We start from the raw sequence: 56,617 nt of genomic DNA, 5'->3' as shown, positions 1-56,617 counted from the left end.
GTTCACCGGGTTCGCTGGCCGCTGCGACCGCTGGACTGGTTGGATTACGGCCGACAATGAGGTGTTCGGTCCGGGGCGTGCAAGGTTCCCCCGCGATCCTGCGTCGGGAGGGCACATGCAGCGCGGCGAGGTCTGGTTGGCGGACTTTGACGAGCGGCGGCCGGTAGTACTGCTGTCAGGAGACGAAGCGTCCGGGTTCCGAGCGATGCAGGTCGTCGCTCCTGCGGGGACCGATATCAGCGGTGTGGCCGTCGAGGTGGCAGTGGGGGCGCCCGAGGGGCTGCCTCTCGAGGGCGTCCTTCGAGTGGCGCTGCCACGTCCCGGTCTTGTCCCGTGCACTTGGCTGGTCACGCTGGCCCAGGAAGATCTGACCGAGCAGGTGGGAGTCTTGTCGTCAGCGAAGCTCGGCGAGATCGAGGATGCCCTCCGTGCCGGTGGACTCGAGTAGGCGGCGCACTAGGCTGCTTGATCAGGCAACGAGCGAGGGTCGGCCTCCCCAGCGAAGGTCCTTCTCGCTGCGGATGCGGGCGCGTTCCTTGCGCTGGGCGGCCAGGACGTCAGGGTGACGGGCATTCTTGTTCCGCCAGCGCAGGTAGGCGTGCAGGGCCCGGGTCTGGATCGTGTGGTTCGGATGATGCGTGTTGGCCAGGATGAACTGCCGCAGCGGCCCGAAGCGGGCCTCGACGCAAGCCCCAAGTGGTGTCAAGAATTGGCGATATCACTCTCCGCCAACACCGGGCTGTGTCGCCGCCGATCGACAACCGGTGTGAGGACTCACCGATAAAGCCATGAGGACGACGACCGTGTCGGCGACGTCGGCCAGGGCGAGGACGTCGCGGACGCGCTCGCCCACGGCGTCCGGCTCGGAGTTCGCCGCCTTCGGCGTAGGCCGCCCGGAGCAGGGCGAGGTCGTCGGCTTCGCTGTCGCCGCCGTCGAGGCCGAGCAGCTGGCGCAGGTAGCGGGTCCACTCGATGGCGCGGCGGCACTTGGTCCCCCGCTCGTACTCGTGCCAGCGGGCCAGGTTCCACTCCAGCGAGCCCTGCTCTGCGGCTTCGTCTTCCGGGGCTCCGCCGGCCAGGTGGCCGATGCGGCCGAGCAGCTCGAAGGGCGTGACGTTGATGGGGCTGGTTGAAAATCCCCACCTTGTGCTCAGGGGCGGAACAGACCTGCTCTGCCTGATTCCCCACCGCGTAGCGTGCTGCTCGCCGTCGGGCCGCAGGTCCCGCCCGTCGCAAGTGATCAGGTCCGGTTCCGCCGGTTCGGCTGACACCCCACCGGGGCTCGGCCAGGTCGCCCAGGACCCGAAGCCGTGGCTGGGCTCGGCAGTCTTGTCTGCGGTTTCAAGCCGCGGGCGGGGTGACCTGGTTCTGACGGCTTGCCGCCCGCTGGCTGTGGTGAAGCCGGGCGAGGTCTCAGCCGACGGTGACGGCCATTTTGCCCAGCGCGCTGCCCGATTCCATGACCCGGTGGGCTTCGACGATCTCGTCGAAACGGAAAACCCGTGCCGGCCTTGCCGGGAAGGTCCCTGACTCGACCTTGGCGTAGATCGCTTCCAGGGGAACGTCGGCGAGCGGGAACTCGGGGCTGCCCAGGACGAACGCGCTGCCGAAAAAGCTGAGCTGCACGCCGGTGGGCAGATCGGCGATCGGATCGAAGTCGCGCAACGGCTCGAAGCCCCCGAGGAAACCGAGTTGGCAGACTCGTCCACGGAGGCGGACCGTGGCCAGGGAATCGCGCAGGACGTTGTTGCCGACGAGGTCGAACACCGCGTCGATCGGGGTCATGCCCATGTCGACCTGCGCGGCCAGGTGGCCGTCGTCGATGAGGACGTCCTCGGCGCCGAGTTCCTTCAGGAGCGGCGCGTGCGCGGGGTTCCGGGTGGTCGCGAGCACCCTCGCACCACGGTCGACGGCGAGGTTGACAGCGGCCTGGCCGAGAGAGGAGGTCGCTCCGCGCACCAGGACCCGCTCGCCGGGCCGCAGGTCCAGATTGCCGAACAGCCCGTACCACGCCGTCGCATAGACCGCGGGAACGGCCGCCAGCTCGGCCCATCCCAGTGAGGAGTTCACCACGACCACGTTGGTGGCCGGTACCGTGACCAGCTCGGCGTAGCTGCCGTTGCGGGTGCGGCCCATGCCGCCGAGGATCGCCACGACCGGGGTTCCGGGGGCGAGTCGACCCGAAGGGTCAGCCTCGATCACGCCGGCGCACTCGATGCCGGGGACGGCCGCGACCTCGCCCCATGCACCCGCGCGCATGTATGCCTCCGCGTGGTTGAGGCCGAATGCCCTGACCCGGATCAGCACCTCCCCCTGCGCGGGCACGGGGTCGGGCAGGTCGGTGATGCACAGGACCTCGGGAGCGCCGTAGGTGGAGATGACGATGGCCTTCATGAGCGGGTCCATTCTTGAATAGTGGTTCAACTATTGGTCCGAAAAAAGAGCCACCGCATGCGGTGGCGCCAAAGATCGAGCGTCAGACGAGCACGGCGAAAGCGTTGTCGACGATGGCGCGCAGCACCGTCGCGTCGGGGTTCGCCTTCCCCACGACCATCAGCCCCTGGCATGTCGCGACCAGCACCTTGGCGCTACCGGCCGCGTCCACCGAGGCGCGCACCTCGCCCGCGTCGCGGGCGTTGCGCAGGGCTGTGGTCATGCACTGCTCGAGGCGGGCGAGATGGCCGCGGACGACGGCGGCGGCCTCGTCGTCCTCGGCGGCGTTCTCGATGGCCGTGTTCACCAGCAGACATCCCTGTCGGCCTTCCGGGCTGAGCAGGTCGTGCACCAGGCCGTCGAAGTACCCGCGGAGCGCGGCCAGTGAGGCGCCGGGCGCAGCCAGCTCGCCCAGCTTCTGGGGAACGATCAGCTTGGAATACCGCTCCAGCGACTTCAGGAACAGCGCGTGCTTGCCGCCGGGGAACGCGCTGTAGAGGCTGCCGGGTTTCACCCCTGTCGCCTTGACGAGATCCTCGACGGACGTGGCCCGATAACCCCGCCACCAGAAACGCAGCATGGCCTGGTCCACCACGGCGTCGGGCTCGAACTCTCGAGGTCTGGGCATGGCACGAAGATACATGAGCGACCATTCAAGAACAAGCGCGGGTCGCGCCACCTTCCACTGAGCGTTCTTCGGCCCACCGCTCGGCCCCTCGGTATCGCCTCGGACAGCTGGTCAGTTCGAGAACCGGCGCCACACACTCGCGCTTGAGCGGTCAACTGCATGGGGAACGAGGAGCAGCCCTGGCCGATTCCGCAGATCCTCATCAACGTTGTCCCCTCCGACCGTCTTGAGGTCGTGTGCGGGTCGACCGACCGGGGTCAGGCCGCCTTCAGTTCGAACTCCTCAGCCGCGTCCCCGTCCGGCGGTGGCGCCCAGGTACTCGGTTCGAGCTGCGGGGCGGTACCGGGGGCGGGTCGCGCCTGTCCATCCTGTGGAGTCCGAGGATGGTGATGGCCGCTGCGTTCGCCTTGAGCGGGTGGACGTCGGCGGCCGGGTAGGCCTCCCCGCTGCCGACATCTCGTCGCCTGTTCCGGTGGGTGGCTACTGCTTGGGAGGCAGGGTCTGGTCGGTGATCTCCCCGATCTGGGTGATCTGGTCGGATGAGAGGACGGGGTGTTGACGTCGCAGGTGTGCGGCCAGTCGGCGGGCTTCCAGGATGATCACTCCGTCGAAGGTGAGTACGCCGCGGCGGCCGACCCGGGCTCCGTGTACGGCGATGACGGGCTGGATGTGGACGGGGATGCCGTCGAGAGGGCGACGCAGGGCGGTGGTGGCTCGCTGCGCTTCCCACTTTGTTGTGGCAATTGTTCTGTTCTGGGGGTAGCGGCCGTACCAGAGGGTCGATCCGTCGCGGCTGATGCTGACGTGAGCGCCTTTGGCCTGCCAGTTCTTGGTGTCGATGTAGGCGATGCCCCAGTGGCCGACGGCGAGGTGGTCGAGGTTGGCTCTGCTGCCCGGGATGGCCCGGTCATGGAGGACTATCGCGCCTCGACGGGTCAGGGGGGCGAGGGCTCGTGCCGTCTTGCGCTCGCCCTCGGCTCCGGCTCGCCAGGCGGTGACGTGGCGCGGGGCTGCCAGAGAGGCGCACCAGGCCACGATCACGGCGAGAGCGGTGATGTGGCCGTACAGCGGCACGCCGGTGGTCTGCCAGCCGACCCACCACTCCAGGAGTGCCGCAGCGGCGATCACGAAAGGGAGCCCGCGCAGGAAGCGGCGGCGGGCGGTGATCCGCCATGAGCTTAAACGGCGTTCGTACTCGTTCTGCGCGGACTGTCCGGCGCCGCTGCGCATGGCCGTTCCTCCCCCTTCGGTATGGCGGTCGTCTCAGGAGGCAGCGGGCTGCAGGCGGGCGGCCCACTGCTCGGTGACGGTGATGATGACGGGTTCGGTGCCGACGAGCCGTAGCACGCGCAGCACTTCGCCGCTCCACTGAGCAGCTGTCATGGGCCCATGGGCGCGGGTGGGCCCGTTGGCCGGCCGGGCCAGTTGCTTCCAGCAGAAGTGTGCGTTCCGCGCGAGCTTGAGGGTCTCTGCTCGTGCGGCGTGCTGCTGGTGGCGCCTTTCAGCGGCCTGCAGGTGCAGGACCATGCTGTTGTGCCAGTCGCCCTGGCGCAGGGTGAGGTATGCCCGTACGGCCAAAGTGTTGACGGTGAACGGGTGGATGGGGCCGAAGCCGTCTTCCAGTACTTCCTCGAGGTCCTGGGCCAGTACGCCGGCCGCGGCCAGGTCTCCCGCGTCCTCTGCTGTTTTCACCTGGGCGAGCATCTGCTGGAAGTCGGAGGGAAGCGGTGCCAGCCAGTCGGCCGTCGGAGTGAGGGGCAGTGGGTCGCCGGTTGGTGGCGGGAGGTGGCTGCTCTCCGGTTCCGGAGAGGGTGTCTGCGGCACCGGCGGCGTCGGGTGGGGAGTGTCCAGGGGCGTGACGGCTCCGTCGTAGTCGACGATCAGCGGCCACGCACTGCCGTCGGGTTCCTTCGCCACGACGCGTACCGGGTGGCCCCTGCGGGCGGCTCGCTCCCGGATATCGGCCAGAGCGGCTTCCCGGGCGTCCTGGCCGGCAAGCTTCTGGATGCTCTGGCCGTCGACGGTGACCTCTTCGTCGGCGCTGACCACGATGGTGTAGACGGGTCCCAGGGGGACTTCTTCCGGATTCGTTATGAGTGGCATCAAGCTTTCCCAGGTCGTTCTCCGAGAAGCCGGTCGGGGTCGGTCCACGTGCCGGCGCACTGTCTTTGGATGGCGTCGATCGCTGCACCTGCGCCATAGAGCAGGACGGTCGCCGGCCGGTTGTGGTGGCGTGCCTCGGTGCTGGTGGCGTCGATCAGTCGTTGGGCGAAGGGGGCGAGATTGTCCAGCAGTGCGTTGGCGCAGTCAGCCGGCAGCGGGGCTATGGGCCAGCGGAAGGACCAGCAGGCAGCGACGAGCCAGGGCGGCTTGGCGGCGAACTCGTCGGTCGAACTGACGGCCAGTCTTCCGGTGGTCAGGTCAAGGGTGACGTAGCAGGGGCTGACCTCGCGCTCCTGGGTGTGATCGCGAGGCGTCCATGCCGGCGGGTCCCATTCGTTCAGGTACTGGCAGGCGACCTTTCTCTGCCTGCCTTCGGCACCTCCCATGCTGCTTCCCCCTTCGGTGTCGTTTTGCGCCATCGCGTCGGCCCCCTGTTCTGCGGCTCTGTCCCTGAGCCCGGCCGCTCCCGTCAAAGATCTCGAGGCGCGGCCGGGCCGTTGTTCAGCCCCCCTTCGGGAAGTAGGGCGGAGCCCAGCCGACGTACTTTGCGCCCCACTTCGTCTCGATGTCGCTCGCGGGCACGATCGAGATGTGGCCCGGAGTGACGATGTCGTTCGAGGCGATCTGGCCATTGCCGACGTAGAGCGCCACGTGGCCGGCCCGGCTGCTGGTCCGCCAGTACAGGAGGGCGCCGACGGGCGGGTTGCGGTCGCCGTCGTGCTGCATGCTCTTCGGCATCTCGTAGTAATGGTCGATGGCGTAGTAGGTGCCGCTGGAGCTGTATCCGTACGCCGTGGCCACGAAGGCCAGGCACTTGCGGTACCAGTCGCTGGACCCGCTTTCGGCCTCCCGGCGGGCGAAATCGATCGCGCCCTTGAGTCCTTGCGGGTTGTTCACCTCGGGCGGGAAGACCGAGGTGCCGTCGTGGAATGCCTTGCCGGGCGGGGCGTTGTTGTCTCCGCCGCTGCCGCTGCCGCTGCCGCCGTTGGTTCCGTCGTCGGGGCAGCCTCCGGGCGGCAGTTGGCCGGCGGGATCGCTTGTTGCCCCTGTGCTGGTTGAAGTGGGGGTGGAGGTGGGCGTGGGCTGATCGCGGCCGCGCCTGCCTGTGCGGTCCAGGTCGATGCCGGCTTCTTTGGCTATGCGACGAGCCTCGGCCTCCTGGCCCGCGTACAGGCTCGGGTATGCCGAGTTCTGAACGGCCTGGGCGGCCTCGCCCAGGCTCATGTGTTCCCAGTCCTTGTCGGCGAGCCCTTGGGGACTGCCGCTGCTGGCACCGAGGAAGAACATGCGGGCCGAATAGTGCGGGTCCATGATCTGGGCCTTGGTCCCCCAGCCTGACGACGGCCGTTGCTGGAACAGGCCTATCGAGTCCCGGTCACCGTGGTCGAGGTTGATCAGGGTCGATTCCTGGAGTGCGGTCATCAGGCCGATGAGCGTGGCTCTGCCCGAAAGCCCCGCTTTGGCTGCCTCCTGCTCGATTATCTTGGCGTTGGCCAGCTGCTGGGCGTGCAGCCCGTTGGTCTGGTCGGTACTCCCGGTGCCGCTGCCGTCGTCGTACTGGGTATCAGGCTGGCCGGCGATGCCGCAGGAGTCGGCCGCATTGGCGCGGACGCCTCCCCCGACAGCTCCGAGGACCCCCAGACACAACAGCAGGATGAAGAAGAGGACGGCCGCGGGGAGGGCGAGCTTCATCGCCGCCCCGCGCCGCGCCACCCCCGCGGCCATGAATGCGGCCTGGCGCGTGTCCACTGGTCAGACCCCCAGCACCCGTGATATGCGCCAGCTGTCCCCGCTGTGTGTGAGTTCGGCCTGCAGTACGACCGATTTGTTGTACTTCTTGTAGCCCTCGACCGCGGTTTGGACCGTGACCTTCCGCCAGACTCTCAGCGGGGTGTCGACGGGCAGTCCTTCAGCGGCCGGGCCGATCTTCACTGCGGTCACCGTGGACACGCCGCCGTTGGACACCAGGTCGTTCCAGAGCTTGTCGTCGTTGCCCATGAGGTTGGTCGTCAAGGCATCAGTCATCCAGGGCGCCGCGCGCTGGACGACCTTTTCGTGTCTCAGGTCGACGGGCGGGTTGCGGGTCAGGTAGGCACGCGCCCATCCCTGGGCTGTCTTCTCCGGGGTGCTCAGGTCCACCACGGCGGAGGACGACGGGGAGGGCGACGCCGACGCACTCGGTGAGGCGGTTGCGCCGTTCTCCCCGTCGTCGGTGACCGTCGGTGTGGGACTGGCAGCCGTCGTCGTGTGCCGGTCGTCCCCGGCGCCCCCGAACCAGTGGGCTCCGGCGAGGCCGATGCCGAAGATGGCGACGATGATGACGGCCGCCCCGGCAGCCGTCATCGGCTCCTTGCGGCGTTCCTCTTCCAGAACCCGCCGGGTGTTCGCCTTCTGTTGCTGCCGGTGCTCGCGTTTGGCCTGGCGACGTTCCCGGCGCTTGCCCTTGCTGGTCTCCTCCGGAACTGCGTAGTGCTCCTTCAGCAGTTCCCGGAACTCCGCAGGGGTGCGCGGCTTGTCCTTCTCGTGCGCCACCTAGTTCCCCCTGCGCCGGATGGCCGGGACCGCTAGGCGGTGTCCACGGTTGCGGGTGCCGCGGTTGTTCCCGGTCTGCGGGCGGCTCGGGTTCGGTCCGGTCGATGCGCGCGGCCGGTTCGGCGTACTGCGGATGACCTCGCCCTTGATCACCTTCGGGGCCGAAGCGCCTGTCCTGGGTCCGTGCCGGAAGGTGTAGTTGGGTGCGCCGCTGGTCTCGGGGCGCAGCACGGCCGACGGTCGGACGGCGGACGGCTGTGTGGGTTGGGAGGCCGTGCGTCCGCTGTTCGCGGAGCCGCTCGACGCTGTCGCCTGGCTGCCACCGGCGCCCGTTCCCGCGGGCAGGGCCGGACGGGAGGGCGCACCGGCGACCTCGGCCGGGCGTCGGCTGCTGGGGATCGCCTTGGCCGGCCCGTCGGCCACAGAGCGGCCGCGGGCCGGTGCCGTTGATGACGGCAGTTCAGGACGGCTGGTCAGCGGGCCGACTTCCTTCCGGCTGGAGTTGCCGGGCAGCGATGCCTTGGCTCCATGGCCGGAGGGCAGGGGTGGCATGGGGCGACGCGGGATGCCCGCGCTTGCGCCGGGACCTCCGCCTCCGGGAAGCTGCGGCACGGCGCCGCCTTCAGCGCCTCCTCCTCCGCCTCCGCCGCTGCGCCGGGGCCGACTGGGCAGGCGCACGCGGGACAGTGCACGGACGCCGCGGCCGGTGGCCTTGGTCAGGCCCCAACCGGCCTTGGCAGCGCCGCGGGCGGCCAGCAGTCCACCGATCGCCATGGACGGGCTTGTCATGCCGGTGACGCCGGTGATCGACTCCATGATGGACTTGAAGCGCCAGGCGACCACGGCCGTGGAGATGCTGATGCCCGCAGCCGGGAGGTAGCCGTAGGAGCCCATCGCGTTCGTCGCCGCAGTGGTGACGACGAGGACCGCGCCGAGCGTCATGGTCGCGACGGAGCTCTGCAAGCAGAATCCGAGCAGGTAGTCGAACCAGCGGATGCCCCAGGTCCTCGGCCGACCCGGGATGATCCACAGACAGGCGAAGATCACGCCGGACAGCAGGAGCATCAAAGCGCCCAGCAATGAGGCCAGTGATGCGAACGCCAGGCCGAGCACCAGGGCAGCGAACAGCGTCACACAGATCAGCGCCGGCACAGCCACCATGAGCCGGCCGACAGGATCGTGCCCGTCGACCCACTTGTTCGCGTCGCCGCCGGCCCTGTCACCGTACGACTTGAGCCAGTCGCTGCGTTTCGAGCTCTGGCTGATGCCCTGGTCGAGGAGCTCCTTCCCGTTGTCCTTGCATGCCTGGAGACTGCCGAACTCTTCCACGCACCAGGGGGTGACCACGTAAGCCCGCCACACAGCGTCGGACGACTTCCGGAGCATGTTGTCTCGCTCGTTACCGCTCCAGTCGGTGTCGTGGCCGAGGTCGATGGGTTCCTTGGTGCCGTCGCCGATACCTGCGCTGGTCGCGTTCATCGCAACGGAGGCGCCGACGTTGCGGACGGAGTCGATCCCGTTCACCCATGTTTGCGGGGCCATCAGCAACGAGACGGAGAAGAGCGCGGAGACGGCCACCCATCCCAGTTGGCTGAGGCTGGAGCCCGCCGCCTTGCGGTGGTTGGTCCATGCGACCAGGGCTCCGACGGCCATGGCCGAGGGCAGCAGGGTCTCGGTGAGGGTCGACGCCGCACCACCGATGGACTTGGTGAGGGCGTGTTCCAGCGGGGGAATGCTGGTGACGTTGAAGATCCACTGAACGATCAGGACCGCTGCGGATCCGATGGTGGCGGTCAGCCCCGCGCAGATGGCCGCGGGGACCTCCATCATCGGGTCGAACACGTCCCACATGCCGTAGTCGTCGTCGACCTGGTAGAGCAGCGGGTTCCCGTACTCCTCGTAGAGGGTGCCCTTCCCCTTGGTGTAGGGGATGCTGGGCGACGGCAGCAGGTCACCGATGCCGACCACGGGGTAGTTCTTGGCCGATGCCGTCTGGGCCGTGACCATGAGCGTGACGTAGATGCCGAGCAGGGGTATCAGGAGGTTGCGTTTGCGCGGCATCCGCAGGGTCTGCAGTCGGACCAGCAGTTTGAGGATGCTGAACCGGTAGGTCTTGCTGTCTTCCAAGAGCACGGTTCATCCCCTCATCAGCGCGTCATGGACCGGATTGCCGTGTGCGTCGTCCGCTTCGTCGATGTCCTCGGCCTGGTCGACCAGCCACTGGTTGCCCTCCCGTACGACCCGCAGTGCGCTGCGGACCGTCGTGGTGCTGTCGGACTGCATGTCCTTGAACTGGATCAGCACTCCGGTTCCTGCCGGGTGGTCGCCGATCGCCGGTACGGGCACTGGACTGCTCGCGGTGACGGTGCCCGTCTGATCGGATCCGCTGTCGCTGGGTGTCTGCTTCGGCGGGACGGTCGAACCGTCCGCCCGCTTCAACGGGGGGAAGGCATCACTGTCGGTCGGTGACGGTGAGGGGTCGGCGGGCGCCTTGTTGTCGGTGACGCACTCGTGGACGCTGCCATGGCGGTACTGCTCGGTGCGCATCTGGCAAGCCCGCTGCCAGTCGTCGTCGTTGACGGCCTCCTGGTACTTCTTGGCGACCTGCACCGCGGCAGCTTGGCCGCCGTTGTCGTCCTGGCTGCCCGAACTATCCGTTTTGCCGTGGTCCGACGAGCATCCGGCAATGGCAAGTGCCGCAGCCGCTACTGCGGCCGCTGTGACTGCGCGCCTCATACGCCCACCCCCTGGGGTTCCTTGCTCAAGTTGGTCTTGGTGCTGTCGTCGACCTTCGGTGTGGTGCTCAGCAGCGTCAGCAGTTCCTGTGACGGCACGTCGAACTGCACGGTCGCCTTCTGGAAGCGCCGGTCGCGCATGATCGCGTGGCCGTGGCGGACTTCCTGGGTGATGTCCACGCCGATGGCCTGGATCAGGGCGCGGGTGTGCGGGCCGGCAGGGAGGTCCAGCAGGGCGGCGAGGGCGTCCTGCTGCTCGGCCGATGTCAGCTGGAACCCGAACATCGTCGTGATCTGCTCGATCAGGCCGGTCAGTTTGGCGAACGACTCGGGGTCCTGCGTGTCGATGACGAGTGCGGTCTGCAGGGCCCGGCCGACGCGGGCGAGGTATTGCAGGAAGCTCGATCCTTCGCGCGTCGCCGTCAACACGTGCACCTCGGGAACGGCGATGCACTTACGCAGGCCGCGGAGGTCCTTGCGGCCGGCCATCGAAATGCCGAAGGCCAGCATGGAGTGCACGAGGGCGACCGAGAGCCGTTGGTGCACGGACCAGTCGTCGCGGTGGTCGTCGGGGCTCGGCAGGGTGATGCCGGGGATCTGAACCACCCAGATCCCGGGCTCGGTGCGCATCAGGGCGGCACCGGACGGCCTGCCCATGAAGGGGGCTCCGAGGCTGGTCTGCGCCAGTTCGTGCAGGGCCTGACCCGCTTCGCGGGCCAGGTCGTCCGTGGAGCGCCGCAGGTGCTCGATGACCTTCCACGTCTCCGGCTGGCCCTGGGCGATCACTTCGTTGACGGCGGACTGGATCGGTGTCTCCGCGCCACGTGCCCGCAGGTGCTGGGGCAGTGCGATGCCGAGCTGGGCCGGGACTTCGGTCTGTGCCCGCTCGGCGCTCTCTCCGGTGAGGAGGGTGAACAGGTCACAGACACCGGCGTACTGGCTGCCCGCCTCGACTAGGTGGGCGTTGAGTCCGTACCGCTGGCCGGCGGCGACCAGTCCTCCCATGTCGCCTTTGAAGTCCAGGGCCAGAACCCAGCTGCCCCGGAAAGCTGCGTCCAGCAGCATCATCATGAGCGCGGTCGTCTTGCCGCGGCCGCTTCGTCCGATGAGCGCGGTCGTGGTGGCGTCGCCCCGGGCCGAACCGCTGGTCAGGTCGTTGCGTACGACGCCGGGGGTGGAGCCGGTGAGGTATCCGATGATCGGTCCGTCGTCGTCGCCCACGGACGCGCCGCCCCAGAACCAGCTTCCGGCAAAGGCGCTCACCGTGCGGACGTGGGAGAGGTCGGGCACCCGGAGCCTGTCGCCCGGCAGGCTCTCCAGCCACAAGTCTCTTTGCTCTTCCTCGCCGACAGAGACGTCGATCCCCAGGCCACCGTAGAAGCCGATCACCGCGTCGATCTTGGACCTGAGGTCGTGAAGAGAGACATCGCTGCTGACGACCAGCCTTGGATGGTCCTCCATCAGCGTCACGTCCTCGCGCTTCATGTCGCGCGAGAGCGTCGCCATCGTTTCCTCGGTCTCCTCGATCTCCAGGGCGGTTTCGCCTGCGGAGTGCTTCGCCGCGGACTGGCGCTGCTCCTTGGCCAGGCGGCGGACCTCCTCGATCTGCTTGAGTGCGTCGCGGCGGTGCAGCACCTTGAAGCGGATCGACGCCTCGACGTTGACGGGAAGGATCTGGACGTCCGGGTCGACACCTTCCTCGTCGTACTCCGGGACGTACGTGATCTCGGAGAGGTACCGCAGCCACTCCCCCGGCCCCGGGCTCTCCATCTCCTCGGGGAAACCGTCCAGGGTCAACACGGCGGTCCACGCGGCGACATCGCCCTGGGCGTCGACGACGCGGACGTGGTCCGGGTACGGCAGCACGCGACCGCGCGTCAGATGGGCGAGCTTGGCGCCCGTGATCTGGCCGTTCGTGTTCGGCGTGGGCAGCTCGGTGACCCGGTGCTGCTCGCGTGCGATCATCCACGCCAACATCTCGACGGGAGCCGGCTGCGCCCTCCAGGGAGTCGCTTCCAGCTGGCGGCCGAGCCGGCGGGACAACGCGTCCAGACGGGCGAGTTCACGCTGTGGAATGGACGTCGAGCTGAGGCCGAAGGCATCCTGCATGCCGCTGCGGCCGCGGGCCTGCGCGTGATTGGCCCGGTCCTGGATGCGTACGCCGAGCAAGAGGTGACGACTGGGCAGCGCCAGGTCGTCCAGGCGGGCGACCCGCAGGTCCGCCCATTCCTCCAGGTTGCCCGCGGAAAAGAGGCTCGCGGCCTCGGCCCGGTAGTCCTCGGCATTCAGCGGGCTCCACAGAATCCGCAGATGGCAGTCGTACCCGGCGAGGATCCGGGCGAGCGCGCTGGATGCCTGATCGTGCTCGGTGTCCCGGGCCGACTCGCTCATCAAGTCGGTGTTGCTGGCGCCCAGCACGTACCACGCCTCGGCGTGGGTCTCGGTGACCAGGACGCCGTCCGACAGCGCGATGTAGCGCGGCGGCGGCGCCGCGCGGTCTCCCGCGACGCCCAGGAAGCGGCCGATGGCCCTAGCGATCTTCATCCCCGTCCCCTTTTATCTACTGCTTCTTGCTGGGCGTCCGCTTCCGGGCCCGGTACACCGCGTCGGGTCCGTACAGCCGTGGCCGCACGTCGAACCGGGTGACCCTTCCGGCTGTCGGGTTCGGTGTGTCCTCACCGAAGGCGCCTTCGAACAGCCCCATGCCGGGCAGGTCGAGGAACCGCTCGAGCCGGTCTCCGAGCCGGGCGCGCAACGAGAGCCATTCGACGCGTTCCGCGGCCCTGCGGCCGCCGTTGACGATGGGGCGGTGGCTCACCGTCAGGTAGCGGACGATCAGGGCCCATCGCGTGAGGTTCCAGCGTCGTTCGTTCTGCCGGCTTCGCTGCGCACCGTAGTAGGTGATGACGGCCGGCGGCGCGAAGTAGAGCGTGAACGTCAGCTGGCTGGGCAGCCCGAAAACCAGCAGCAGGCTGCCGGTCCACACCAGGTAGATGGCCAGGCCGGTGACCAGCAGACGGCGGGACGGGCCCTCTCCCAGGTCCATGCCCAGGATCTCGTGCTGCCGCGTTTCGAGTTGAAAGTGCCTCGTATAGGTGTGGCCGAGGCGGCTCATGCGCCGGCGACCTTGTTCCAGACTTCGACGAGCATGTTCTTCGTCGTGTCCGTCGCGAAGACGAAGCCGGCCACCACGACGCCCGCGATGACATGGCCGATCAGCTCGCCCCACTCCCGCTTGGCGTAGTGACCGATCGCCCGGACGACCAGGACGATCAGGAAGATGTTGCCCGCTATCAGGAACACCCAGGTCTTCAGGTCAGAGCCAGACGTCAGCGCCAGTTGCATGTCCATTTCCCCTCGTTTGTTACAAGCAGGCGGAAGCTCACGACGCTCCGCCGTGGACCTCCGCGACCTGCCAGCGCTCGGCGGCGGCTGAAGTCACGCGGGTCAGCTCGACCCGGTAGGTCTGCGTCAGTTCAGCTCCGGAGACGTCCCAGACGACGACCGCGGTGCCAGTGCGGTCACTGCCTTGGCCCTTGTCGACGGTCCAGCTCTGAATGTCGCTGAGTTTCATGCCAGCCGGCAGCGGCGGGACCGACGCACCGGGCGCGGTGACCGTGTCCACGTCGCCGTTGGCGTACTCCGTGAAAAAGGTGTCGACCGTGCCCTTGGTGCGGTCGGCAAGGTCGACGTCGCTTTCGGCGACCGTGTCGTTGGTGACGCTCGGGCCACTGGTCGGCACGCCGACGATCCCCGGCTGCCCGGTGACCACGATGCGGCCGGAGGTGTAGAGGACCGGAACTTCCAGGCCCATCCACGTCTGCTCGTCAGGTGCCGCGGTCTTCTTCTTGCCCTGCGTCTGCTCGCCGGGAACGCTCACCAGGACGTCGACGTGCACCCGGGCACGCTTGTCCCCGAGTTCGACGACGGTGCCGGGCTGGGCGGCGACGACGTCCTGCCTGCCCTTGCCGTCCCAGCCGGCCGTGGTGTCGTAGCCGTTGGGCATGTCGCGGGCCAGCGCTTTGGCGCGTGCGTCGCGGTCGTCCTGGTCCCAGGTCAGGTAGGAGCGGGCGAAACGACTTGCCACCGCTTGGGCCATCTCGTCGGGGTACGAAGAGCCTTGCTTCACCTTGACGACTGTCGGCGTGTGGGACTGGTTGGGCCAGAACCACGAGCGGATGCCGGTGATCGCGGCCAGGGCGACGACGCCCCACAGGACGACCCGGCCCAGCTTGGCGAAGAACCTCGCGCCGCTCTTCTCGTCCTCGATGTGCCAGGGCGTGGTGCGTTCGCCGGTCGACGGCGGCTTGCTCGCACTCGCACTCGTACTTGTGCTGACTGGCTTGTTGTCGCCTTGGAGGCGTTCCGCGGCGGCCGTCCAGCGCTGCGCGCCGACAGGGACCGGGACCGGTGCGGCTGCAACTGTTTCAGCAGGACCTTCGTCTTTGACTCTCGGTTCGGACTGCTGACGAGGTTCCGGCAGGTTGAGCAGCTTCCGTATGACGGTTTTGAACGTGCTCATCCTCAGATGACCTCTCCCCCGCGGTCAGTATCGAACTAAGCCGGACAGTACGCGGTCACGTGACAGAACGTCAAAAATATTCGTATCAGGCCCAGTAGAGTGCCTGACCATGCAAGCGAGGGCAGACGTGGGGGGTCTGCGGGGGTGGCTCGTGGCGGCTCTGCGCAGAGAGAGGGGCATCCCTCAGCAGCAATTGGCGAATGAGGTGGGATGTTCGCGCAGCACGGTATCCACCTGGGAAACGAGGAACCAACGGCCGACCCCGAAGCACCTCACCCGCCTGGCCGGAGTCCTCGGGGTGAAGCCGATCGACCTGCTGGAAGTGCCAGGCCAGGAGCCCACCCTGAGGGATCTGAGACTCAGCTGTGGGTTCACCCAGAGCCAGGTGGCAATGATTCTCTGCGTTGGAGCGAGTACGTACTGTGACGTCGAGCGCGGTCGACAAGCGCTTCCGGTCCGCTGGGTTCCGTTACTGGTGTCTGCGTTCAATACGAACGAAAGCACCGTCAGAATGAGCGCGTTACTCCAAAAAGGCAGACACTAGATTTGTCGACAAACAAATAATGCATTGCCTAGGTGCGACGTTCGGTCAGCACCGCTCCGGCATCAGCGCTCATAAGTCAGACCGGGCAGATCAGCCGCTGACCGACCGAAGGTGTCCCCGCCCCTGGAACCGCTGCTGCTCGTTGCGATACTCGATGGCCTTGTCGAGCCGCCGCTGCCCGGTTCGAGGAGATACGCCGAGGCGCCGGGCGACTTCCGCGCCGGAGAGCTTCTCGCCCGCTTCCTCCGCTTCGGCGAGCCAGCCGGCAATACTGACGATCTGCTGCTGGATGGGGTCTGAGTCGGGCTCCGGAGCCTGCTGGTCCAGCATCGCCTGCTGCCCGGTGACCTCGTCCCGAGCAACGGGCGTCGCGCTCGGCTCGGGTTGAGCGGAGGTCTCCTGGGGTGCCGGCTCATCGGCCGGCCCCGGGTCCGCCACGGCGAGCGGATCAGGCGCTTGCGGGGCTGCAGGGGCCGGCTCGGGCTGTATGGCGTCCACTGCTGGGTCCCCGTCTGCGGCCCCTTGACCCGTGGGCTCGTGGGTCATGGTGTCCTGAGTGGCGATGGGCTGACCGATCGGATGGGCCGAACGGGTCTCGGGCCTCTCCGGCAAGCTGGCGCGGTCCATGTCCTCCCTGGCCGTCTCCACGCCCGTCTGGGCATCGGTGGCTTGGGCGTACAGCCGACGGAACTGCTGCAGCAGAGGTCGGAGCTGCTCCTCGACGACGGGCCCCCCGGTCAGCGGGTCGGTCACCCCATACACGTCGAACAGGAACAGCCCCAGTTGCCGGGCGTTGGGCAGCACGCCGTACTGACGGCCGTAGAGATCGATGACTTGGAAATACTGCTCCTCGCTCCACTCCGGGGACGTCGGTTCCACAGCGGGTTCCGGCTGCACTACCGGCTCCTGGAAATGGCCGAGCGGGGCAGCAGTGTCGCTTCCGTTGTCGAGTGCCCGCTGGTGGTCGCCGGGCTGCGATATCTCAGGGGCCTCGACCACGGGCTCATCGACGAGTGTCACGCTGGCGGAGAGCTTCAGGCCGGCTCCCTCGAGGACGTGCGGTGCGGTCTCAGCGAGGGGAACGCCGTACCGGGCAAGACGCAGAGGCAGTACCGCTTCGACCGGAGCCTTGCGCCGCCAGGCCCGACCGTACTCGGCCCGCAGCTGGGATTCGTAGACGAGCCGGTGTTGTTCGATCCTGATGGCTTCCCCGTAGTTGCGGATCTCCCACAGCTTCATACGCCGCCACAGAAGGAACGTCGGGAGAGGAGACAGGAGCCAGCGGGTAAGGCGTACGCCTTCCATGTGCTTGTCTGCGGTGATGTCGGCGATTCTGCCGATTGCGTGCCGGGCGGCCTCGACCGCGATGACGAAAAGGACCGGGATGACGGCGTGCATGCCCACGCCGAGCGGGTCGGGCCAGGCGGCGGCGCCGTTGAAGGCGATCGTGGCGGCGGTGAGCAGCCAGGCGGTCTGCCGGAGCAGCGGGAAGGGAATCCGAATCCAGGTCAGCAGGAGGTCCAGCGCCAGCATGACGCATATGCCGGCATCCACGCCGATGGGAAAGACCAAGGAGAAGGCCCCGAAGCCCTTCTTCTCGGCGAGTTCACGGACAGCCGTGTAGGAGCCGACGAACCCGATCCCGGCGATGATCAGCGCACCGGATATCACTGTGCCGATCAGTATGCGGTGGGCCCGGCTGTGGGCAACCGGTGCCGTCCCCCGTATGTCCCCCGTCACTTGCTGGTCCTCTCTCCACTTCTGTCCCGCGGTCACGGTCCGTTCACCCTCTCATGGCGCTACGGCGTGGCAGCAGCCCATTTGGTTCGCAGCCAGGGCGCAGGCGCCCAGGAACGCAGATGTGGCCCGGCATTGCTCCAGTTGGCACTGCCCGCCAGGTACGTTGGTGAGTTCGACGAGAGGACGGGCGACGTACACGTCGCTGGAGCGGTCGGGCCCGTCAGTAGAGGTTCCAGTCGTCTGTGTCCCAGTGGCCGTCGTGGCGGATGCAGCCGCCGTCGGCGACGACCAGTCCCTCACCGGTACGTCGGCCGGGGCTCAGCGATAGCGCGACGCCGTGGTCGTCGGTGGTGTGGATCTCTTGCAGGCCGGTGGCTTTGCCGGTGACCGGGTCGGTCTCCGGCGCGGTCGTCACCTTCCAGCCCTGCTCGGACCACTGCCTGCGAAGGTCGGCGACCGCCGTGCGATACCCGGCGTCGCCGTCCTTGAAATCCGGGGCCCAGGAGACGGACGGCTGGTCCCGGTAGGTGTCACCCCGGTCGACACCGAGGTCGTCCATGCAGGATGCGCTCACCCTGGACTTTTCCAGGATCACGGCGTCCGGATCCGAGCCCAGGAAGCGCACTGTGTCCTCGCCGGCGGCCTGCGTGTCGCGTACGTGCTCCAGAAACTGCGCCTCGGAACGGACTGGACCACCCATCACGGTGGTGCAGCCCGTGAGGAACCCCACGAGCAGGAACGCGGCAACGGACAGCCCAGGGGCCCTGAACCGGCGGCGGAAAGCGGACGCCGCGAAAGCGGCGGAAGGAGTCGGCGCCATGAAGCCATCCGAACACCGCCACCCAGGCCGCTGGCACCGTCGCCCTACTCAGTCCTCGTACTCAAAAGGGCCAGAGTCTCGGGAGGTTCGACCGCTTCGTGCGAGCGGAAGTGGAGAGCCTCGCCGACGGTTCGTCCTGTGAGGCGTGCCGTGCCGGCGCGGGCACGCTGTCGGCTCCTCTGTTCTTGGGCAGCCCTTCTGTTGTCCGCTTAGTGAGAGCTGGCCTGAGTCTTGGGTCGATACCCGGGAACGGGGCGGCACAGGTCCGTTCTCCCTCTGGCCGCCGACATGCGGGTCGCAGGCACTGGGGTCTCTGGGGTGCTGCGCTGAGAGCGGGGGGTCTTGGCGCCGGGCTTCCCGGGTTGGACGGTGAGCGGGTCGACGGCTTCGCCGGGGGCGCCTTCGCTGTACAGGCCGTTGGGGAGGGTGTCGCGGTCGTGGGGCAGGAGGAAGAAGACGCGCCGCTTGTACAGGCCGCTGTCGGGGTCGGGTTCTGCGGCGTCGTCCAGGAGGGCGTAGCCCACCATCCGGCCGTCGCGCGCGTAGTGGGGCCGGGTGTTGCGGCGCTTGGTCTTGTCGAGGGCCTGGCGGACGTAGTCGAGATTTTCGGGGTTCTCCAGCCACACGACCTCTTCCTCGTGGGTGAGGTCGCTCTCGGTCAGCAGCGAACTCATGGCTACAGCCCTTCTTTCGTCGGCCGGATGCCGTGGTGGGGTCCGGCCTGGCATGTGCGTGTGTTGCTGCTGCCCATGTACCCGGAAGCGGCGAGGTGCCATCTGGGCGCCCCGGCGTACGGGACCAGGTGCTCATCGTAGAGCGGCCGTGCGGGGGCGCACAGGGCGTGCAGTGTGGCCTGGGGGCGCGTGCGGCGATTCATTCGTGCGCTGTCAGGGCGAGGCCGGGGTAGTACTTGCGGCCGTTGGACTTGATCATGTCGGCGGGGGAGGCGAGGCCGACTTCCTGTCGGACGCGGGTGGCGAAGGTGCGGGGTGTGGCGGGTCGGATGCCTTCGCCGGCGTTGCACCAGGAGCTGTATGCGGCGTACAGCAGGCCTTGTTCGACGCGCAGGTCGAGTTGGGCGTCGTTGTCGCGTGTGCAGCATTCGCCGAGGAAGCGGCCGATGTGGTCCTCGGTGGTGGCGTATGCGGTGGTGGCGATGCGGACCCGGTCGGGGCCTTCCAGGGGGTCCCGGGTGGCGAGGTAGCGGCGGGCGCCCTCGATGAGCCATTGGAGGATGCCGGGGCCTTCGTCGCGGACGAGTTCGAAGGCGAGGTTGTCGATGCGCCGGTCGGCGGGGACGGTGCGGGTGAAGGGCAGCAGGCGGATACGGCGCCAGAAGGCGTACCCGCCGGTGGTGACTTCGGGCCTGTGGTTGCCCAGCAGCCACAGGTGGTGGGTGGGGGTGAAGGAGAAGTAGTCCTGCCGCATCCGGCGGGCTTTGATCTTGTCTCCGCCGGTCAGGAGACGGACGCGGGCTTCGTCGAACTTGTCGTTGGGCTTCAGTTCGCTGCAGACGACCAGGCGGCGGCCGTGGAGTTCGGTGAGTTCGGTGGAGTGCTCGGAGAACGCTCCGCGGTCCATGAGGAAGCCGGGTGGTGCGGCGTCGGCGTAGTCCCCCAGGATCTGGATCATGGTGTCGAGCAGGACGCTCTTGCCGTTCTTGCCTTCTCCGTGGAGGAAGGGCAGAACCTGCGCTCCCACGTCACCGGTGATGGAGTAGCCGAGCAGCAGGTGCAGGAAGCCGATCATTTCCCGGCCTTCGGCGTCGTCGCCGAAGGTGTCGGTCAGGAAGCGGTTCCAGCGCGGGGTGACCATCTTCTGGGGGGCGACGCTGGTGGCCCGGGAGTGGAAGTCCTGGGTCGGGTCGGGCTTGCGCAGGTGCCCGGTGTGGAGGTCGACGATGCCGGCCGGGGTGCACAGGGCGTAGGGGTCGCCGTCGAGGACGTCCGGGTCGACGGACAGGTCGGGTGAGGCCTTGGCCTGGGTGAGCAGGGCCCTCATGCCGGTGGTGGAGAGAGTGCGTCGCTTGTGCTGGGCGAGTTCGCGGTCGCTGTGGATGCCGCGGGTGTCGGTGTCGGGCATGTCCTCGGCCATTTCACCGGCGGCCCACAGGGCGGCTTTCTCTCCGCCGCTGCGCTTCCAGCGGTGGCCGTCCCAGGCGTACCAGCCCAGGCCTTCGACATGGCGGAACTGATCGCGGTAGAGCTGCGCGAACAGACGGGCGTTGCCACGGTCGGTCAGGGACGGAGGCAGCGGCCACGTCCAGGCCGCGGCAGGGGGGCGTGTGCCCGGGGGGAGGGGGTTGGGCTGGGCCGGCAGCAGGCCGGGAGTTCTGTCCGCCGCCTGGAGGTCGAGCATCTGCTGAGCGACAGCGTGGGCGTCGAACCCTGGCGTGGTCTCGGCGTTGCTCATGTACGTCCTTCGAGATACAGCGGGCGGGCGGCCCCGGCGGCAAGGCCGTCGTTGATGATCTTCTCGTTGCGGGCCGCCTGCCAGGGGCGGGCCTCGTCGGCTGCCTGCAGCAGCTGACTGCGGGCTGCGGCTTGCTGGATGTGGCCGGCTGCCATGAGACCGCCGGCCGTATAGGCGGCGCGGTTGAGCTTCTCGGTGAACGCGGTCCCCTCCGGTGCCGCCGCGCACTCGGCGACCTGGTGCAGGAGCGGCTCGAGGGCCCGGTGCGCGGCGGCGGACCTGCGGGAGGGCCTGAGTACGGCAGACGCCGGCGTCCGGGGCTGCGGGAGCGACTTGATGTGGCCGGTGCGGATGAGTTCGGCGCCAAGCCATTGCGGGAGCGGCGCGGGTGTCCGGGCGGCTCCCTCGGGCCGGTAGACGCCCTGTGCGGTGCGGGTGGTGGGGGCGACGATGTAGCCGCCGTCGGCCCGGATGTCGACCTGCCAGGCGAGTGCGACCTTGGGACTGGAACCGGTCGAGCAGCGGAACCGGTTGCCCGGATCGGGGTTGCGGTACCAGACGTGCAGGCCGCCCGAAGGAGTCCGCACGCGCAGGGTGTCCTCGTCGTGCGCGGGGTCGGGCTGATTGCGCAGCGCGGCGAGGAGAGCCAGGGTGTCGAATCCCGAAGTGAGACCGACGAGGCTGACCGCCTCGTGAATGGGGATGCCCGGCAGCAGTCGCCCGCGGTCTGGCACCTCAGCCGGGTGAGCGTCGATATCGATGACGATCAGATCGGCCGGACCACAGGCGATGCCGACACCGGCGGTGGGAGTTGTGGACCACCAGGCGTCGATGTGCCGCGTGTTGGTCGTCGCCGCGTGGAAGCCATGGCAAGGGCGGCCTGCGGGCAGGCAGGGGCATGTTCTGGGGTCGTGGTGTCCCTCTGGGCCTCTGCAGTTCGGGCAGTTGGCTGCAGGTGTCTTCCTGCCGGGAGCTAACGGATGGACGGGCCAGCCCTGGGCAGCACACCATTGGGCCACGGCATGCGGTGTCACAGGCCGTGCCGATGGAGCAGGCGAGCGGTTCTCACCAGGGCGCGCCACGAGATCGTCCTTGTCGGTTCTCGGTTCGGCCCCTGATGCAAAACACCAGCTCACAGCAGCAGTTAATGGTGCTTCAGGGACCGAAGGGACTGTAGTTCGAGTAGGAAAGTGTAAGCGTGTGCCAGAGGCGGAGTCCCGCAGCCTGGCGGCGCGCCGCCGCTTTAGCCTTCCTCCAGTCCCTCCCGTCCCTGAGGAAGCCAACTGCCTGCTCGTTGCAAGCATTTGCTTCCCTCAGGGGCTGGAGGGACTGACGTTCACTATGCACGCTCGCGGACCGGCGGCGGTTCCGCCCCCGCCGGCACGGTGAGGGGCCCCCGAGGGCAGGGACCGGAGGGCTCCAGGGCGGGGAGGGACCAAGAGTCCAGGGCCTGAACGACAATGAGTCCCTCGAAGTTTTCGCAGGTCAGAGCGTTTAGCGAGCCACTCGAGGGACTGGAGGGACTCAACTCTTCAATTATGAGCTGTACTTGAATATGTGTGCACATGCCCGTACGCGTACGTATCCTCATGCTCTAGCTACGTCATAATTGGGATGTTGAGTCCCTTCAGTCCCTGACTAGAGGCTCACATCGCTCTGACCTGCAGAAATGCCAGGGTCTAAGGCAGGGCCTGAAGGGGCTGATCCAGTCACGGCCCCCCACCGAGGTGAAACGCGTAACAGCCCTGAGACTTCGTCACGAATGCGATTCAAGATCCACTCCGCAGGGGTTTCCGCTCCCGTCCCCCCGGGCCGGGGACGTGTGCGGGGCTTCCGGCGGCACGTGCGGACAGTGGTCATCGTCGAAGGCAGGAGCGGACGGCACCTCGCCGCCAAAGCGGTGGCGGACGACTTCCAAGATGAGGGCGGCCCCCTCGGTCTTCACGACTCTGCCGCCGCCGGCTCAGCAATGACCCACACAATGAACGGGGGAAGTGGCGACCTCAGTGCCGCCTCAGGCCTGCGCCCGTGCTCAGGCGGAGCCCACTCGCGGAGGCTTTGGAGAAAGAAGCGCCTGGGCCAGCACCTCCTCCGGCTTGTTGTCCACGGACAACAAGCGCGCACGAAACAGCGCCGATGCACCGACCTGGGGTGACACCCAAAAGCGGTCCAAGTGGAGCGATTCATGAGCTATCCATGTGCGATTGAATGAGCGATCCGCGTATAGAGTGCGTATCGGAGGTGAGCTCTGTGCCCACTGAGGATGAGCTGCTCAGCGCGGTGGACGCGCTGCTGGAGGAAATCGCTCCCCTTCCCGACCCGGCCGAGCGTCGGCGACTGCGGGGTGCCGCCGGGCTCAGCCAGGCCCAGATCGCGACCGCACTGAAGACCCGTCGAGAGACGGTCGCGAGCTGGGAATCGGGAAAAAACGAACCGAGGCCGCCACAGCGCGCTGCCTACGCCCGGCTCCTGGAGGCTCTCGCCGCGCGGTTCCCTGCCCCCGCGCCCGCGACGCCCGAGCCGGCACCGCCGGAGACGTTCACCGCTCCCGCTCCCCTGCCTGCCCCTGCCCCCCAGGTCGAAGAGCCGGACTCCCCGGCCAATGCAGAGCGTCCGGCATCCGCCGCCAGGCCGAGCACATCATCGCGCCGCCCCAGCGCGGCGAAGGCCGCCCCGGCCAGCACTTCGGCGGGCGGCACCGACCCGCGGTTCGAGAATGGCCCACTGGCCGTCGTCGACGTCGAAGAGGGCCAGCTTCTGGCGTACTGCACCGGCGGCTTGGTCCTGGACGTGCCTGCCAAGAGCCTTCCGGCCCTGGTGGACTGGACGCTCACGGAGGCAAAGCTCGGACAGCCGAAGCTGTCCGGACCGGGCAAGGACGCCGACCCGCTGCTCGTGCTCACCGAGGCCGCACTGGAGCACTACGGCCTTCCCGCCACCCTCACACAGGAAGAGCGGCTCGCCGGGCGACTCCCGGAAGGTCACAAGGTCATCAAGCAGCTGGTCCGCGCCGAGTGGAAGCTGACCAAGCGCGGGTTCGGGCCGTGGGCACGGATCTACCGCCCCGCCCAGGGCTCGGAACGGGCCTGCGTGCAATTGTGCATCCCCTCCTGGCATGCCCTGGACTCCCGTCACTGGGGCGAGGCCGCCCAGCTTCCGCCGGCGCAACTCGCCCGGACCCTGGGCAAGTACGCGGCCCGGGTGATGACACCGCGCGGGTCCACGGCCGTGACCGGTCTGGAGCTGATGACCGCGCTGCACCCGCCGACCCGCGCCTCCGGCCCCGACGCCGACGGCAAGCGGCACTCCGAGCGCAACCCCAGCTCGCTGGGTAAGGACCCAGTGGACTGCGCGCCGTGCGAGGCCCCCGACGGACACCCGCTCCTTGCACACCTGCCGCGCTTCCACGTCCGTGGCCCGGCAGAGAAGCTGTTCGAGGAAGCCTACGACTGGGCGCGGCCAATGACCGATGCCGAATGCACGCTGCGGCACCTGGTCGGCATCGATGTGAACATGGCCTTCGCCGCCGGCGCCAACGGCCTGGTCGTCGGCCTCGGTGCGCCCACGCACGTCAAGACGCCTGTGTTCGACCCGAAGCTGCCCGGCTCCTGGCTGGTGGACCTGTCCCATGTGGACCTGTCCCATGTGAAAGTCGCGAAGGACAGGTGGGTGGACCTGGACGCGAGCCTGCTGCCCAGCCCGTTCACGCCGAAAGGCGAGCGCCCGCAGGGGCCGGCCTGGTACGCGACGCCGACCGTCGCCTACGCGATGGAACTCGGGTACGAAGTCCAGCCGATCGAGGCGTACATCCGATACGAGAACGGCCGCTACCTGGACGCCTGGTACACCCGGCTGCGCGACGCCTTCCTCGCGACGATGGAAGACCTCGGTGTGCACGCGGACATGGCGCCGGACGATTTCCTCGCGGCGATGGACGGCTACCGCAGCCGAGACCCGGAGCTGGCGATCGTGGTGTCCGCGATCAAGGCAACCGTGAAGGGCGGCCTGGGCAAGCTGCGCGAGCGCCCGAGGGGCGAGGGCTGGCGGCCGGGCCAGCCGTGGCGGGCCTTGGCCCGCCCGACGTGGCGGCCGGACATCCGCGCGGCAGTCATCTCCCGCACCCGGATCAACCTGCACCGCAAGATCCTCAAGCATGCGGCGTTCACCGGCCAGTACCCGGTCGCGATCTTGTCCGACTGCGTCGTGTACGCGGCCGGCGGCCCCTCGCCGCTGGACTTCCTGCCCTACCGGGACGGCAAGCCGCTGCCGGGCGGCTTCAAGCTCGGCATCAACCCGGGCCTGGTCAAGCACGAAGGCACTCAAAGCGTCCTGTGGGGCGAAGAGGTCCGCGAGCGGTTCAACGCCCCGGAACTCAACCTCGCCCGCTACATCAAGGACGGCAACATCACCGACGTCGACAACGGAGAGTAGGAGAAGGCGACGATGAGCCTGTTCGGGGACGGCCTGGACACCGCGGTACAGAAAGCCTTCACCCGCCCGGCACCCAAGAGCGCACCCGCGCAGATGCGGTACCTGGTCAAGCAGCTCAAGGGCACCAAGGCCGTCGCCCAGATGCTGCGTATCTCCCAGCGCACCGTCGAGCGGTACGTGAAAGACCAGATCAAGAAGCCCCGCCCGGAACTTGCCGACCGCCTGGAACGCGAGGTCAAAAAGCGCTGGCAGCCACAGATCCGTGCGAGGGCGCGACAGCGGGCGGCGACGACCGGCGGCATCGTCATCGACACCCGCGCCCGCATCGGCTACACCGCACCGATCGGCTCCACCGACGACGCCCGCATCCGCCACCTGACCGTCGCGCTCCCGCCGCGATACGCCGCCCGCCTCTTCGACGCCCAGCAGGCCGGCGCCAGCGACCAGCAGCTGCAGCAGATCGCAGCCGAAGGACTCAAGGACATGTACTTCCAAGACGGCGGCCGCCGCGCCGGCTCCCTGGAGGAGGTCCGCTTCACCGACATCGAACACGTGGAGTTCGACCTGTAAGCTCCGCACCCCGGATAGCCGCACCCCTGGCCCAGGTGCGGAGCACTTCAGCCGGTGCCCGAGCAGGCGAGTAGGCGGAGAGGGCAGGATTCGAACCTGCGTGGGCCCCGAAAGGCCCGACCTTGAGGCGTGCTCGCTGGTCCCCGATCAACCACTCCGGGCACCTCTCCTCGATCCCGGCCCCGGGCTGCTGCCCCGCTGCCGTTCACAGGGACAAGCCTGTCAATCCCTGCTGACGAGGGTCTGATGAGTGCCTGATACGCACCAGGCCACGCGGCCCGATCAGCGGCAACGAGGCCGTCATCCTCGTACTGCCTGACCAGGCAGGCCCAGCCTCTGTGTGTAGCTACACACAGAGGAGACGGTGCAGTCGGCCGTGCGGCCCGTGGCCGGCTTCTCTTCCTCCGTCCTCCTCTGCGGAACCAAGGTCGGCCTCGAGGGCCATACGTTCCATCGCAGCCCCGCCATCGGGCCGTTCGAGCAGTGCGCGAACCAGGTAGGCAGCCTCGGCAGCATCCTCCAGCAAGCGCATGGCGTGCCGGAGCGCAGTAGCAACGGCTGGGTCAGCAACCAGGAGCCGCTGGACCGATCCCATCGTGTCCTCGCGCAGCTCCCGCTCCACACGGTCAGGCGGATACGGCAGCTCCCCCGTCCCCTCGCTTGGCGCCGCTGTCCCGCGGAAGGCGTGCGTGACGGCTTCAGCCAGGCCTAGGCGCAGGCTGTGGGCGTCCATGGTGACCCGGCTGACGTATCGCACCAGATCGTGGGGATCCGCGCAGCTCTCACCTTGTGCAGCACGTGCCTGTCGATACTCGAAAGACGACTCGCTCATGCCCCACATCGTTGCCGACTCCGCCACCGGCGGCGCCCCGCCTACGGCCAACACGAGACGCGACGACCCTGATCGTCCCCTGGCAACAGCCGCTGTACCGAGATCCCCGAGGCAGGGAGAGCGGCAGCCACCGTCATGGGCGCGCCGGACAGATGCCTGCTCGCCCTGAGGCCAGTCGCGGCGGCGGCCTGGCGCTTGGCCTGGGCGCGCACCCGCCGCTGCCAGCGGGCCCGCACTGCGTCGGCCAGGCGGCCTGCGAGGGCTGCGCGGGGGTAGGCGGATCTGGTCCTTCACGTAGCGCTCGACCGTGCGCCGGGAGATGCCCAGCAGCTCGGCCACCGCCCGGGAGCCCTTGAGCTGGCGGACCAGGTAACGCATCTGGGCACCGGCGGACTTCGGGATGGGGCGGGTGAACGCGCGCTGCACGGCCCGGTCCAGGCCGTCGGAGACCATGCCCATCGCAGAGACTTCCTTCGGCTGTACGGGTCAGTAAGGGCCGATCAACGGGTCCGGCAGGCGAAGATGGCGCGGCCTGGGGATCGGCTGCAGGAGGGACGCTCCGCGGGGCTACTGGGTGCCCTAGTCTCCCACCGCAAGCCGTAGCTCTTGTGCAACGTCGAAACGGTTCAGGCCCTCGGCTCGGGCATGGCGGGTGACGGCGTCCTGGGCTAAGCATGCCGCTTCAAACCAGCTCCGGCGTTGGCGAGTGCGGTCGTCGGGGTGGTCGAGCCGTTCCAGCTTGGCGCGTTCGAGGTCGGCGGCCTGCTGCAAGGCGATCAGTGAAGCGGGCAGGCCGGTTCGGCTCGGATCAGCCTCAACGGCGAGCGGGATGGGTGCCGGCTTGTCAGTTGGGCCGGACTCGGCAGTTTCCACCGTCGACGGTGGGGCGGCGGGGGCAAGGGGCTGCAGCGCAGGCCCGGACGCACTGTTTCCGGCCTGGCATGTGGAGCGGTCCGGACTTGCTGTGAGTCGTTCGGGGCTTTCCTGATCGAGCGGAGGAAGCCGATGCCCTGGGCGAGGCCGCGGGATCTCCAGGGGTTCGCTTGGTGCTGCGCGGGATTCGTCGGCACGGTGAGCGTCAGGCGCCGGCACCGCTGTCCGGACTGGCGCTGGGTTGTCGGCTGTGAGCGTCAGTTCCACGCCGTAGATGCCGCGGCGTTCGAGGGGGGCACTGGGGATCCAGGTGTCGTCGCCGAAATTGCACGTGGGGTCAGCGTCTCTGCCGGAAAAGTGGATGTCCTCGTCAGGCGCCTGCTGTTCTTCGGGATCGGTGGGTTCCTCGCTGCTGTAGTCGCTCCACCGGATCCGGTCATCTGCGGAAACCCACATGTAGGCACCAGAACGCCGGTCCTTGCGGGAAGAGGCGAACAAGGGGGTCACGCTGCCGGTGGCCGCACCGATCAGAGTCTGCCCGACGGTGACGCCTCGCGTGTTGCCTTCGTGACCGGTCCATCCGGTGCCTTCGTCGTCCAAGCGGCGAGGGGTGTCCCACTGCAGGTGTACTTTGCCGCAGCCTGTCTTCAACAGAGCGTCCGGACACGGGCGCTCGGCACTCGCGGTGCACCGCCATTCGACGAGAACACGAAAGCCGCCCATCAATGCGAGGTCTGCCGCGTTGCTGATCTCTCGCCAGGTCATCCTCCTAGTCAGCATCCAATTGGACCGGTCGACCAGATGAAACCTGTCGTCGTGGGTGATCCAGTTGGCGACCAGGCCGGCATCGGCGTGGGCCTTTGACCGGCGCAGCACGGTTCCTGCACTGGCGTTGTAGTACTGCGCTTCGCATCCCAAGCTCACCCCACCAGCACCGACGATCGTGACGTCTGGTCGAGACGTCCGGTTCCTGGTGGTCTTCTCCACAAGGATCTCAAGGTCGGCCGCCTGTCCGGTGCGGGCCAGGAAGTCCTTCATCGCCTTGTGCCTGTCGCTCTCCTCTGGTGTCATTTCGTGCGTGGTGGGCAGATGGGCGGCGCGCAGTCGCAGGGCACCGTCTGGGCCGCGGTGCTTCCGTACGTACATGTTCGAACTCTTGATACCGCTGAGTTCAGCCTTGCACTGGCGTCCCTGGCTGCTTTCCACGCAGACAAGGAGTTCCCGATCTCTCGTGGCCACAGGCTGCAGCAGGCTTTCGATCAGTGCGGACAGGCTTGGCCCCGTGCTGCCCAGGCCGAGGTCTTCCTTGTCGAGTTCGAGAATCCGCTGCAGACCGGAATGCCATACACCGTTGGCCACAGATGTCCCCCGCTCGGTAGCAGTGCGTCGAACGCGTCGCTTTCAAGGTAAAGGCCGCCACTGACAATCAGCTCTGGGTCAGGCAGCGTTGGCGTATTCGCGCTGCAGCCAGCAAGGTTCCGGTCGGGGGCGCAACTGGTCTTTGGTCTAGTGCTGCACGGTCCGCTGAAGGGTGTGGAACAGCAGCGCTGCCGCGCAAATGCCTTGAGTTGCTTGACCAGGTAACGCGTCTGCGTGCCTGGGGACGGGGCGGGTGAAGGCCTGCGGCAGGGGACCGCTCACTGTTCGCCACTGCCCGTGCGATGGCTCTTCTCTCGGTCGGCTGCACGCCCCTGTGCGGGCCGATCACCCGGCCCAGCGAGGGATTCAACACAGGACGGGTGATCGACTGCGAGAGGGGTGCTCGGGGGGCTCTACGGCCTGCTGGGCTGGATCAGGTCTGGGCCATGTCGACGAATCGGGAGTAGTGGCCCTGGAAGGCCGCCGTGATCGTGGCGGTGGGCCCGTTGCGGTGCTTGGCCACGATCAGGTCGGCCTCACCGGCGCGGGGGGAGTCCTTCTCGTAGTGATCCTCGCGGTGCAGCAGGATGACCATGTCGGCGTCCTGTTCGATTGCGCCGGACTCCCTGAGGTCGGAGACGACGGGCTTTTTGTCGGTGCGCTGCTCGGGGCCACGGTTCAGCTGCGACAGGGCGACGAGGGGGACCTCGAGTTCTTTCGCCAGCAGCTTGAGGTTCCGGGAGATCTTGGAGACTTCCTGCTGCCGGTTCTCGCTGCGGGTGTCGGGCTCCATCAGCTGGATGTAGTCGACGACGATCAGGGCCAGGCCGTTCTTCGCCTTCCTCTTCCGTGCCCGGGCGCGGATGTAGTTCAGGGTGATGTTGGGGGAGTCGTCGATGAACAGCGGTGCGGCCTGGATGTCCGGCATGCGGCGGGCGAGGCGGCTCCAGTCGTCCTCGGTCATCGTGCCGAGCCGCATGTGGTGCAGGGCGACGCGGGCCTCTGCGGAGTTGATGCGCATGGCGATCTCGTTGCGGCCCATCTCCAGGGAGAAGATCTGGCTGGGCATGCCGTGCCTGATCGAGGCGGCCCGGGCGAAGTCGATGGCGAGCGTGGACTTGCCCATGGCGGGGCGGGCGGCGATGACGACGAACTGGCCGGGCTGGAGACCGCCGGTGAGGGCGTCGAAGTCGCGAAGGCCGGTGGGGACGCCGGTCATCTCGCCCTTGTGGTTCTGGATGCGTTCGAGCTCGTCGAGCATGCCTTCCATGACGTCGCCGAGGGGGACGTCCTCCTCCTCGGCCTTGGAGACCTCGGTGGCCGTGTAGACGGCGGTCTGGGCCTGGTTGCAGATGTCGGCGAGTTCACCTTCCTGCGCGTAGGCGAGGGCGGTGATGCGCTGGCCGGCCTGTGCCAGGCCGCGCAGGACGGCTTTCTCGTGGACGATGCCCGCGTAGTGCTCGGCGTTCGTGGCGACGGGGATCGTCTGGGCCAGCTGGTGGAGGTAGGTGGCGCCGCCCACCTTGCTGATCTCTCCGCGTTTGGTCAGCTCGTCGGACACCGTGATCGGATCGACGGGCTCGCCCTTGCCGTAGACGTGGACGATCGCCCGGAAGATCATCTCGTGTTTCGGCGCGGCGAACTGCTCGGCTTTCAGGACACCGAGGACGTCGTCGATGGCATCCGCGGACAACAGCATGCCGCCGAGGACGGCCTGCTCAGCCTCTTGATCGTGCAGGGGCTGCCGCTCAAAGCTATCGCTGTCGGCAGCGCTACGGGCCTGCGGGAGTACGCTCACAGTAGATCTCCGCTCTGGGGTCTATGCGGCGGCAGGGGCCTTGCTACGGGCTCCCCTGCCGCCGCTCTGCTGCTGGGCTCAGGCGTGGGTCGGCTGCTTGGGGACGTAACCGGGGTGGCAGTGGCACTTCACCCAGCCGTCCGCGGTCTCACGCATCCGCTCCGCCGCGGACATCGGCTCGCGGCCGTCGTTGCACTCCCCGCACCACTGCTTACGAACCGCGGCAGGCCGGGCCGCGGCCTCCGGATTCATCTGCGCGTGCTTCACCAGGTCCGTCCAGCCCTTTGCCCCCAGCTCGCCGGCCAGGGTGCACAGGTTGCCGACGGACCGGCCCACAGAGAGCAGGCCCTCGGCAGCCGCATGGACGGAGCGAACGACATCCGGGCGAGGCGGCAGGCCGGCCGTGGACATGAAGGCTGCGATGTAGGCATCGACCACCCTGTCCGCATCGCTCGGCACGCCGACCACGGGCTCCCGCTCAGCCAAGGCCTCCCCGGGCGCAGCGGCTTCTCTCTCTTCCCTGCCGTCGCCAGACCCTCCGGCGTCACCACAGAGAGAGTCTTCAACAACAGTCTCTTCCTTAAAGAGAGCCCCCCCCTGAGCGGTCCCCGCTCGACCGACCCGTCGGTTAAGGGGGGTCGGTCGCGGGTCGGTGTTTTCGCAGGTGGGACCGACACCCCCCTTCGGGGAGGCCGGTCGCGGGTCGGTGTTTTCGCAGGTGGGACCGACACCCCCCTTCGGGGAGGCCGGTCGCACGGTGCGCAGCAGGCCCGTGGCCCTGGGGTCCAAGCGCTCCGGCTCGACGCGGTAGCTCTTCACGTTGTCCCTGGACAGCACCTCTGCGACCATCTCGGCCACGTCCTCGGCGGTGAACGCCAGCGAGTCGACGCTGAACTCCGTGTACCAGGTACCGCCGCGCTTGACGGTGACCTTCCCGGTCACCTCGTCCTCGACCTGCTCCGTGACCGAGCGCTGCACCTTGATCTTGACGACGAACGCGGCCTCCACCAGTGCCCGCATCGCACCCGAGAGTGCTTTCTCGCCCTCGCTGTAGACCTGAGTCAGACGCTCGACGGTGACGTGCTCCCCGTCCTGCGCCCGGATCAGCCGGGTCAACAGCCCTACGGCCAGGATCGAGGGCAGAGTGTCGATCGCCTCGTTGTCGACCGACGCAAACCGGCGAGGCCGCGATACACGCTTCTTCACCGAGCCACCTCCGACCCGCGGTACGCGCGAAGGCCGGTGCCGGTCGAGACGGACACCCAAGGCGTGGCACTTACGCCCCGGGAGAGGGGTGCGGTCCGCGTAGCGGGCGGACGGCAGAACGGGCGGTTCAAGTGGTACATCTCCCCAGGTAGGGGAGCCGTGACCAGCAAATGTGACTTAGCCAAACCCTGAAGTAGTGGCGTTGCGCAATCTGATGCGCATACTCTGGGTATAGGTGACCACGCGGGCTCTAGGGCCCACGGGCATCACCCGGCAGATGAGGTCACCTCGCTGCTCACGACTCAAAGCTTTCGCGGGCTGGTGAGTCGATTCGCTAGGAAGCGGTCCTGTTGTGGCGACAGGGCCGCTTCGGCGTTTCCTAGGGGGTCAGTCGAAGCCGTACACCTCAGCCTGCTTTCGCAAGGTCGGAGCCGAGCGCTGCCTCGGGGTGCTTGTCGGCCCATCCCTTGAGCAAGCGGAGGTATGCGTCGCGATGCCGCCGACGCGGCATGGACTGACCGTTCTCCCAGCGCAGGAACGCCATCCGGTGTACGCCGAAGGCTTGAGCGACCTCTTCCTGAGTGAGCCCAGAGGCCTTCCGGAGTCTGGCCCGGACCTCAGGAGAAGGAAGGACGTCAGCGGGCCGACTGAGCAGCGCGTCCACAGCTTCGTTCAGATCATTCATCACTCCCCCTTCCTTGTGATCTCAAACTGTACATAGAAAGCAGCTCCGGGTAGAGCATTTGAGGACATGTCAGCTGCGAGTAGTTCTACATCGCAGTCTGTAGGGGTGGGCGGTCTCAAGCATCTGCGCAGCTAGCGCCGTAGGTAAAGTCGCCCACATGCCCTTCGCTCTCTTCGACCTCGACGGCACGCTGGCCGGCCGGCAGTCGGCGCTCAGCGACGCCGTTACCGGCCTGTGCGAGACGCATGCCTTCGCTCCGGACACCGAACAGTGGCTGCGTAGCGAGCTGGCCGACCGCGCGAGCGCTGCCGACTTCGGCCGGCTGCGGGAAGCCTTCGGCTTGGCGGTGCCCGCCGGGCAGCTGTGGCAGGACTACGTCGATCTCATGGCGGCCGCCGTCACTTGCCGCCCCGAGGTCCTCGAGGGCCTGGCCCGCCTGCGCACGGCCGCGTGGACGATCGGCATCGTCACCAACGGGGCCAGTGACATCCAGCGAGCCAAGATCGCTGCTACCGGGCTTGCCGCCTTGGTCGACGGCGTCGCGGTCTCGGGCGACCTGGAGATCCGCAAGCCAGACCCACGCCTCTACGAACTCGCGGCATCCCGTTGTGGCGTGCTCCTCGCGGACGGCGGCTGGATGGTTGGCGACAACCCGGCCGGGGACATTGGTGGCGGCCAACAGGCCGGCCTGCGCACCATCTGGCTGCGCGGCCGACCATGGCCGGACGACCTTCCCGTCGCGCACCACGTCGTTGACGACGTCACTGACGCTATCGCCATCCTGCTCACCGAGACGGAGTAGCACCGTGGACCAGCCGACCGTCGGCATCCTCCACCCCGGCAGCATGGGCGCTGCTGTGGCAGCCTGCGCCGCAACGAACGCGGCCACGGTCTTGTGGTGCGAGGCCGGACGCAGCCCCGCAACTGTCGCGCGCGCCGAGACCTTCGGGCTCACCGGGGTGCCCACGCTGGCGGAGCTGCTGGATCGCAGCGACATCGTCATCAGCCTCTGCCCGCCGGCCGTTGCCGAAGACATCGCCCGCGACGTCGCATCGCACGGCTTCACCCAAGTGTATGTGGAGGCTAACGCGATCAACCCCCAGCGGGTGCAGCGGATTGCCGCACTGCTCGAACCAGGTGCGGCCGTCGTGGACGGTGGTGTCGTCGGCTCCCCACCCGTCGCTGGCAAGACGCCGACCCTGTACCTGTCCGGCCCTGCCGCCGCGACCGAACGGATCGAGGTGCTGTTCGCGGGCACGGCCGTGCAGACGAAGGTCCTGGGCGCCGAGATTGGGAAGGCGTCCGCGCTGAAGCTGGCGTACGCCAGCTTCCAGAAGACGTCGCGAGTGCTGGTGGCGCTCGCGGTCGGCATGGCACGGGAGCACGGCGTCGACCAGGAGCTCATCGAGGTCGCCTCCCGGCGCACCGACTCGTACCTGTCTGAGCCGCAGTACATCACCAAGACCGCGGCCCGTGCCTGGCGCTGGGGCCCGGAGCTGGAGGAGGCTGCCGACGCGCTCACGGCCGCCGGCCTTCCGCCGGAGATGCTGCTTGCAGCCGCGTCCACGCTGGCACGGTGGGACGACGCCAAGGACGACGGCAAGCTCACGCTCACCGACGCCCTGGACCGACTCGCCCAGCCGTAATCCGCGCTCATGCCGTCGCTGCTCCCGCCCGCTGCGCCAGTAGTTGGTCGATGAGACGTGCCGCGTCCTGCGGTGCCGACGTCGTGGTGTCCACTATCAGGTCCCAGACCATGCCCGGGTGTGCGTCCAGATCCTCGCGGGTCGCGTCCCACGCCGCCAGGCGCGCTGCGGTGTCGCTGTCGCCGCGCCTCGCCGACCGCAGCTCGGTTACCTCGCGCGAGCACCACAGCAGCACTACCGACCAGTCGGCCGAGCAGCCGTCGACCAGCGCTTGGATGCCGTCGACCTGCCCGAGGTGTACTACGGGCACCCCGGCCGCGAACGCGGCGTCGACGCCGGGCCGGTCGATCGCGTACGTGTTGCCGTAACGGTGGTTCGCGTAGACCACGTCGCCCGCAGCCTCCAGCTCGCGCAGCTGCTCCGTCGTGCCCATTCGGTAGCTGGTCGTCTTGCCCGTCCCGACCTTGAGCCGTGCGAATTGCGCGTACCGCGGGCTCAGCTCTGTGAGAGCCGTGGTGACGGTGTCCTTGCCTGCCGCCGGCGGGCCGTACAAGATCACGCCCTGCCGTTCGGTCATGCGCTCATCGCTCCCATCGCCTGCCGAGCCTGATCGGCGAGCGACACCGCGGTGCCCAAGCGATTGTCGACGACTAGGTGCGGCACCGCCGGACGCAGGTCCAGGTTGATGGTCGACATGTACTCGTCCCACCGGGCGAGCTTCCAGGCGTCGCGGGCCGCGGAGCGGAAGGTGATGTACTCGCGCATCGACTCCTCATCGCAGCGCACCCACACGGGGAAGACGTCGACGCCCATGGACGAGGCCCGGTTGGACAGGCGCTGCATCCAGTCCGGATCGGTCAGCTCGGAGATGAACGGCGCGCTCAGCACCGTACTGATCCCGCACTTGATGTTGGCCATGGCTGACTGCATGAGGCAGTCGTACTCCACAGACCGGACACGCTCCCGATAGAGGTCCGTGTGTCGGTCGTTCGGGTCGCCGCCCAGAGCCACCAGGAGCCGTTCCACAAGCGGACGCGTGAGTGGGTCTTTGTCGAGCAGGGGCCAGCCGGTGAGTTGGACGAAGAAGCGAGCGAGCTCCGTCTTGCCGGAGCCGGCATACCCGCCGACCAGGATCAGGACCGGGCGGTGAGGGTCGCCGCCGGTGTGCCGACGCTTCCACGCGTCAATGATGCGCTGCTGAAGGGCGAAGTGGTCGGCATCATCGCTGCCGGGGGCAATGCGGTGGATCGCGCGCTCGACAGCGAGGACGTGCGCGCCGTTAAGGCGGTCGTCCATCGGAGTCAATTTGAATGATGTCTCTTCCCCGGGTAGAGCGTTGCGGAAGCCGAGGTCCGGCTCGGTGGCCCTGTAGAGCAAGCAGTACGCGCGCCGATAGTGAGGCCCTGGGTAGATCTCACCCTGCTCGTGCTGCCACAAGGTCTGTGGATTCGCCGCAGGGATTCCCTTGAGCTTCGCCTGCTCGGCAACTTCTCGAAGTCGTTCGCCGGCCTTCTCCAGGGTTAGACCATGCGCCTCCCGCTGTTCGCGCAGTCTGTCTGGGCTCCACCCTGCGCGGTACTTGCCCACCTGGTTTCCCTCCGTCGAAGTGATGGCTGTGAGCCTAGGCGGCGGGCCTCAAGTCCCATGTGTACGTGGATGTTGAAAACCCGTGAAGTGGCATGTGCACGGGCTTCGACATGGCGTTGTGATGTTGATTTTCCAGCGTTGCCGATGTGATGGATCTCGTCAGTTCTTGAGACGGGAGGCAAGGATGGGTGGGCTGAAGTGGTCAGGCATCTCTCGCCTCCAGCTGTTCCAGACGCCGCGTCAAGTCGGCCACCTTTTCCTCCAGATGCTGGATCGCGAGGGCAGTCTGATCACCCACGGACCCGACAGCCGTCTCTCGGATGTAGGACCCACGGCCCTGGTGGGAGTAGATGACACCGTCCGAGCGAAGCTCAGCGAGTGCTCTCTGAACGGTCCCGGGGGCCACCTTGTAGCGGTTCGCCAGCTCTCGTGTGCTGGGCAGCTTGTCATTACCTGCCAACCGGCCAAGCCTGACCTCATCCTTCACGTCTTGCACGATGCGTTGATAAGGCTGCAGGTCGTCGGCCGTCATGACCCACATCGTAGGTCCCCCTCACTAGATTAGACAGCTTCGCTAGCTTAGTTGACACAGTCGCATTCGTGCTGCACTGTGTCATTAAACCTAGCTAAGTTGGCTAGGTTGTCGACGCCTGGAGGGCCCGAGGGCTCGATAGAAGCGCCAGCTGGTTGAGAACTCCACAGCGTGATCCACCACATCAGTACGGTCGTGTCCGCGCCGGCCGAGGTGAGTGGAGACCCGTCGTGAGGCGCCATCCCCTCTGGTGGTGGCAGTCGGCACGCATCGATCCGGTGGGCGCCCCCCTTGGGGGCGGTCTGGGCAAGAACTGCCAGGCGCTCATTACTACCGGGGAGTGCGGAGGGCCAGCACCTTCACGACGCTAAAGAACGACGCGGCACACCTTGATCGCAGATGACCTTTCCGGACAGATCTCCCGGGCGGCGAGCGGTCCGCGTCTCTCTGAGATCTGGCGCCCCCCCCGGGCGCCGCGCAGCTTCGCAGCCCTGTGCTGCCCGCCGTCGACCGTGCCTTTGCGGGTTCGGTGGTCGGCGGAGTGCGCAGGACGCACTGCCCCGCCACGGTGCGGGGCCCGCATGCGACGGCCCCCCAGGGATGCAGCCCTGGGGGGGCCTTGTCGCAGGTCACCCACACGAGAGGACTGACCTACATGCACAGCATCGCATCCCGCCCGATCCGCCCGAGCGTCCAGAACGAGATCGGGCCCCGCCGCCCTGGTGCCATCTACCAGAACACCGACGGCCGGTTCGAGGTCCTGGCGCTCGTCACGACGTCGGCCGATGCCGCGCAGCTGCTGCGCAGGACTGCCGCCCGGTGGGCGGTCATCGTCCGCGACACTCTCCGCCCCGACGGCCAGCCCTTCGCCGTCGGCACCGTCTGGACCGACAGCGACTACCTGATCCGCCCCGCCGCGGAGTCGAGCGTGTACGCGCCTGCTGCCTGACGATCCGCCACGGCCCCTCTCCCGCCCCGCCAGAGCGCGCGAACTAGGGGGCGGGAGGAGGGCCGTGGCTGGCCGTCCGGCCAGCCAGCAGGCGACAGCCCCGGAGCTCTGACCCTCCGGGGCTGTCCGGTCACCAGGAAGCGAGAGTTCCCATGACCACAGCGATCATGACACGCCCCGCAACCCGCACATCACGGGCCGCCGCCAATCTCGAGTACGCATGCGGCCGGTGCAACGGCTGGCACGCCGGCGTCTGCCCCGCCGCCGCGTACCGTCAGCTCAATGACCTTCTGACGCGGATGGTGCGCGAGAGCGACGCCCGGATCCCGGCCGGCCGGCGGGCGCGCCGCACGCTGCAGGAGATGATGCCCGGCTTCGAGCGGCAGCCGGTGCTGACCCTGCACCGTCCGGTGATGGCCGATGACGCCTGCCCGATGTGCGGCAGGTGGTTGTGCAAGGGAGGCAGCGACTGCAAGCCCTCCGCCACCGCTTCCGCGCCCTCTGCGGTGCCGCCCACCGCGTCCGGCGGCGGCCAGTGCAGCAGGTGCGGGGGCTGGTTCGAGGGCTGGAACGGCGGTATCTGCGGCGCCTGCAGGTAGCTGGCATGCCGCACCTCATAGAAGCGGCTCGGGCGGCACATCAGCGCGCCGCCCGAGTCGCTGCCGCAGTCGGCCCCACGCACCCGCTCACCCGGCTCTTGCTCGCGGCCGCCGCCGCATGGGATGCCGGGCACCGCGTCACCGACCTGCACCCCGCCCGCCGGCACCACCGAGGAGGACGGGCCCGTGGCTGACGACCTGTACGAGCGCTACCAAGCCGCCCACCGCGCCTACCAGCAGCACGCCGACCCCTGCGCCCGCTGCACCCGCAATCTCCCCGGATGCCCGGCGGGCAAGCGGCTGCGCGAGACCTTCGAGCGGCTGCAAGACGCCTACACCAACCGGCTGAAACGCCCCGGGCGCTGACCGACCACCGCGCGACCGACACCGCCACCTCTGTCGGTCACCTGACCGGCTCGGCCCGCCGCTGCTAGCGGTGGGCCGAGCCGGTCATCACTCTCTTGGCCTTTGGAGGACCCAATGCGTACCTCGACCCTGCCGAACTCGACCGAGCCGACCCGCCAGCCTCGCTCCCTGTGCCTGCACATCCCGGCCTGCCTGACCGCGCAGAGCCCGGACCGGGAAGCCGCGCACGTCGTGGCCGCTCACCCGGAGCAGGGCTGGAGCCTGCTGTGCAACGGCGTCCTGATCTTCGAGGACACCGGCGAACTCCTCCCCGACGGCCGGGCCATCGCGCCGCACCGGTCCGCCGCCTTCGCCTGAGTTTCGCCTCCGCCCACTGCCGTTTCGGGGACGGCCGTCCCCGTTTCGGAGCCGCCCCCATCACCCCTGAGGAGATCTCCGGTGAGCGTCACCGACCTGCCGCGACATGCGGCCTTCGAGCCCCCCGCTTCGCCCCCGCCGGACCCTGCTTCGGGGACACCGGCCCCCGCTTCGGCCGCACCCGGCACCGTTTCGGGCGCACCTAAGCGGAACCCGATCACGCCCCCTGTTCGCCCTGGCCGCGACCGCCTGATGACCGCCCTGTCGGCGGTCGCGGCCGGCGGCGGGATGCTCGTGGGGATCATCGGCTTTGCGATGTCCTACAGCACCCTCGCCGGCGTCGCGTTGGCCTGGGGGTTCAGCGCGAGGCTGGCGCCGTGGTTCCCGGTCGGCGTGGACGCGAGCATCATCGCGTTCCTCGCGCTGGACCTGTACCTGATCCGCAAGCGGACGCCGTGGCCGCTGCTGCGCTTGGCCGCGCACGCCATGACCGCGGCCACGATCTGGTTCAACGCCAGCTCACAGGGCCGGATCAGCACCGACCCCGTCCGGGCCGCCAGCCACGGCGTCATGCCCATCCTGTTCGTGATCGGGGTGGAGGCAGCCCGCCGCCTGATCATCCAAAAGGCCAGGCTGGAAGCGGGTACCGCGACGGACCGGATCCCGCTGCACCGCTGGATCCTGGCCCCCGTCGCCACGCCCCGCTTCTACCGCCGTATGCGCCTGCACGGGATCCGCTCCTACCCGGAGATGATCCGCCGCCAGCAGGACCTCACCGCCTACGAGCAGTGGCTCAAGCGCAAGCACCAGGGCGACTTGAGCAAGGCGAGCGACGACGAGCGGCTGCCGATGACGATGGCGGCCCACGGATACACCGTCGCCGAAGCGCTCGCGCTGCCCGAGCAGCAGGAACGCGAGGCCGAGGCCCGGGCTGAGGAAGCTGAGCGCCGGCGCCTGGACGCGGCAACGCGCAGGGAGCTGGCGCAGAAGCGGGCCGAGGCCGACCGGCTGGAGGCTGACGGCGAGCTGGAGGCCGTCCGCGCCCGGGTGGAAGGCCAAACGGCCCAGGCCCGCGCCCACGCCCGTGCCCAGGCCGGCGCCGCCGAGCGAGCCGCGGAGTTGGAAGAGCAGGCATTGGAGACGGCGGTGGTCGTCGAGGCCCGCGCCCGCGAGGCCGAGGCGTTGCGCAAGGAAGCCCAGGAACGCGAGGCACAGGCCGCCGCCGAGGTCCGTGCCGCCGAGCTGGAGCAGCAGGCCGCCCTCAAGCGGAAGGCGGCAGCCGAGGCGGACCAGACTGCCGTGGCGGAGGCGCAGGCGATCGAGACGGCCACCATCGCCGAAGCGCGCAGGCGTGCCGCCGAAGCCGACCGGGCCGCCGCCGAAATGGAGCAGGCCGCTGCCGAAACGCGGCGCCGTGCCGCCGAAGCGGACCGGCTCGCGGCCGAGGAGACCGAGCGCCAGGCGCTCGCCGCAGCCCGCACCCAGGACGCCCGCAAGCGCGAAGCCGACACCGAACTGGCCGCTGCCGAAACGCGGCTCACCGCCGCCGAAACCGAGCGGCGCGCGGTCGAAGCCGAGGACCAGGCGCGGCTGAGCCCGCGCGAGCGCGCGGTGCGCAGGGTTGCCCGGATGGCCCTCGCCAACCATGTCGTCCCGCTCGGCGAACTGGACAGCGTCCAGCGCGAGATGGCCCGGTGTCTTCCGCTCGCGGCCATCCAGGATGCCCTGCAGGTCAGTCCCGCCACCGCGTCCGAGTACCGCCAGGAAGCCGCAGCCCTGCTCTCCAGCGGCTACCGGCCCTGACCACCGTCCGGCACACACCAGTGAGGGCCAGCCCACTCGAATTGGGCTGGCCCTCGCCGCGACTGCCGGAAACCAGTCGACAGCCCCCCAAGTACAGCAGGAGGAACCCCCTGTGAACAGCGACCAGACCCACATGCCGCTGCGGGATGTGGCACAGAGCCCGGACGCAACCGCCCGCTACCTCGCCGACGTTCAGCGGGTGCTGCTCGACATCGGCAGCAACCTGGAACTTCTCGCCCGTGAGACGCGGGTGCACTGTCGTGGCACCCACGTGGACGGCGACCGCTGGTACCACGCCCGGCTGCGCGCCCTGCCCGTGGAAGGCGCCCTCAGGGACGTCCTCAAGCACGTCAAAGGACTGACCGAGAGCCTGGAAAAGACCGCCTACAAGCGCAATGCATTCGCCGACGACGTGCAGGCGCTGCCCGGAAAGCGCCGAGAAAAGGAACTCGAAAAGCAGCGGAAGAAGAACCCGCCGCTCCAGGCCGCCCAGCCAAATTCCGCACAGTGGGGTGACAAGCAGGCGAACCCCGGCTACGGTGGTCCTACGTCGATTTACAACCTGGGTAACAGGGAGTCGGCGTGAGCAGGCCGCTTCTCAAATCTGAGCTGACGGCTCAGCGCTCCCGCGAATATCTGCTGAGGCAGCGCGAATCTTTCATCGAAAAACACGGGGAAGACCTCGGCGCTTTCTATTTCCTGCTGATGCTGGTGCAGACGCACGGAAAGAAAGCGATGAAGCGCGGCGATGTGGCCGTGCTCCGGTCGCTGGCGCACGATCTGCACGCCGTCTACCTCAAGCACACCCAGTAGCCGCCCGCCGGCATACGAAGGGCCTACGGAGGCCCCTTTCCGGCGTTCCCAACGCCCAGGCGCCCACACGCCCACCCGCCCAGGCGCGCACACGCGTACGCGAGGCGGTGACCCGCTGTCAAGCCTTGAAGGAGGACAGTCCGACGTGTCCGACGACACCGAAGAAGACACCGGACGGCTCATCAATTTCCCCGCCCCCGGCGTTCTGGACCGACCGCCGCAATTAGCGGACCCCGGACGGCTCTTCCCGGGATCCGGCCCGGATGGCGAATCGGACCCACCGGAGGAAGAGACCCTGTCACTGCCGCCCATTCCGACGCCGATGCGACCGGAATCCGCTTTGGCATCGGACGGAATTCCGGCCGCCGAACCCGACGAGGAAAGCGATACGGAATACGAGGGTGAATATCAGCAGCGCCGTTCTCTGGCGGACCGGCTGGGTGACTGGCTCGAATACCGCATAGAGGTGGCCCGGGGTCGGAGTGAGACGGAAAAGCCGTTCCGGGAAGCCGAGATTGAACGGAAAGCGGCCCTGCTGAAAGCCCGCACAGCGCACGAGGTCGCGCTGATCGAGCAGAACGGCAAACTGCGCCAGGCCCAAAGCCAGGCGCAGGCGGACCGCACTGCCGCGCGCGGCCGGAGCGACGCGGCGGGGCTGCACCGCGGCAAGGTCGGCGGCGGATTCCGCTCGGGCGGCGGTCCGGGCGGCGGGGGCGGACGCTCTGGAGGAGGACGCCCGAACTCGGCGTCCGGCAACGGCAGCCAGGGGCGCGGCCCCGCAGGCGGCAGCAGCGGCAAAAAAGTCCCTGACCGCCCCTCAGACCGCCGTAACTCCCCGGCAGGCGGCAACACCTCCGGCAGGGGCCAGAAAGACCGTGACAACGGCGCAGGCGGGTCCCGGAAGGACGGCGGACAGAAGCGGAACAGCGGCGGATCCGACACGGGCCCCGACCGGTTCCGCCGCGACCGCGACCGCCCCTCCAACGGGGGCGGGGGCGGCGGCCCGAAGAAGGGACCCCGCAGAAACGGAGGCGGAGGCGGCGGGGGAGGTCTCGGCCCGTCCCGCCGCGACAGGCCCAAGCCACCCGCGCCCCGTGACAAGACCGGCAAGTCCACCGACCGGACACCGCCGGGGCCGAAGAACACCAATACGCCTAGGGACACGGGCGGCGGGCGGGGCGGCAAGGGCGGCCGGCTCCTGCCGCAGGCGGTGCCGCCGTGGAAGAAGCGGCCGGACGACCGGCTCGGGCCCAAGGGCACCGGCACCGGCACCGGCAGCAACTCACCGCGTCCGGGGCCCGCTCCGGGCGCGGACAAGTCCGATCCGTCTCGGGGCTGGAAGCGGTGGGGGCCGTGGGGGCAATCCTCCAAGGGCGGCTCACCGAAGGGCGGGCCCGAAAAGGGGCCTGACGCCGCGTCTGACGGCCGCAAGCAGCGCCCGGCATCCGACCAGTCAGCCAGGCCCGGGAAGGCCAGTGGCGGGACGTCTGACGGTTCCGGAAAGGGGCGTGGCGACGACTGGTTCCGCCGTCGCCCGGGCAAGGCGCGCAGCGGCGACGACCGAGCTGCCGACAGCCCGTTCGGGCCGGACCGGTCCGTTCCCACCGCCGAATGGCCCGGCCGCCCGACCCCGCCATCGCGCTCCGCCGAGGACGAGGAGGACGTCTGGGACGCGGTCATCGTCGACGACCAGGCCGATCCCTCCCGGGCCGGTGTGGCGCATCCGGCCGGGCTGCCGCCCGCGCCCGAGCCGCACACCGAACGGCCCGGCACCACCCGCCCCGAGCACCCATCACCCATCGAGGAGGAAAGCACTGTGGCAGGTCACTCCGGCCTCGCGGCGCAGCACCGCACCGACATCACCTTCGGCGAGTACCTGACGGAGATCGTGAACGTCGCGATCGCCGCCGGCCTCGACACCGAGCGCGCCCAGGACCTGGCCGCCGCGCTCGGCAAGGTCGCTGACGCCCTGCGGGACATGACCGCCGACCTGTTCGGCGACCACAACATCGACACCTGCGTCACCGAGCAGATCACGGACCTGGCCGACGCCGCGACGCGCATGAAGATGCAGGCCGAGCGGTGCGCCACCGAATGCGCAGTTGCCTCGGAGGCCGCCCGGATCGCCGCCACGGCGGTCGGCCGCACCTACAGCCAGGACATTCAGGCCATGGACGAGTCGGGCCTGTCCCACGCCTCCGCCGCCGCCCACCACGACTAGCAGGAAGGAAGGCCGCTGATGAGTGACCTCATTCCTCACACCGGCGGCTGTGCTGCCGCCCCGACCGACGGCGACCATCGCTACAAGGCCGTCCAGCACAAACTCAAGACGCTCGGCCAGGCCATGGACCTCGCCGAAGGCGAACTCGGCACCCTGCTGCTCGGCATGCAGCGCAACGCCCAGCGCGCCGAGCGCCTGGCCGTCGACATCGCCAACGCCGAACTCGACAACCGGTTCGTGGAGATGACCAACCAGGTGGCCGTCGCGCTGGGCGGCGCCGCCACGGAGATGCACCGGCTCCACGAGTCGGCCACCGAGGTGTCCGGCCTCGCCCACGACACACGGCGCACCCACGCACGGCTGTACGAGGCGCTGGACGACATCCGCTCTTCCCGTAAGGAGCGCACCCCGAAGCCGGGGTTCTTCGCGCACTGACCCACCCGCCCCGACCCCTTGATGGGCGGCCCGCCACGGACGGCGGGCCGCCCATCGCCGTCTGCCGAAGGAGCAACATCGTGTCCGTGCCGCGCAGCGTCGCACTGGAGCGCACCCTCTACACGCTGGCCGCCCCGGTCCTCGCTGCGGCCCCGAACCTTGTGCCCGACAGTCCCGCCAACACCGTCGTGCAACTGGCCGGCGCGGCCGGGATCGGCGGTTGGGTCCTGGCTGTCAAGAGCGACGAACCCGGCGCCGGCCGCAAGATTCTGCGCTGGTCCCCGCTCGTGCTCGCGGCCGCCGTCGACGTCGTCGCCAAGCACAGCCCCGGCTGGGGCCCGTACTGGCTCGACGGCCTGCTCGCCGCCGCGTGGGCCGGTGCCGGCTGGCTGGTGATGCCGTTCTCCCGGCACACCCGGCGCCGCCACCGTCCCGCCCTCGCCGCCCCGGCCCCCGCCCCGCAGCTCCAGCCCGCCGCCCCCACCCCGGCCGTCCCGCACGACGGCGCCGACGCGTTCACCCGGCAGGTGCGCCTGCTGTGGGAGCGGGCCGGGCTCCCCGGCCGGACCCTCGTGGTCAAGGCCACCCCGCACCCGGGCATGCCGCACGACTTGTCGCTGCTGCTGCGCGCCACCGAGGCCGGCCGCCCCATCACCGGCCTGACCGAGGCCGCCGTCGCGGCCGCCTTCGGCGTCGACGCGGACCCGGACGTGATCACGCTCGCCGCCGTCCAGCAGCAGCACGGACGTCAGGGCGGCCCGGGCTGGCTGGAGGTCCACATCACCCCGGACCGGGCCGAACGGCGCCGGACCAACCCCAGCGACCGTGAATGGTGGGCCGACCGCGTCGGCGCCGACGGCGGGCCCGTCCCGGGCAGCGTCTTCGTGGAGAAGGCCCGCGACAAGCAGCGCAAGGTGACTCACTACATCGCCGAGGTCCCCGACGAGCTGGGCGAGCCGCGCGTCAACCTCCACGCCCTGGCGGCCGCGCTGAAGACCAAGTACGACGAGGGCCGTCTGTTCGTCACCGTCGACGGCAGCCAGGTCCTGGTCTCCCTGTGGGACAGCAGCCCGTTGGCGCAGGTCTTCCCTGCCACCCGCGAGCTGCTGACCCCCGACAAGGAGGGGCGTTGGGTGACCGGCTACCTCGGCAACGGCCAGCCCGCCCGCAACCGCGTCTACACCGACCGGGGCGCAGCCCACGGCCTGTTCGTCGCCCCGTCCGGCGGCGGCAAGACCCAGCTCATGGGCCTGCACGTCGCGGCCGACGCCCTGTTCGGGGCCGTGATCATGCTGGCCACCGAAGCGCCGGACGAGAAGACCGCTGCGCTGGGGCGGCACACCGCCCGCTACGGCGTCGGCGCGCTCTACATGCTCCGGCTCCTTCGGGCTCTGGTCGCGCTGATGGAGATCCGCGGCGCGATGCCGTGGGAGGACGGCCAAGTCCACGAGTGGGACCCCACCCGGCCGGGCTGCCCCTACGCCATGCTCAGCGCCTACCTGGACGAGTTCCTCTCCGCCGCCCGCCACGGCGACTACGGCGCCGAGATCATGGACCTTGCAGAGCTGGTGTCGGTCAAGGGTCGCAAGTACGCGGTCGGCATCAAGGTGGCCGGGCAGAGCATCTACGTGCAGGACGGGTTCACACAGCTGCTGTGCGAGAACCTCCGTGAGAACTGCATTCCGGTAGTCCTGAAGGTCGCTCCCAAGAAGGTCAGCGACATGTTCAAGGCCCTCGGCATCCCGTCAGAGTCCATCCCCGACCCGCTCCCCCGCAGCTTCTCCCCGGCAGAGAAGGGCCGCATCGAGCGGGTCATGCGCGGCGAGCCCGAGCCGCCCACCGACTCCAACACCGGCGGCGCCGGCTGGATCGTGGAGGGCAAGCAGCCCGAGGTCCTGCGCACCCTGTTCATGGACTTCAAGGCCGGTATCGACGGCTACTTCCCTGACGCCGTCGCCACCCTGACCGACCACGAAATCCGCGAGCTGGAGAAGCGGGACCTGTGGTTCGACTGGACGGAGCCGCCCCGGCCCGGCGAGTTCGGCCCCGAGCCCGACGACGCGCCCACGAACGATGGCGGCAAGCGACGCGGCGGCAAGACGACCGCCCCGCGCCGGGACGCGGTCACCTCGCCCCGCCAGGCCCTGGAAGCCATCAAGAACCTCTCCGGCGTCTGACCCACCCCACACCCACCAGCGGGGCCCGGCCACACCCGACCGGCCCCCCAGAACCGCGAAGGACACACCGACCGTGGCCGTATCCATCTCCGCCGTCGTCCTGCTCACCATCATCGTCTTCGTCCTCATCCGCGGCGGCTCCGTACGCATCTCACACGCTCTGACCTGCGCCCTGCTCGGCTTCTTCCTCGCCTTCACCGGCGCCGCACCCGCCATCAACGACGCGGCCGCCGCCGTGGCCGACTGGGTCGCCAGCATCTGACACCCCGCCCTGGCGCCGGCGTCGAAGGCCGCCGCCCAGCCCCCGCACCTTCGACGCCCCCAGGAAGCCCGATGCCCCAGGCCCGCACCACCCCCGCCCACGACCTCATCCACCCGGCCGCCGCAGCAGCAGCCGCACCGGCGGCGGCACTGTCCCTCGAGGAACGCATGGCGTTCACCACCGCGGCGATGACCGTGCGGCTGGACCAGGCCGCCGTCGCCTACGAGGTCAACACGGCGCACCTCACCACCAGCGCCGTCGACCTGGCCGACGTCATCACAGTCCCCGCCGACACCTACACCGAGCCCGCCCCGCTGGCGGACCCGTACCCGACCCCGGTCGCGGCCCTGCTGCAGCGGGCCCACCACCGGCTGCTCACCGGCGGCTGGTGCTCAGGCGCCCTGGTCGACGAAGACGGCGCCCGCTGCCTGCTCGGCGCGATCCGAGCCGAGGCCCGCGGCGACCGCGGTCTGGAAGCCGACGCGGCCGCCGTGCTCCTGGATGCGATCCGCCGCAAGTTCGGCGACCATGTCCGCTCCGTGCCGTCCTTCAACGATGCACACGGCACAAGCCGGACCCCGGTCCGCATGGTCGGCGAGGCCGCCCGCTTGGCCGACGCACGCGGCCTCTGACCGGGCGCTCCGCCTGGCCCTCGCACAAGCCGCCGGTGCCGAGGACCGCGCAGGACGCCCGACTTCCCCGGCAGGCGGTTCCTGGACTGGAAGCTGGACGACCCGGTCGGCCAGGGCGTCACGAGGCAGCAGAGGTCCGAGAAGCCGACCGGAACCGCTTTGCGGCTGTCGCCGCTTCAGGACATCTGCCGAGTTCCTACGAATCACGCGGAGTCTGAGGAGCTAGGGGGTGCCGCTGTGTTCGCCGCGACGGTGTCGGACTCCGCGGTCTCCGCGAGGGAAAGGTCCCCACGCGCGTGAGGGGCGGGTGGGCTGCACTGTGATGTTGTCCGCGGACAACAAGCCCTTCCGTTCGGACTGCTGTCGGGTTACCGCATCAGCTGAGAGCGCGAGAGCTGGATTGTCGCCCTCATGAGGAGACTGTGTCGGCACCGTCTTCGTGTTGAGCGGCCGGTGGATGGGTGTTCTGCAGGGTCCACCGGCCACTTCTACTTCAGACTCTGGGCCCAACCTCAGATCAAGCACTCGCACAGCCCTCGCAGAGGATCAGCCAGCTGAGACGGTCTGGCTGTCCCTGTGCTTGATCAAGATGTCCAACATCCTGTTGAACTCGCTCGACGGCATCTTGTGAATCAGCAGCTGGGCCACGTAGACGCCGTCCTCGTAGGGGAATCTCTTCGGCTGTTGATCCCTCGCACCAGATGCCGTCTCGCTGGCGGCGCTCTGCACGGGGAGCGAAGGCGTGACCAGCCCTACGTCGGTGGCAGGCGGTTCATCCTGCGCGGTCGCCGTAGTAGAGACCGCAGGCTGGTCTGTCGCTGCAGGCTTCTCCAGTGCTGCGGCCGGATTCGGATCGGGCGCGTCGGTGATTACGCCGTAATCGCCAGGCGGACCGTCCACAGAGACGTGGTCGGTGGTCGCGCCGGCGTCACGGCGCTGCACCTGCGCAGTGCCCGTGCGCCGGTCTGCGGCCTGTTCAACCTGCCCTGTTGCTGTGCGGGTCCGTTCTTCCTCCCTCCGAGCCCGATCAGCCTTCAACGCTTCGAAAGCTGTTTCCTGCTGGTCGGCCGGCTTGTTGCCGACCGCGCGCAGAAGGTCGATGGGTTCCTCGCCGATGCGGGCTTGCAGCTCGGGGATCAGGTTGAGCAGGGCCAGGCGTTGGGAAACCCAGCCCTGCGAGCGGTGGAGGCGCTTGGCCAGGGCTCGCTGACTCCCGTGAATTGCCAGCAGGCGTTGCAGGGCCCGGGCTTCGTCGATCTCCTCGAGGTCCTGGCGGTGGATGTTGGCGACGAGGGCCGACTCGAGAAGCTCCTCAGAGGTGGCTCCCTGGTCGTCGCTGACCATGACCTTGATGGTGGCTAGACCGGCTTCGCGAGCGGCGGCGAGGCGGCTGCTGCCATCGACCACAACATGGGTCGTGTCGGGCTCCAGCGCGGCTTCCTGACTCGGGTTGGCGTCGATGTAGGCGTCACGGTTCATGACCGTGATCGCTTGCTTCTGCCCGTGCGTCTTCAGGCTGCCGGCCAAGTCGGTCAGGTCACCGAGGGTGGTACGCGGATTGTCGGGGTTGAGGCTGATGCGGTGAACGGGAAGTTCCGACGGTGCGGCGACGCCTGTGGTCGGGACCCCTGTGGCTGCGGCCACGGCCTGGCGGCGCGCGCTGACGGGACGCACTCCCCCGCCGAACCGGCCGGCACCCAGCTGATCGGCCTTGCTCACAAGACCTCCCTGGCGAGGGCGCGCATACCGACGGCCTGCTGCGATTTCGGCGCGTAGGACAGCAGGGGTTGTTTCACTCGGACCGCTTCCTTCTGTTCCTTCAGGTCGCCGATGAGCCCGACGACTCGCGGATCCTTTATGTCGACCCATCCCTGGAGCGACGAGGTGGCGATGTAGCCACGGCGGGAGTCGTAGAGGTTGACGACGATGCCGAGATAGTCAACGTCGATTTGAAGGTCGTTGCGGAGGTCGTCGACCTGCTTGGTGAGTAGCTCGTAGGCGTCTGCCGAACTGTCCTCGGCCTGGACGACAATGAGAGCTCCCGACTGGCCAGGCTTCTCTCCGTCCCGGCGCCGGCCGTAGTAGGCGGCGGCGTCCATGCTGAGGCCGAGGCTGGGCGGGCAGTCGACGATGATTACGTCGTAATCGGCTTCAAGCGGCGCGAGGGCCCGCTCGAGGGCGGATTCCCGGGCTCGCACGGCGGACAGGCGCACGTCGAGCAAGAAGGCGTCGTTGCAGGCGGGCAGCAGGTGCAGCCGTCCGCCGAAGTGCTCGTCGTCGACGGAGACGATCAGGTCGCGGAGTTCGCCCTTCGCGTCGCCCGCCATGTGGTTGGTGAGACTGTCACCGTTCATCGGCAGCGGAGATGCGCCAACTTGATTCGTGAGGTGGCTTTGGGGATCGAAGTCCACCAGGAGGACCCGCAGTCCGAGGCCGGGGAGGTTCTCGATGTCGAGAGGGCTGTCGGCGAGTTCGGTTTCTTCGTCCTGCACGTCGCTTGCCCGGAGCGCCTTGGTGAGCGCCTTCGCTACGCGCACGGGGTGCAGGGTGTTGGCGTCTTCGGCGAGTGCTTCTCCGAGGCCGGCAGTAATGGCCGTCTTGCCGACGCCGCCCTTCTGGTTGCAGACGATGATGCGGCGGGTGATCTCGGGGCGCACCACGTCTGGGGTGGGATTGGCGTCGAGCCACAGCTTGACGGACTGGGCGATGCCCTGGATGAGGGAGACTCGTCGGTCGGCCGCGATCTGCCGGAAGTGTTCCCACTGACCGGGAGGAAGGAAGGTCGAGAAGGAGTCGGCGCCGGAGGTGTCGACGGTTGCGGTGGCAGACGCCAGGTTGCACCAGTCGTTGATGCCCTGTTCGACCGCGCTCTGGATGTCGATGCCGTGCTGGGCGGCTCTGATTTTGAGGTCCTGCCGGAGCCATGCCGGCAGTTTGGAGACGACCTTCTCGCGGTCGCTGGACGTGGCTGGTGAACTCATGAAGGACACCATACTAACGTCCATGATCGTTGGCTGCAGTGACGCGTTAGTTAGGCAAAGTCTAGGGCTTCCGCTCCTTGAAGCGATTACCCCGTAATCGCACAGACCGCAGATCCGGGGGAAAGCGGACTACGCGAACCTCCTTCAGCGGGCCGCCACCCGTGCGAACTTCCAAGAGTCAGCTGTCTTTCACGAACACGGCGAACTTCGGCCCACGAGCACCTTCGACTCGCCTCGGTAGATACGCCCCTGGCGCCGCCCTCAACAAGGCGCTGCGGTCCCACAGCAACCGAACCGGAGGCATCTACGGTGGCGGCGCGACGTCCGGATTCTCACCGCCAGCCTGCGAGGGCCACAGTCAGGTGCGCTGCGGCCCTCTTCCGGCTACGCGCCGGACGACGCTGGGCAGCCAACTCGCCCCTCTCTCCCCGAAACAGCCCGGCATCTCTCTTGCCTGACACCAGGGCGATGCGATTACGCCGTAATCACCGGCCTTACCGCCGCCCGGCTCACTCTGCCTGGGCCTCCAGTGCGATCGCACGGGGCAGCCATTCCGGCGGCTCGGACTACGAAGAGATCGAGTGCCGCTACCGCCGTGTCCTCCTCTCGCAGTTGCTGCGTGGACTGTCCTACGGCACCGGCACCGCCCTCACCGGCCTATTCGCCTACTGGATCCAGAACCGCCTCTGACGAAGCCAGGTTCAAGGACAGCTGCCCGACCACTCGGCGGCGGCCAGTGGTGTGTCGGTTCTCGTGAACAAACCCACCCGGCCGTCTACGGTGCCGTGTCGTCGAAGAGGGGCACGTGCCTGGTGTCCAGGTCGTCGCGGAGCCGGTGGGGCCGTACGGGGTGGCGCCACCGGCCGCCGGCGTCGCGTGCGACGTCGACTGCGACCTCCAGCACCAGCGCGGGCTGGACCAGGGCCACTTCCAGGAGGCGCTGCGTGCCCCATCCGGCGGAGAACGTCCACCCCCCGCACGGGTGCACGCCGGCCGGGAGCGTGCGCCGGCCCGCCAGGGCGCGGCCGAGGGTGGCCGGCAACGTGGTGATGCGGCCGATGTAGAGCAGCCGACCCCCGGTGCCGTAACGGCCCAGGAGCACGGTCCGTGGCGTGGTGGGTGGGCCGGTAACGGCGGCGGCGATGGCTTCGGTGGTGACGCGGATCTTGTACTTCTGCCAGGAGCGGGAGGGTCCGGGCCGGTAGGGAGCGTCGAGCCGTTTGAAGCAGAGCCCTTCCCCATGCTGGCGGCGGACCAGGTCAGCCAGTTCTCGGCGGTGGCGGGGCCGGTGGTCGAGGGACACAGCGTGAACGGCCCCCCAGCCGGTGGCCGGTGAACAGGGCCTCCAGTACGGCTCGGCGGCGGGTGTAGGGCCAGGCGCTCACGTCCCCGTCTGCGGCGGTGTGGACGGGGTCGAAGGCGACGTAGTGCGCGGGCCAGCGGCGCGCCCCCTCGGCCGTGGCTGCCGCGCCGCGGCGGGCGAGGCGCTGCTGCAGCCGCTCGAACGCCATCCGCTCGCGGGCAGCGCGCCAGCGCCCCAATCACCGTTCGAATGCCGCGTTCACCTCAGTGCGTGCGACCGCTCGCAGCCAGTGTCGGGCCGGCGGCCTGGGTGCCCACCTGCGGACAGGTGGGCACCTGGGCTCACGCACGACCGGGGTATCAGGAGGATTCGCAGGTGCCGACGACCCAGCCCTTGACGCCGTGCCAGGTCGCGGGGTACCAGACTTTCTCGGTGGCGCCGCACGCCGTGTACGTTCCCCCCAGGACGTAATCGGTGTCGGTCATGCTGAGGACCGTGCCCTTGGGGATGACTCCCAGCGCCGTCGACGAAGTGGTGGGCTTCGCCCTGAGCGTCACCGACTGCAGGAACCGCGTGGGGACCTGAGCAGCCTGCGCTGCCGTCGCGAAGGGCAGTCCGCCCACCACCACGGCGGCCGTCGTAGCAGCCACCGCCATAAGCCTTTTCACTCGCACAACTCTCCCCGTTCTTCACGCCTCAGCACTCCGGAACAGGAACAGCGCGGTCCCCCGACCGAGGCTCATGATCATTAAGGGCTTGACCCTACAGTCGGGTCGCATTTAATCGAACATATTTTCCTAGTGCTTTGCGGTTTACTTGCCAGACTTGTGACCCGTGGCTGAGCACGTCAGGTGGCCCAGATGGTCAACTTTGATGCCAGCTCAGGGCTGTAGCTGCTGTGGCCTCCATCAGTGCGCCCCCTATCCGACGCCCCTCGGGGTGGCCGCTCCCGGCCAGGGTGAGCAGTTCAGCGGCCGCGGCGCCCGCCGCCTGCGCGAGGGCCGGCCGCCGGTCTCGTAGCGACAAGCAGAAGCGTGTTGCAAACAACTGAAGGCGCCGTTGATGGCCCAGGGGTTCGGGCGGACAGGACGCGCGACAGCGGCACGAGATCCACGAGATGACGAGCACGCGCGAGCAGCTGCTCGTGCGAGTGGTGCGGCCAGCCGGTGCCCCTACAGCGGCCGGGGCCGGCCACCGCGGTACTGCTCGCCCGTGCACCGACGTCGGGAGTGAGAGGCACGCACCACCGAGGCCCGCGCCGACCGACCTGTGAACGAAAATGGCAAGACCCGCGAACCGTTCAGGGAAGTGGTCCAGCCCACCGAGACCGTGGTGCGCACCGTCGTGCACCTCGCGCCCGTTTCCGTTCCTGCGGGGGCACTCCCAGGCCTGGCAGCAGTAGCGCGCCCACCGGGACATCGAGGCGGTGATCTTTCGGTGTTTGCGCACGTTCACCAGGGCCCGGCTCCTACCGTCGCCTCACTGGCGTGAGGCGACACACGGGTGAGGTGGGAGCATGCGCGGCAGGAGGCCGGTGCCCGCCCTGCACGGAAGTCCTCCCGTGCTGGAGGCGGCGCGGTCGACGAGGACCGCGTTCGTTCACCGGGTGGGCCAGCGGGCTAGGTCGCTGCCGACCTGCCCGTGCCGGCCCGCGGGGGTGCTCGTCAGAACCAGTCCGTGCACGCGCGCAGCTTGCCGCCCTTGAGGTCCGCGCAGGCCCTGGCCTTGTAGCCGGGACCGTCGTAGACCGCCCCGTCCCAGCCCATCGACACGGCCCCGTCGCCCAGCGCGGTCTTCTTGCCCAGCGTCTGCGTGTGTCCGGCATGCTGCCGTTCGACCCACACGTGCCCGCCCTTGCCGACCCAGGCCGCGCCGAACACCCAGTCGTGGCCGTTCTTCTTCTTCGCGTGGAGGTTGACCGTCGTGTACCAGCCGTTGACCGCCTTTCCACGCACGGCCATGAGGCACTTGTGGTCGTCCGGCAGCTTGTAGCTCCCGCACGCGGGGTGCTGCACCGGGTCCGACGCTGCGGACGCCGCGGTGGCGCTGGGCAGTACGACCGCGCCCGCGAGCGCCGCACCGAGCATCAGGGTCTTGAGCTTGCTCTGCATTACTCCCCCGTAGTCGTGAATTCCGTTTCGGGAAAGTCAATGCTCCGCTAATCGAGCCTGTCAAATGTTTCCGCCCCGTGCAATATTCCTCGCCTCGTAGGCTTTTCGCACAGCGCAATACCCCTGGATATGGGGCCGCCTGGACGGCCTATTTCGCGTGATGGGCAGACCATATTTCACGTCGCGAAATGCCCCGCCAGTCTGCCTGCTTTGGGTGGGTGTAAAACCCTGATGGCGTTCCGCCTGGCGCATGTAAGGTTGCGATCACTGGTTCGATTCGCGACCACCGGGGGGCGAGCGACTAGGGGTCGAGGGCCTACGTCCGACCGGCAACACCGCGCGGACAGACGGGCCTTACGGGGACGACCGCCCTTCATCACCCCGCCGGGGAAGGGCGGCATGCGCGATAAGGAACAGCATGCTGAGCCGCACCACGCCGATACAGACTGCCGAATCCCAGCCGGAGAACGAGCCCGCCGCCCGCTCGGGCGGAACGGAACACGCCCGCCGCGTCATGCTCATCGTCCAGGCATTCACCCTGCTCCCGGGAACCGATCACGGCCCCAGCGAACTCGCTGCCGCCACCGACCTGAACGTCGCTGTCGTCTACCGGATTCTGCAATCCGGCATCGCGACCTCCATTTTTCTGCGGGTGCCCCCGGGCCGGTACCGGCTCGGACCCGGCGCCGCGTCCATCGGCATGCAGGCCATGGCCGCCGCGCCCGACGCCACGACCGCCCGGCCCATCCTGGAGCGTCTGAGCGACGTCGTGGACGGCTTCGCGATGCTGTGGGTGCTCTCGCCATACGGCGGCCCACGCAAGGTCTATGCCGCCAGTGCGCCCGGCCGCTACGACTTCGAATCGCTCGGGCTCAGCGTCGTCGACCTGATCGAGATCGGCCAGTCCCTGCGCATCGGCGCCTCCGGGCGCGTGATCGCCGCCCACCTGCCCCCGGGCCTGGTCTCTGCCCTCCTGGAGCAGCCGGTTCCCGCCGCTGGCGTCGGGCCGGGCGTGATGCGCGACCCTGCCGAGTTCGTCGCCTCCCTGGCCAGGGTCCGCGAGGACGGATACGCGGTCAGCCGGGAGGAGATCCCCGGCTGGAGCGCGGTCGCCGCCCCGGTCATGTGGGGTGACGCCGTCTACGGGGCCGTCTCCGTCCTCAAGCCCTCCTCGCTGATGCCCGCCGAGAACCTGGCGCTGCCCGTCGCCGCAACCACCGCGGCCGCCGAACGCCTGATGGCCTCGGGCGAAGGCGACCCGTACCCATAAGCCGGGTGAACCGGCGTCGCCCCAACAACCAGGGCCGCCCTCGCATCATCCTTATCCCTGGCCAAGGCACATCCACAATGAAACGGACATCCGCCGCATCGCCGACGCCTGCCACGCCCTCCGGCCCACCTTCCAAGCGCACAGGACTGGCAGGCTGACAGCTCTCACGAACGGCACCCCTCGCGCGGTGCCCGCTCGCTTCCGCATGGGAGCCCGGGCCGCCCCGCGCCTGCGCGCGGCCCCGGTTACCGCTCCCTGGCTGTCGTGGCGAGCTACATCGGCTTCTACGCGCAGCGCCCGGGCATGACCGACGCAGGGAGCGTACGGGGAGGTCGGCTCCGGCTCCTGCCGCAGGCCTCCCCCACGGCTGCATGGGGTAAATGGCCGCACCTGCTCGCCCCTGGCTACATGCACTCCTGACAACGCTGTGACACGGGGCCTGTCGTCCCTGGAGGCTGGGCTGGGTATGCCCGGCTCCGTGCCGCCCAAGACAGCCGCCTGTCCGGCACAGGATGCAGGGCTGTACCGACGGCGGGCCGACACAACCCTGCCCGCACATTCTAACGAGGACGCGAGCACGAGCTGGCTCCCGCCGGGACAAGAACCAGACGGGGGACGGGTGTTGACCCGCCAGCGCGGCGCCTCGGACAGGACCTGCCGTGCCCAGCCGGTGCCGCGTGCGGCGGGGCGTTCGTGCTGGGCTGAGGACGCTGCTGCGCCACTGTCACCCGAGAGAAGCGCTAGCTGACGGCGGGGGCTTCCACCGTGTGCTGGACGGCCTTTGCGGATCTCTCCAGCTGGATCAGGTCGTCCGGTATGTCTGTCACGGGCGGATCCTAAGCAGCCGCCTGGGCGGGGCGAGCACCGGAGCCACCCAAGCGACAGGGCCGGCCCGTGCGGCACGCCGCGGGCAGACAAGCAGCGTCTGGCCCCGGCAGACTGGAACTACACACAGTCGAAAGCCGCTGCCAGGAGGGAACGGTGAGCGTTGCTGCCGAAGGTCACGTGGGGCCGTGGACGGTTGGCGAGGTCCTGGCCCTGCCCGAGGATGCCGGAAACCGGATCGAGCTGGTCGGGGGCTCCCTGGTGATGAGTCCCAGCCCCGGCGTTGCCCACCAGCGGGCCTCGCGCCGCCTGGCCGCGCTCCTGCAGGACGCGGCCGAAGCCTCCGGGCAGCCCCTGGAAGTCCTGGAGGCGGTGAACATGGTCGTCCCGGACGGCATGCTGATCCCGGACATCGTGGTCGCCGACGCGGACGCCACCGCGGCCGCCGGCCTGAGCATCGACGCCCACGACGTGATCCTGGTCATCGAGATCGCCTCCCCCTCAACGAGGGTCACCGACCGGAAGATGAAGCCGGCGCTGTACGCGGCGGCCGGCATCCCGCACTACTGGCGCCTCGAGCTGGAGCCTGTCACGCGCCTGTACTGCGGCACCCGACACGGCACCAGCGGCTACATGGACCGCGCCCTGACCGCCGGCCAGGCCACCGACCTCACCGAGCCCTTCCCCCTCACCATCGACCCAGCCCACCTGCTGAAATAACCGGCAGGCCACCACCGACCGCTGCGCTGGCACCCCCCCGCCACCAGGGGCGCCTGCGCAGCACCTACTCCAGCAGGCCCAGGGCCGTGTCGGGCCGGCAGCGGATACAGGGCGCGACCTGGCCGCGCAGCGCATCGAGCGCCTGCCGAGGTCTTTCCGTACACCGTCTGCTGCTGCAGTGCTGCCCGTACGATGATCGGGTGACAGCCCGCCGCGCCCTGGGCATCGGCCCCGAGGACTCACACAGCATCCGCGCCGCCCAGGCCGATCTGCTCGACTCCCTCCCCGGAGTCCGCCTCCCCGACCTGGAGGAGCTGCGAGCCCGCGGCGTACTCGGCATCCAGCCTGCGCCGAGCGCGACCCCGCGGCGAACCTTGGGTACCGGCGGGCGGCCCGAAGAGGGACCGTCCCAACCCTAGAGTTATTTACCTGAAGCGTTGTTCACACGGCTGATCGGTGAGTGGCCGTCGCCAGCCGCGTGCCCAACCACGCCTATGTCGGTACGGCACGCATCGGCTCGGGCAACGACCACTCCCGGAGACGGCAACGGCATCGGCGCACTGCCGGTCCCAAGCCTCGGTCCGGGCTCGATCTTCCCCCGGTGTACGGGAAGACGTCCTCCACCCGTCCGCCGCGGCGGTCACACACGCCGCAGCACGGCGACGACCTTGCCGAGGATGGTGGCGTCGTCGCCGGGGATCGGCTCGTAGGCCGAGTTGTGCGGGAGGAGCCAGACGTGGCCGTC

Annotated in this window: 53 protein-coding genes and 5 pseudogenes; 21 read left to right on the top strand and 37 right to left on the bottom strand. The window is 68.7% G+C overall.

The genetic code is table 11. The annotated features are described in order from the left end of the window. Positions 1-115 precede the first annotated feature (115 nt). Positions 116-448: a type II toxin-antitoxin system PemK/MazF family toxin gene (locus ACZ7FF_RS39820; RefSeq protein WP_470818965.1), complete on the top strand. Its 333-nt coding sequence runs from the start codon at positions 116-118 to the stop codon at positions 446-448. Between the two features lie 21 nt (positions 449-469). Here ACZ7FF_RS39820 and ACZ7FF_RS39815 read toward each other — a convergent pair. After that, positions 470-685: pseudogene (locus ACZ7FF_RS39815) on the bottom strand (IS630 family transposase); the annotation flags it as partial. Between the two features lie 103 nt (positions 686-788). Between ACZ7FF_RS39815 and ACZ7FF_RS39810 the strand changes: the two are divergent. Next, the gene (locus tag ACZ7FF_RS39810) at positions 789-1,133 is read left to right on the top strand and encodes a hypothetical protein (protein WP_470818962.1); all 345 of its coding nucleotides are present in this window, start codon (positions 789-791) and stop codon (positions 1,131-1,133) included. Positions 1,134-1,413: 280 nt separating this feature from the next. On the opposite strand, the gene ACZ7FF_RS39805 is transcribed toward ACZ7FF_RS39810, so the two are convergent. The 13 genes from ACZ7FF_RS39805 to ACZ7FF_RS39745 all read right to left on the bottom strand — a co-directional run bounded on the left by ACZ7FF_RS39805 (position 1,414) and on the right by ACZ7FF_RS39745 (position 15,013). Continuing rightward, positions 1,414-2,406 (bottom strand): zinc-binding dehydrogenase, encoded by a 993-nt coding sequence (locus ACZ7FF_RS39805; RefSeq protein WP_470818960.1) that lies wholly within the window; start codon positions 2,404-2,406, stop codon positions 1,414-1,416. Between the two features lie 70 nt (positions 2,407-2,476). Next, on the bottom strand, positions 2,477-3,061 hold the full coding sequence (locus ACZ7FF_RS39800) for a TetR/AcrR family transcriptional regulator (protein WP_470818958.1): 585 nt from the start codon (positions 3,059-3,061) through the stop codon (positions 2,477-2,479). Between the two features lie 480 nt (positions 3,062-3,541). Next, the gene (locus ACZ7FF_RS39795; RefSeq protein WP_470818956.1) at positions 3,542-4,291 is read right to left on the bottom strand and encodes a nuclease-related domain-containing protein; all 750 of its coding nucleotides are present in this window, start codon (positions 4,289-4,291) and stop codon (positions 3,542-3,544) included. 33 nt (positions 4,292-4,324) lie between these two features. After that, entirely contained in the window at positions 4,325-5,164 is an 840-nt protein-coding gene (locus tag ACZ7FF_RS39790) for a hypothetical protein (protein WP_470818954.1), read from the bottom strand. Continuing rightward, positions 5,164-5,643, bottom strand: coding sequence for a hypothetical protein (locus ACZ7FF_RS39785; RefSeq protein WP_470818953.1), 480 nt, complete (start codon positions 5,641-5,643; stop codon positions 5,164-5,166). Before ACZ7FF_RS39785 ends, ACZ7FF_RS39790 begins: the two co-directional genes overlap by 1 nt. Before the next feature lie 82 nt (positions 5,644-5,725). Continuing rightward, positions 5,726-6,973, bottom strand: a complete 1,248-nt coding sequence (locus ACZ7FF_RS39780) for a peptidase M23 (protein ID WP_470818952.1) — start codon at positions 6,971-6,973, stop codon at positions 5,726-5,728. 3 nt (positions 6,974-6,976) lie between these two features. Then, positions 6,977-7,756, bottom strand: a complete 780-nt coding sequence (locus ACZ7FF_RS39775) for a hypothetical protein (protein WP_470818950.1) — start codon at positions 7,754-7,756, stop codon at positions 6,977-6,979. After that, positions 7,757-9,889, bottom strand: a complete 2,133-nt coding sequence (locus ACZ7FF_RS39770) for a hypothetical protein (protein ID WP_470818948.1) — start codon at positions 9,887-9,889, stop codon at positions 7,757-7,759. Between the two features lie 3 nt (positions 9,890-9,892). Beyond that, the gene (locus tag ACZ7FF_RS39765; protein WP_470818947.1) at positions 9,893-10,366 is read right to left on the bottom strand and encodes a hypothetical protein; all 474 of its coding nucleotides are present in this window, start codon (positions 10,364-10,366) and stop codon (positions 9,893-9,895) included. A 122-nt stretch (positions 10,367-10,488) separates the two neighbouring features. Continuing rightward, positions 10,489-13,035 carry an ATP-binding protein gene (locus ACZ7FF_RS39760; RefSeq protein ID WP_470818946.1) on the bottom strand — a complete coding sequence of 849 codons (2,547 nt, stop codon included), beginning with the start codon at positions 13,033-13,035 and terminating at the stop codon, positions 10,489-10,491. A 16-nt stretch (positions 13,036-13,051) separates the two neighbouring features. After that, positions 13,052-13,606 (bottom strand): hypothetical protein, encoded by a 555-nt coding sequence (locus ACZ7FF_RS39755; RefSeq protein WP_470818944.1) that lies wholly within the window; start codon positions 13,604-13,606, stop codon positions 13,052-13,054. Then, positions 13,603-13,842, bottom strand: a complete 240-nt coding sequence (locus ACZ7FF_RS39750) for a hypothetical protein (RefSeq protein ID WP_470818943.1) — start codon at positions 13,840-13,842, stop codon at positions 13,603-13,605. Before ACZ7FF_RS39750 ends, ACZ7FF_RS39755 begins: the two co-directional genes overlap by 4 nt. A 31-nt stretch (positions 13,843-13,873) precedes the next feature. Further along, positions 13,874-15,013 carry a conjugal transfer protein gene (locus ACZ7FF_RS39745; RefSeq protein WP_470818941.1) on the bottom strand — a complete coding sequence of 380 codons (1,140 nt, stop codon included), beginning with the start codon at positions 15,011-15,013 and terminating at the stop codon, positions 13,874-13,876. Between the two features lie 109 nt (positions 15,014-15,122). Here ACZ7FF_RS39745 and ACZ7FF_RS39740 point away from each other — a divergent pair, with 109 nt between their 5' ends. Then, the gene (locus ACZ7FF_RS39740; RefSeq protein WP_470818939.1) at positions 15,123-15,557 is read left to right on the top strand and encodes a helix-turn-helix domain-containing protein; all 435 of its coding nucleotides are present in this window, start codon (positions 15,123-15,125) and stop codon (positions 15,555-15,557) included. 90 nt (positions 15,558-15,647) lie between these two features. Here ACZ7FF_RS39740 and ACZ7FF_RS39735 read toward each other — a convergent pair whose 3' ends face one another. The 5 genes and pseudogenes from ACZ7FF_RS39735 to ACZ7FF_RS39715 form a co-directional block, all read right to left on the bottom strand. Then, positions 15,648-17,228, bottom strand: coding sequence for a DUF2637 domain-containing protein (locus ACZ7FF_RS39735; protein ID WP_470818937.1), 1,581 nt, complete (start codon positions 17,226-17,228; stop codon positions 15,648-15,650). 289 nt (positions 17,229-17,517) lie between these two features. Then, positions 17,518-17,997, bottom strand: coding sequence for a hypothetical protein (locus ACZ7FF_RS39730; RefSeq protein WP_470818935.1), 480 nt, complete (start codon positions 17,995-17,997; stop codon positions 17,518-17,520). 443 nt (positions 17,998-18,440) lie between these two features. After that, positions 18,441-18,791 (bottom strand): annotated as a pseudogene (locus ACZ7FF_RS39725) (DUF6009 family protein); the annotation flags it as partial. 199 nt (positions 18,792-18,990) lie between these two features. Then, on the bottom strand, positions 18,991-20,529 hold the full coding sequence (locus tag ACZ7FF_RS39720; RefSeq protein ID WP_470818933.1) for a DNA primase family protein: 1,539 nt from the start codon (positions 20,527-20,529) through the stop codon (positions 18,991-18,993). Further along, complete coding sequence (locus ACZ7FF_RS39715; protein WP_470818932.1) at positions 20,526-21,548, bottom strand: bifunctional DNA primase/polymerase; 1,023 nt, start codon at positions 21,546-21,548, stop codon at positions 20,526-20,528. The genes ACZ7FF_RS39720 and ACZ7FF_RS39715 overlap by 4 nt, the downstream gene beginning before the upstream one ends. A gap of 1,231 nt (positions 21,549-22,779) precedes the next feature. On the opposite strand from ACZ7FF_RS39715, the gene tap reads away from it, so the two are divergent. Both tap and tpg (ACZ7FF_RS39705) read left to right on the top strand, forming a co-directional pair. Further along, positions 22,780-24,960, top strand: a complete 2,181-nt coding sequence (gene tap, locus ACZ7FF_RS39710; protein WP_470818931.1) for a telomere-associated protein Tap — start codon at positions 22,780-22,782, stop codon at positions 24,958-24,960. Between the two features lie 12 nt (positions 24,961-24,972). Then, positions 24,973-25,530 carry a telomere-protecting terminal protein Tpg gene (tpg, locus tag ACZ7FF_RS39705; RefSeq protein WP_470818929.1) on the top strand — a complete coding sequence of 186 codons (558 nt, stop codon included), beginning with the start codon at positions 24,973-24,975 and terminating at the stop codon, positions 25,528-25,530. Between the two features lie 75 nt (positions 25,531-25,605). Here tpg (ACZ7FF_RS39705) and ACZ7FF_RS39700 read toward each other — a convergent pair. From ACZ7FF_RS39700 to ACZ7FF_RS39670, 7 genes and pseudogenes are all read right to left on the bottom strand, one after another. After that, a pseudogene (locus tag ACZ7FF_RS39700) lies at positions 25,606-25,700 on the bottom strand. A gap of 176 nt (positions 25,701-25,876) precedes the next feature. Beyond that, entirely contained in the window at positions 25,877-26,362 is a 486-nt protein-coding gene (locus tag ACZ7FF_RS39695) for a hypothetical protein (protein WP_470818927.1), read from the bottom strand. Positions 26,363-26,529: 167 nt separating this feature from the next. Continuing rightward, positions 26,530-26,821 (bottom strand): annotated as a pseudogene (tpg, locus tag ACZ7FF_RS39690) (telomere-protecting terminal protein Tpg); the annotation flags it as partial. 120 nt (positions 26,822-26,941) lie between these two features. Next, complete coding sequence (locus ACZ7FF_RS39685) at positions 26,942-28,594, bottom strand: hypothetical protein (RefSeq protein WP_470818926.1); 1,653 nt, start codon at positions 28,592-28,594, stop codon at positions 26,942-26,944. A 433-nt stretch (positions 28,595-29,027) separates the two neighbouring features. Beyond that, positions 29,028-30,350 (bottom strand): annotated as a pseudogene (gene dnaB / locus ACZ7FF_RS39680) (replicative DNA helicase); the annotation flags it as partial. Between the two features lie 120 nt (positions 30,351-30,470). Continuing rightward, entirely contained in the window at positions 30,471-31,598 is a 1,128-nt protein-coding gene (locus ACZ7FF_RS39675) for a hypothetical protein (protein ID WP_470818924.1), read from the bottom strand. A 406-nt stretch (positions 31,599-32,004) separates the two neighbouring features. Beyond that, positions 32,005-32,283 (bottom strand): helix-turn-helix domain-containing protein, encoded by a 279-nt coding sequence (locus tag ACZ7FF_RS39670; RefSeq protein ID WP_470818922.1) that lies wholly within the window; start codon positions 32,281-32,283, stop codon positions 32,005-32,007. A gap of 157 nt (positions 32,284-32,440) precedes the next feature. Between ACZ7FF_RS39670 and ACZ7FF_RS39665 the strand changes: the two genes are divergently transcribed. Together ACZ7FF_RS39665 and ACZ7FF_RS39660 are read left to right on the top strand one after the other, a co-directional pair. Further along, positions 32,441-33,085 (top strand): HAD family hydrolase, encoded by a 645-nt coding sequence (locus tag ACZ7FF_RS39665; RefSeq protein ID WP_470818921.1) that lies wholly within the window; start codon positions 32,441-32,443, stop codon positions 33,083-33,085. 4 nt (positions 33,086-33,089) lie between these two features. Continuing rightward, positions 33,090-33,929 carry an NAD(P)-dependent oxidoreductase gene (locus ACZ7FF_RS39660; protein WP_470818919.1) on the top strand — a complete coding sequence of 280 codons (840 nt, stop codon included), beginning with the start codon at positions 33,090-33,092 and terminating at the stop codon, positions 33,927-33,929. Between the two features lie 7 nt (positions 33,930-33,936). Here ACZ7FF_RS39660 and ACZ7FF_RS39655 read toward each other — a convergent pair whose 3' ends face one another. The 3 genes from ACZ7FF_RS39655 to ACZ7FF_RS39645 form a co-directional block, all read right to left on the bottom strand. Further along, entirely contained in the window at positions 33,937-34,506 is a 570-nt protein-coding gene (locus tag ACZ7FF_RS39655) for a phosphotransferase-like protein (RefSeq protein ID WP_470818918.1), read from the bottom strand. Further along, positions 34,503-35,516 carry an AAA family ATPase gene (locus ACZ7FF_RS39650; protein WP_470818916.1) on the bottom strand — a complete coding sequence of 338 codons (1,014 nt, stop codon included), beginning with the start codon at positions 35,514-35,516 and terminating at the stop codon, positions 34,503-34,505. Before ACZ7FF_RS39650 ends, ACZ7FF_RS39655 begins: the two co-directional genes overlap by 4 nt. A 202-nt stretch (positions 35,517-35,718) precedes the next feature. Further along, entirely contained in the window at positions 35,719-36,048 is a 330-nt protein-coding gene (locus tag ACZ7FF_RS39645) for a GntR family transcriptional regulator (RefSeq protein ID WP_470818914.1), read from the bottom strand. A 655-nt stretch (positions 36,049-36,703) separates the two neighbouring features. Between ACZ7FF_RS39645 and ACZ7FF_RS39640 the strand changes: the two genes are divergently transcribed. Continuing rightward, a complete protein-coding gene (locus ACZ7FF_RS39640) occupies positions 36,704-36,997 on the top strand; it encodes a hypothetical protein (protein WP_470818913.1) in 294 nt (97 codons plus the stop codon). Positions 36,998-37,271: 274 nt separating this feature from the next. On the opposite strand, the gene ACZ7FF_RS39635 is transcribed toward ACZ7FF_RS39640, so the two are convergent. Continuing rightward, positions 37,272-37,748, bottom strand: a complete 477-nt coding sequence (locus ACZ7FF_RS39635; protein WP_470818911.1) for a hypothetical protein — start codon at positions 37,746-37,748, stop codon at positions 37,272-37,274. Between the two features lie 34 nt (positions 37,749-37,782). Between ACZ7FF_RS39635 and ACZ7FF_RS39630 the strand changes: the two genes are divergently transcribed. The 10 genes from ACZ7FF_RS39630 to ACZ7FF_RS39585 all read left to right on the top strand — a co-directional run bounded on the left by ACZ7FF_RS39630 (position 37,783) and on the right by ACZ7FF_RS39585 (position 46,662). Beyond that, on the top strand, positions 37,783-37,962 hold the full coding sequence (locus ACZ7FF_RS39630) for a hypothetical protein (protein ID WP_470818907.1): 180 nt from the start codon (positions 37,783-37,785) through the stop codon (positions 37,960-37,962). A gap of 168 nt (positions 37,963-38,130) precedes the next feature. Further along, complete coding sequence (locus ACZ7FF_RS39625) at positions 38,131-38,319, top strand: DUF5999 family protein (RefSeq protein WP_470818978.1); 189 nt, start codon at positions 38,131-38,133, stop codon at positions 38,317-38,319. Between the two features lie 252 nt (positions 38,320-38,571). Further along, positions 38,572-40,122 (top strand): DUF2637 domain-containing protein, encoded by a 1,551-nt coding sequence (locus ACZ7FF_RS39620; protein ID WP_470818905.1) that lies wholly within the window; start codon positions 38,572-38,574, stop codon positions 40,120-40,122. 112 nt (positions 40,123-40,234) lie between these two features. After that, positions 40,235-40,708 (top strand): hypothetical protein, encoded by a 474-nt coding sequence (locus tag ACZ7FF_RS39615; RefSeq protein ID WP_470818904.1) that lies wholly within the window; start codon positions 40,235-40,237, stop codon positions 40,706-40,708. Continuing rightward, on the top strand, positions 40,705-40,935 hold the full coding sequence (locus ACZ7FF_RS39610; RefSeq protein ID WP_470818902.1) for a carbohydrate ABC transporter: 231 nt from the start codon (positions 40,705-40,707) through the stop codon (positions 40,933-40,935). The genes ACZ7FF_RS39615 and ACZ7FF_RS39610 overlap by 4 nt, the downstream gene beginning before the upstream one ends. A gap of 145 nt (positions 40,936-41,080) precedes the next feature. Then, a complete protein-coding gene (locus ACZ7FF_RS39605) occupies positions 41,081-43,156 on the top strand; it encodes an ATP/GTP-binding protein (RefSeq protein WP_470818900.1) in 2,076 nt (691 codons plus the stop codon). 18 nt (positions 43,157-43,174) lie between these two features. Further along, positions 43,175-43,591, top strand: coding sequence for a conjugal transfer protein TraB (locus tag ACZ7FF_RS39600; protein ID WP_470818899.1), 417 nt, complete (start codon positions 43,175-43,177; stop codon positions 43,589-43,591). Positions 43,592-43,671: 80 nt separating this feature from the next. After that, a complete protein-coding gene (locus tag ACZ7FF_RS39595; protein WP_470818898.1) occupies positions 43,672-45,768 on the top strand; it encodes a nitroreductase family protein in 2,097 nt (698 codons plus the stop codon). 73 nt (positions 45,769-45,841) lie between these two features. Continuing rightward, a complete protein-coding gene (locus ACZ7FF_RS39590; RefSeq protein WP_470818896.1) occupies positions 45,842-46,030 on the top strand; it encodes a hypothetical protein in 189 nt (62 codons plus the stop codon). Positions 46,031-46,101: 71 nt separating this feature from the next. After that, positions 46,102-46,662 carry a DUF6197 family protein gene (locus ACZ7FF_RS39585; RefSeq protein WP_470818894.1) on the top strand — a complete coding sequence of 187 codons (561 nt, stop codon included), beginning with the start codon at positions 46,102-46,104 and terminating at the stop codon, positions 46,660-46,662. A gap of 546 nt (positions 46,663-47,208) precedes the next feature. Here the strand turns inward: ACZ7FF_RS39585 and ACZ7FF_RS39580 are convergent. From ACZ7FF_RS39580 to ACZ7FF_RS39555, 6 genes are all read right to left on the bottom strand, one after another. Then, complete coding sequence (locus ACZ7FF_RS39580; protein ID WP_470818893.1) at positions 47,209-48,381, bottom strand: ParB/RepB/Spo0J family partition protein; 1,173 nt, start codon at positions 48,379-48,381, stop codon at positions 47,209-47,211. Next, positions 48,378-49,643 (bottom strand): ParA family protein, encoded by a 1,266-nt coding sequence (locus tag ACZ7FF_RS39575; protein ID WP_470818892.1) that lies wholly within the window; start codon positions 49,641-49,643, stop codon positions 48,378-48,380. The genes ACZ7FF_RS39580 and ACZ7FF_RS39575 overlap by 4 nt, the downstream gene beginning before the upstream one ends. A 775-nt stretch (positions 49,644-50,418) precedes the next feature. Continuing rightward, positions 50,419-50,946, bottom strand: a complete 528-nt coding sequence (locus ACZ7FF_RS39570; protein WP_470818890.1) for a hypothetical protein — start codon at positions 50,944-50,946, stop codon at positions 50,419-50,421. Further along, positions 50,903-51,184 carry a hypothetical protein gene (locus ACZ7FF_RS39565; RefSeq protein WP_470818888.1) on the bottom strand — a complete coding sequence of 94 codons (282 nt, stop codon included), beginning with the start codon at positions 51,182-51,184 and terminating at the stop codon, positions 50,903-50,905. The genes ACZ7FF_RS39570 and ACZ7FF_RS39565 overlap by 44 nt, the downstream gene beginning before the upstream one ends. Positions 51,185-51,305: 121 nt before the next feature. After that, positions 51,306-51,596 carry an SH3 domain-containing protein gene (locus ACZ7FF_RS39560; RefSeq protein ID WP_470818887.1) on the bottom strand — a complete coding sequence of 97 codons (291 nt, stop codon included), beginning with the start codon at positions 51,594-51,596 and terminating at the stop codon, positions 51,306-51,308. Between the two features lie 1,014 nt (positions 51,597-52,610). Then, a complete protein-coding gene (locus tag ACZ7FF_RS39555; RefSeq protein WP_470818885.1) occupies positions 52,611-53,057 on the bottom strand; it encodes a hypothetical protein in 447 nt (148 codons plus the stop codon). A 418-nt stretch (positions 53,058-53,475) separates the two neighbouring features. Here ACZ7FF_RS39555 and ACZ7FF_RS39550 point away from each other — a divergent pair, with 418 nt between their 5' ends. The 3 genes from ACZ7FF_RS39550 to ACZ7FF_RS39540 all read left to right on the top strand — a co-directional run bounded on the left by ACZ7FF_RS39550 (position 53,476) and on the right by ACZ7FF_RS39540 (position 56,291). Continuing rightward, on the top strand, positions 53,476-54,327 hold the full coding sequence (locus tag ACZ7FF_RS39550; protein ID WP_470818883.1) for an IclR family transcriptional regulator: 852 nt from the start codon (positions 53,476-53,478) through the stop codon (positions 54,325-54,327). Positions 54,328-55,308: 981 nt separating this feature from the next. Beyond that, positions 55,309-55,872 (top strand): Uma2 family endonuclease, encoded by a 564-nt coding sequence (locus ACZ7FF_RS39545; protein ID WP_470818881.1) that lies wholly within the window; start codon positions 55,309-55,311, stop codon positions 55,870-55,872. 200 nt (positions 55,873-56,072) lie between these two features. Continuing rightward, entirely contained in the window at positions 56,073-56,291 is a 219-nt protein-coding gene (locus ACZ7FF_RS39540) for a hypothetical protein (RefSeq protein ID WP_470818880.1), read from the top strand. A 221-nt stretch (positions 56,292-56,512) separates the two neighbouring features. Here the strand turns inward: ACZ7FF_RS39540 and ACZ7FF_RS39535 are convergent. Further along, a partial coding sequence (locus tag ACZ7FF_RS39535; RefSeq protein ID WP_470818872.1) for a LexA family protein occupies positions 56,513-56,617 on the bottom strand: 105 nt, incomplete at its 5' end.

The organism is Streptomyces sp. NPDC037126, assembly GCF_055605965.1.
Note: the sequence above shows the minus strand (reverse complement) of the source record. Positions and strands in the feature narration are given on the sequence as shown.

Coding starts and splice junctions, on each gene's coding strand:
- ACZ7FF_RS39575 (WP_470818892.1), bottom strand. CDS start 49,643: ATGAGTTCACCAGCCACGTCCAGCGACCGCGAGAAGGTCGTCTCCAAA.
- ACZ7FF_RS39790 (WP_470818954.1), bottom strand. CDS start 5,164: ATGCCACTCATAACGAATCCGGAAGAAGTCCCCCTGGGACCCGTCTAC.
- ACZ7FF_RS39820 (WP_470818965.1), top strand. CDS start 116: ATGCAGCGCGGCGAGGTCTGGTTGGCGGACTTTGACGAGCGGCGGCCG.
- ACZ7FF_RS39810 (WP_470818962.1), top strand. CDS start 789: ATGAGGACGACGACCGTGTCGGCGACGTCGGCCAGGGCGAGGACGTCG.
- ACZ7FF_RS39750 (WP_470818943.1), bottom strand. CDS start 13,842: ATGGACATGCAACTGGCGCTGACGTCTGGCTCTGACCTGAAGACCTGG.
- ACZ7FF_RS39745 (WP_470818941.1), bottom strand. CDS start 15,013: ATGAGCACGTTCAAAACCGTCATACGGAAGCTGCTCAACCTGCCGGAA.
- ACZ7FF_RS39640 (WP_470818913.1), top strand. CDS start 36,704: ATGCACAGCATCGCATCCCGCCCGATCCGCCCGAGCGTCCAGAACGAG.
- ACZ7FF_RS39645 (WP_470818914.1), bottom strand. CDS start 36,048: ATGACGGCCGACGACCTGCAGCCTTATCAACGCATCGTGCAAGACGTG.
- ACZ7FF_RS39695 (WP_470818927.1), bottom strand. CDS start 26,362: ATGAGCGAGTCGTCTTTCGAGTATCGACAGGCACGTGCTGCACAAGGT.
- ACZ7FF_RS39655 (WP_470818918.1), bottom strand. CDS start 34,506: ATGACCGAACGGCAGGGCGTGATCTTGTACGGCCCGCCGGCGGCAGGC.
- ACZ7FF_RS39740 (WP_470818939.1), top strand. CDS start 15,123: ATGCAAGCGAGGGCAGACGTGGGGGGTCTGCGGGGGTGGCTCGTGGCG.
- ACZ7FF_RS39720 (WP_470818933.1), bottom strand. CDS start 20,529: ATGAGCAACGCCGAGACCACGCCAGGGTTCGACGCCCACGCTGTCGCT.
- ACZ7FF_RS39730 (WP_470818935.1), bottom strand. CDS start 17,997: ATGGGTGGTCCAGTCCGTTCCGAGGCGCAGTTTCTGGAGCACGTACGC.
- ACZ7FF_RS39805 (WP_470818960.1), bottom strand. CDS start 2,406: ATGGACCCGCTCATGAAGGCCATCGTCATCTCCACCTACGGCGCTCCC.
- ACZ7FF_RS39620 (WP_470818905.1), top strand. CDS start 38,572: ATGACCGCCCTGTCGGCGGTCGCGGCCGGCGGCGGGATGCTCGTGGGG.
- ACZ7FF_RS39600 (WP_470818899.1), top strand. CDS start 43,175: ATGAGTGACCTCATTCCTCACACCGGCGGCTGTGCTGCCGCCCCGACC.
- ACZ7FF_RS39670 (WP_470818922.1), bottom strand. CDS start 32,283: ATGAATGATCTGAACGAAGCTGTGGACGCGCTGCTCAGTCGGCCCGCT.
- ACZ7FF_RS39585 (WP_470818894.1), top strand. CDS start 46,102: ATGCCCCAGGCCCGCACCACCCCCGCCCACGACCTCATCCACCCGGCC.
- ACZ7FF_RS39755 (WP_470818944.1), bottom strand. CDS start 13,606: ATGAGCCGCCTCGGCCACACCTATACGAGGCACTTTCAACTCGAAACG.
- tpg (WP_470818929.1), top strand. CDS start 24,973: ATGAGCCTGTTCGGGGACGGCCTGGACACCGCGGTACAGAAAGCCTTC.
- ACZ7FF_RS39785 (WP_470818953.1), bottom strand. CDS start 5,643: ATGGCGCAAAACGACACCGAAGGGGGAAGCAGCATGGGAGGTGCCGAA.
- ACZ7FF_RS39795 (WP_470818956.1), bottom strand. CDS start 4,291: ATGCGCAGCGGCGCCGGACAGTCCGCGCAGAACGAGTACGAACGCCGT.
- ACZ7FF_RS39665 (WP_470818921.1), top strand. CDS start 32,441: ATGCCCTTCGCTCTCTTCGACCTCGACGGCACGCTGGCCGGCCGGCAG.
- ACZ7FF_RS39555 (WP_470818885.1), bottom strand. CDS start 53,057: ATGCAGAGCAAGCTCAAGACCCTGATGCTCGGTGCGGCGCTCGCGGGC.
- ACZ7FF_RS39550 (WP_470818883.1), top strand. CDS start 53,476: ATGCTGAGCCGCACCACGCCGATACAGACTGCCGAATCCCAGCCGGAG.
- ACZ7FF_RS39760 (WP_470818946.1), bottom strand. CDS start 13,035: ATGAAGATCGCTAGGGCCATCGGCCGCTTCCTGGGCGTCGCGGGAGAC.
- ACZ7FF_RS39800 (WP_470818958.1), bottom strand. CDS start 3,061: ATGCCCAGACCTCGAGAGTTCGAGCCCGACGCCGTGGTGGACCAGGCC.